Here is a 57,671-nt window from a genome sequence, read left to right on the forward strand (position 1 = left end):
AACGTCAAGAGGAGGGATGCTGAGTGAGCGGAGCGATCTCGGCATTCCTCTCGCTCGCCTTGTTAGCGTATTTATTTTTCAATTTCATATTCTCTCCGAGCAAAAACCAAACCATCTAATACATCGATATCACGAAGTAGCTTATCTGAGAAAAAACATTCTTCTTTCACTTTTTTTATTTCTTCTTTTGAGGATGTATTTGCCAAGATTTCTGTCATCACCATTGAGCACGATTCTCGATCAAAATCTGTAGGTTCTTTTTCTAGATAGTAGCGCAGTGTGAATTCTTTTGAATCTGTGAACTTAACCGCTATTGCTCGAATCGAAGGGTAGATTTCCCCGATAAGTGCGGATTGAATCCAAATACGCAACCAATGTGGAATCGATTTCATTTTTTTTGCTAACGCTGAAGCCATACGCGAAGGTCAGCGCGGAGCGATGGCCGGAGTTGTATGGGCTGACTGGTTGGACCATTCTTTTCTTCTCATCTCGAAATCTCCAATGGTCTGATTGTTTCGAGTTCAGGCCAAGACTCTACGTCTCTTCCATCTATCGACCAAGCCTCTAGTTCGGTGATGGATCCATTGCTTTCCCATAGCGTGATTCCCACCATGCCGGTTTCTGTGTCCCCACCTTGGAAGTCTGCTAAAATCGAACTTTCTTTTTCTCTTTTAGCTCCAGACGTGAACATTACAGTTGGGCAAGATCCGCATCCACATCGTCCAAGGACTTGAAGCGAATCTAGTTCTTTCTCTCGTTCTGGTTGAGTTTCAGAGATCAGCTTTCGGAGAATCGCTCTTTCCGATTCGGAAAGTTCACGATTGATGGGAATGCTGTAGGGAAACGTATTCAATTTTCTATTTCGTCCAACGTAGGTGATAGACGCCCGACCTGAGAGGTTAAGCGTGCAAGTGATTATAAGTATTTTCAGGCGGGTTACTCGGGTTGTCTACTCACCCTGGTTCTAAAATTTTTTGGAGAGGCCATGGTTTTTATATGTGATTCTTTTAATTTTCTCTTCTTCTCTTGAAGTAGTTAAAGATCAAGAGGAGGCCTATTATGGCAAGCAGGACTCCATGTATTCTTACGTGAATTCCTTCTTCAATTGCGCCTGGAGATTTCCTTGAGTGAACCCAGCCGTTTATCGCGAAAATCGTTCCACTGAGTGCAAGAAGTGCACCGAATGATAATGCGAGTAATGTGGGCTTATCTTTCATTCGTAGAACGTGGAGCACTATCGCGCCTGTAGCGCGGAGCGCGAAAGGAGTTGATAGCTGCGTCTGGATCTATGCTCCATTTGGTCAGTTGGTTGTGGTTGCATCATCGGTGATTCCGTCTCCTTCTAGAATCCGGAAAACAGAGAAGCTATAATTTCAAAAATCATAGCAACCCCCTCGACGACTAACTCCATTATGGCTGCTAGGATTTCTAAGAAGCCATCCGCGCTTTCAGTAAATGCTGGCCCGACGATTGACGCTAGCGCAGCAGCGTAGACAGCCATGAATACGAAAGTAAGCTCGAAGATCAAAACCAAGATCGTGGTAATCAGAATCGTGAATACTCCTAAAGCGGCAAAAGCCCTTTGGATAGTCCCGTGCTTTCGCTTCTTTTGTTCTTCATTCATTTTTCTGTAGATCGTAGAGAGGAGTCGATGCGAGGCCAAGCGATTTAGCTCATCACGAGCGCGTGAACTCGCATTGACTCGCTCGACTGGTTCTAACCAGCCCTTCAGTCGGTTGAGATTTCAGTTTCAACATAGAGATGACATTCATCGCATACAAGGAATAGAATATTTCCTTCAAAGCCTGTTGGTCCCATCCACTTCTTTTTCATTTTCTTTCCGCATTTCGAACAACTCGCACTGGGTAATAGAGTGAATTTCAACTTCGACAGTATGGCGCTCTTTTTCTCCTCGATTCTCTCTGTTTCCTTTTCATCCAGATAATAGAGCAGTTCTGGGTATTCAGGATGATTGAGAGTCTTCATTTCTTTTCTTAGAACAGTGTTATCTCTCAAACTCAGTTTGAGATAACCCGGAGGGGTTGGAGGGTTGAGTCGTGACGTTTTTCACGGATTTCGGCGTGTGCTTGAGGATTGTAAAGCTCTCGTATCAGGCAAGATGTGGAGCCTTGACCTTATCGGAGCAAAGCGAGAATCTGGTCCGATAGCAAGCTCGATCTTCCGGCAAATACACAACTCAGGGAGCGGTTCCCGGGATGAGTTGAGGATATGACGGAAAGTAACAATGATTGAAAGGGCTGATTCGATTTCGTAAGATCCTATTACTTAGTGGAATAAGAATTACTTTGAGCCGGTCAGAAGTGGCATGGCGCCCGGAAAGTACTCAACTCAGGCGATTTACCGGTGGACTTTAAGTGAAATTATGTTCACTATCTCTAAATTATGAATAAACTTCATTTCCCTCGATGGGCCGAGGTGCTGGAGCAAAGCAACCTGCCTGAATCGGAGCGAGGTAGTTTTCGGGTGACCTTGCGTTGGTATTTGAGCTGGTGTCATCGACATTCCGTAGGATGTACATTCGATTCCGCTCGGGAATTCGTGAAGTGGGCGTGCGAGGAAAAAAATCCAAGTTATTGGATGGTAGAACGTTGGCGTGAAGCAATTCGGTGGTTTTTCCGGACCGGTAAACAACAAGCGAGTGGAGAGTGCCCTCAGAAATCGTCCAATGCTTCTGGCTGGTGTAAATATCCGGGAACTTTTCCCGCTAACGACACCGATGCGGAAAGGGTTGTGTCTACGAATAATGATGAGAAAGAGATCCTGGCTTTGATGCGAAGACGCGGAATGGCGTTGAAGACGGAGCGAACGTACCTGCGCTGGTTTCGGGATTTTTCGCACTGGAGCCATTTGACTTGCGGTCGGGAGATAAGCCCAGAGCAGATAAAGGGCTACCTAACTTTTTTGGCGATGGACCGACTTGTTGCCTCCTCGACGCAGAAGCAGGCGCTCAATGCACTCGCGTTTGTGGCTCAGAGTGTTTTCGAAATTGATCTTGGCGATATCAGCGACTTCTGCCGTGCGAAAAGTCGGAAGAAGATTCCGGTGGTGATGAGCAAAGATGAAATGCGAGCGTTTTTCTCCAAGCTGAGCGGCGAACGTCTGTTGATGGGAAAACTTCAGTATTCGGCGGGGCTTCGAGTCTCGGAACTTTTACGCCTTCGGGTGCAAGATATGGACCTGGAACGAAACCAGCTGGTAGTGCGTTGTGGAAAAGGAGGCAAGGACCGAGTCGCCCCGATGTCCGAGCGACTGATTGACGAAGTTCGTGGGCATTTGAGGAAGGTTCGCGATATTTTCGAAGAAGATCTGAAACGAACCGACTTGGATGGAGTCTATTTACCGGAGGCATTGGCCCGGCGGCACTCGAATGCGGGAAAGGATTGGCGTTGGCAGTGGCTTTGGCCGAGCCGCGAGATTTCGAATGATCCCCGCAGCGGAAAGCGAAGGCGGCACCATGTCTTACCCCAAGTTTATCAGGGGGCGATTTCACAGGCGGGAAAACGTGCAGACCTGAACAAGCGCGTGACCAGTCACACCCTGCGGCATTCGTTCGCAACGCACCTGCTCGAAGGGGGAACGGATATCCGGACGGTGCAGGATCTTCTCGGGCACAAGAGCGTGGAGACGACTCAGATTTATTTGCATGTGATGCAGAAACCGGGGGCGGGAGTGAGGAGTCCTCTGGATTCGTTGTGAATCCCCTCCCCCTTTGTCGGGATCTGTAAACGAAAGAAGGACACAGATCCGCTACAGTTCTCCTGAAACGATCCGTTCCCCACTCTCATTCTATCGGGAGGGATCTGGTGCCAGCCGAATCCAAGCACAAGGCGTTTCATCCGCACGCTTCCCACTGGGAACCGGCTGGGTTCGGCGGGGCCTCCGTTCTCTCTCGGAGCGCGGAATTCATTCCGCCCCGCATGCCTCTCCGCCTCCCCTCTCCTACGCGCTGCTCCACCGGGGCGGAATGAATTCCGCGGTCCGTGGTCGAAACTTCGAGATCTATTCCGATGCGTTCGAATTTCTTCGGGAAAGTAGTAGAAACGGCTATCGCCGTTACTCCCCATGGTTGGGAAGTAAAAGAAACGGCTGTCGCCGTTCCTCTCCGATGGTAGGAAAGCGTAGAAACGGCTGTCGCCGTTCCTCTCCAATGATTGGAAAATAGTGGAAAGGGCTCTCGCCGTTCCTCTCCCCTTTTTCAGTCCTCCGGTCTGTTTCTTTCGCCAATCACCTGAACCAACGCTGTAGCCGGGCAAAAACGGCTGCGTCGTCGAGTTCGTTGCCGGCGAGCTCGAAATGGGCGGCTTGGCGAAGATAGAGTTGTTTCGGGCTCTGGATGGCGTTGTAGATGGCGAATTGGCCGGGGGGCGGGACGCTGGGATCGAACAATGCGGCAGCGACGAAGACGGGAATCTGAATCCGGGCGGCAGCGGTAGCGGCGTCAAAATATTGGAGGACCTCGAGGATCTTCGCGCCCTCCTCGAGATATTTTTCTCGGACGGCGGCCCCACTCCCCGTGCAAGGCAGCGTCACCCGCAACGGGTGATTGCCAAAACTGGGAATATTGAGATAGGCCCGTTTGAAGCGAGCATCCCACGGGAGCAACAAGGCTCCGATCCCACCTCCAAAACTGCCGCCGTGGTAGAACAATCGTTCCCCCACCTGCGGATAGAGTTCCAAGAGGGCCGACGCCGCCAACCAGTAGTCGATCACCGATCCCAGGTGGGAGTAGGTTTCCTTCGACTCGATACCGGTCAGCACATGGGCTGAAGCCGTTCCAGGGAAATTCAAGGAGGCGGAGAGATGAAATCCCCGGGCGCAGGGGAAAATGCAAACCGCATTCTCGCACGGAAGCTCATAAATCGGAGCGTCTCGGCCTCCGTATCCATGCCCAATGACAAAGCCGCATTCCAATCGTTCCACATTTTTCGGAACCGTGAGCCAGGCACCGATGCGCTCTCCCTGGTAGGAATTGTAGTAAACCTGAAAGACATCGACATTCTCCGCCGGAGAAACCGCCGGGCCCACGTCCAGATTCATCGGAATTTTCAGTGCCTTCTCGTAGGCACCCTCCCAGAATTCGGCAAAATCTTCCGGTCCTTCCGGAGCCTCCACCGCCAACAGATCCTCCAAGGTGTACCCGTATTCCGGATCAAAATCAAAATCGTGCTCTATCTTCATAAACTGATCCGAGCAGCCTAGCGTGAAGGTCTTGTGCCACGCAAGCGACTTGCCGAGGGATTGACGAAGATTCGCCCGAGCTTGTGCTTGGCGGACGTGGGCCGAATGTCTCTCGCTTGCGCCAGGTTACTCGGCCTGCTTGTAGAAAATAAGGCTGAGTCGAAACCCCTCCATCCCGCGTCCGCGGGATTCCCCTCCTACTCGTAAGCATATCCTTCCAACAAGACAGGAGAGCAACACGGTCTTGAACATTCTTTTGATAGAGAGGCGACTTTCCCTGTGGTTTGACTTGGTTCGATTGCTCCCGACTAAGGCCGAAGGTCTTATTTACCCGAGCCTCGGGCGACGCCCGAGTAAAACGGATGGGATAGTTGGTAGGCTGAATGTCCTACCTCAAGCGCTCCACCAAATGCTCTAAAGCACGCTTTCAGCGTGCCCATTTCTTGCATTGGGATCCTCGGGCGTTGCCCGAGGCTAATCTTGAAATTGCGCTTTCAGCGCACCGATGGACGTTTACGAATCCAGAGAAAACCTTACCCCAATCTAAATTTCTGGTCATAGGCATCGCCGTCGACTCGAAGAGACGGGAAGAATATGTGCAAGGATATGCTCTCGTAGGAGGGGGCCAAGGCCCGATGCTAGGGAAGTTCTGTTGTTCGGGTCTGTCATTCAACTTTTGCCCCCTCCCCGCTCCTGCCTTACCGACCCAAGGCTTGCTCTCGGGATTCCGATTCACAGACTCCCTGCGCATGGAAAAGGTAAACCCCAACCACATCCTTCCCGACATCACGCCCGGCGATTTTCCCGGGCTGGTTTCCTTCTGGAATTTTCAGGAGGACGGCGAGGACTTCGGCACCACTCAGGGCGAATCCTACACCCTACGTTCTCAATCCGGCCCCCTTTCGGTCCATGAGGATCCGACCGCTCCCCTTGGCGGAAAGGCCCTTCAGATCAAACGGGGCCAATGGATGAACATCGCCCGCAAGGACTGTCCCCTCCTCGACTTTCACGGTCCCGACGGGCACCTGACGGTCATCGCCTGGATCAAGCGAAAGAAAACCGAGCACCGAAACTGCGAGTTCATCGCTGGCCAGTGGAACGAGAGCGACGGCGGTCGCCAGTACGGACTGTTCCTCAACATTTCCGTGTGGCAGCAACAAGATCAGGTCTGCGGCCACCTTTCGAACGTCGGCGGTCCGACTCCCGGTTACCGCTACTGCATCGACGGCCCGGTCGGGGCTACTCCGGTCGGCTTCGACGAATGGAGTGTGGTCGCCATGACCTATGACGGCACCCAGGGCTTCTGCTGGCTCAACGGACACCTCGACGTCCGCCCTCAACTCAACCCCTACTCCATGGCAGGAGGCCTCTTTGACGGGGGATCCCAGGGTTCCGATTTCACCGTCGGGGCGGTGGATCGCAGTGGCGAGATCGGCAATTTCTTTTCCGGAGAGATGGCGGGACTCGCCGTCTACCGCCGCGCTCTCAGCCCCGCGGAGATTTTTGCGCTCAGCCAGTTGTGAGTTGAATCGCGTCTCCGCTCAGCGGAAACAACCCGGAATCAATTCACCTCAGAGTAAACCCCGTCATTCTCGGCCGCGAGTTGCTTGAGGAAAGCACGGCCGTCCTTGCTTTTGTAGGAGAGCGTGTTGATGGGAACAACCTTCCCCTGATCCTTTTGGAGCTTCCTCACGATTTTCAGAACCTCGGCATCTTTCTTCTCGGTGGGATCTCCATCCGAAAGAAGAATGATGATATTCGGCTCCATATCGAAGGCCTCCTCCAGAGCGAGATCGGTTCGAGTTCCAACATGCTGCCCTTTCCGGAATTTCTCAAAAACTTTGTAAGTCACTTTCTTCCCATCCCGCTTGGCATCGGCGATCGGCTCCGAGGGATCGAGCCTCATCAACCATTTTTCGGCAGAATCGATCTTGTCCTCGGTGGCTAAGACAAAGTCGCCGCCGCGATACGTGTCCGTGCTTTTCGAAAACGCGATGATATTAAAGGTTCCTACATCCTGAATGGATCGCAGTGTGCGGATGAGCTCCTCGACCACCGTCCGGTAGCCGTCCACGCCTCGATCCCCGAGAACCATACTCCCGGACATATCGATGACGAAAAGCATGCGCTGCGCATCGGATTTCATCTCCTTTCCGAAGAACTCTAAGCTCTCGACATCAAGCGCCATCTCCCGGATCTGCATACCTCCTCCGCTACCAAATCCCCCACTCCCCCGACCGTAGCTGGAGTTGTTGGCGATGTTTACATCAATATCAAGGGCGGGAATGGAAACGTCGGGAGAATCGACGACAATTGGATTCGGCCGGGGTGGCGAGCTCGATTGGGTGCGCTGCTCGAGGTTTACAACATACTCGGGCTCCTGCTGAGGCACCTCGACAATCTCTGGAGCTTCAAAGGTCTGATCTTCCCGAGTGATACTTTCGACGATTTTGTAAGCACCGAAGCCAATGATCGCGACGAGGTGCAAGGCGACACTGATAATGATGACGAGAAGCAGAGCCCGGTTGCGGGCGAAAGCGTTGCTGATGTTCATGAATGAAAATCTCCGATAAATGGGGGTTGGGTCTATTCCTAGTAGTCGCCGAAGGAGACATATTTGATGTCTGCGGCGGCACAGGCATCCAGAACTTCGATCGCCTTGAAGTGGGGCGAGAGCGGATCGGCGACAATGACGACGACGGTTTTCTGATCCATCCGGTCCGAGGTCGCCTTCACCCGGCGCAAGGTAGCAATCAGGCCATTCAGGGTAATCCGTTCCGCAGGACTGGCGATGGGACTGCCGTTGAAGAGAACACTTCCGTCCGGGAGGATGTCGATGACGTGGCGGTTGGGCAGTTCGTCACTGGCCTTGGCGGCGGTGCTCGTGGGCAGTTGGATCCCGAGATCGGCCTCTTCCTTGATCAGCGAGGTGGTCACCATGAAGAAAATCAAGAGCAGGAAGACCACGTCGATCATCGGCGTGAGGTCCGGCTTCAGTTTGCCGGAGAGTATTTCCTCGGATTTCATGGGGTTTGCTTCCTGGGGTTATTTATCACTTTGGTAGGCCGCAAAGATCACGTTGCTCAGCCCCGCGTTGGCGCAGGCCTGCATGACGTCATTCACATACTGGTGCTCGGTGGAACTGTCGGCTCGGAGGAAAACCCGCACCGTTGGATTCTCCTCACGGGCTTCGACCAGGGTTTGCGCGAGTTCGTCCAGGCTGACCGAGTTGACGCCCGAGTAGAGCGAGCCGTCCGCAGCCACGGTCACGGTCGTCCGATCCCCGTAATCTTCGGGAATCGTCGAGTTCAACGCCACCGGCATATCGATCGGATGCTTCTCAGCGGTGATCATGTTGGCGACCGTCATGAAGAAGACTATAAGCAGGAAGACGATGTCGATCATCGGCGTGAGATCGACCTCTCCGTCGTCTTCTTCGACGGACCAGTTCTTAAACTTTTTCCTCATTTGCCAGCGGCTCGTAGCAGATCGGCGTAAAGGCGACCGAGGACCAGATTCACCTCAGCGACGATCTTGCCGTAGCGGTTTCGGAAGAAGAAGAAAAAGAACATCGCCGGGATCGCGATCGACATCCCGGCCGCCGTCGTGATCAGAGCCTCCGAGATATTGTCCGCCAGCAGCTCCGGCTTCCCCATCCCCTGGGCGGCGATGGTATTGAAGGCCTTCACCATCCCGGAGACCGTTCCGAGCAGCCCGACCATTGGGGAAAGAGCAGCGATGATCGAAAGATAGCTGACTACGACAAAACTACCCGAGAGCTCCTTGCTCGAAGCGTTTTCGAAGGCCATTTCCACGGCTTCTGCCGAGAAGCTTTCCTTCCGGACCTGGTCCAGTCCATGATTGAAGGTGTTCGTGACCGGACCGGGATTGTTCCGGCAAATCTCGTGGGCGCGTTCAATATCCATCTCGCTGACCGCAGCGTCCAACTCTTCGATCACTTGATCATCCACAAAGGACTTTCGGCGAATGACCAAAAAGTTGTAGACGGCAAAGCCGAGGGTGCCGACCGAAAGGATCCCGAGTGGATACATGGCCCACCCCCCAGCCGCGAGCATATCGAGCAAAGTCTTGTCAGGAGGCGGAGGTGTCAGCTCCGCCAGCTCCTGTTCGGAACCCGCGGCCGCACTATCCGCCGCATCTTGCGCAGCCAGCGGAGTGGCCAAGTTGAAGAGCAGGAGAGATCCCAGGCCCAGTAAAAATAGATTGAGGTGTTTTTTCATGTTAGCTTCGGTGGAATTTGATCAGTTGAGGATTGGTTCATCAGCCCCGCCAAACTCTTGCCGGTATTGCTCCAGCCAAGGATTTTCGGGGTAAAAGATTGCGAACTCGCGGGCGAGACGACTGGCCGCTTCTTCCTGGCCAGACTCGGTGTAGCCGACGGTCAGCAAGTAATAGAGTTCGGGCTTGAAGGAGGCCTTCACGGTGGAGAGGACCATGGCCCGCGAGAGGTATCGTAAAGCTTCATTCGTATTCCCCTCGGCGAGCCCCAAGCGACCGCGGGCCAAGCAATAGGTGAGAAAATTCTCATCCCCCCGACTCAGTTCGGGAACTTGATCGAGCACCGCGCGGGCTTCCGCTGCCTGATTCTCGACGGCCTTACTATAACCCGCCCAGAGGAGACTTTTCTGACGAAGAGCCTCGTCTTCCGACTGGGCCAGCGTTCCATAAATCTTGCTGGCGAGTTCGTGCGCACCGGCGGTGCGCGCCGCATCCGCGACCGGGAACCCGATCCGGGCCAGGCTCTCCGCATCCAAGGACCCGGAAAGCACAGAAAGCATCTGCTCGGTGGCCTCAAGGTCGTTTTCTTCAATCGTCCGGTAGACCAGATTCTCGGCGAGATCGAGAAAGTCCGTCGAAAGATCATCCCAAGGCATCTCCATTGAAATCGCCACCGCTTCCTCCAAATCGCCCGTCAGCACGAGTGCCTGGTAGTAGTTGTAAAAGAGAATATGGAGATTGGTTCGAGACGGAGGTATCTGCAGAAGCCAAACCAGCGGAGCCATCTTCGGCCGCAGGCCTTTCAGCATGGGCCGGTAATCACCACGGGCGGCACTGGCAACCCACTGATCCATCGGATCCGGTCGTGGAACCTTCACAAAGATCCCCTCCCCGTCCACCGGCACAATCGCTTCCGAATCCGGAAGATTCGGAAAGGCGATCACGAGATCCCCCTCCTCCATTCCAAGAATCGTCTGAGGCTGATCATTGAGATCAAGCACCGTGGCGGGCATATCCAGCGTAAAAGTCTTCGGCGGTTGCGGAGCAGGCGATAATTCGGGCAAGTCCGTATCCTGAGCTCCCAACGTGGGGAGGCAGAGAGCCGACACTGACAATGACAGGAGCAATCCACGGCCCCAGAATCTCAAATTACAGTTCATACTTCTCCTCGATTTGTTGATAGGCCTCTGTGTCCGCCATCACCGAGAGGCGGGTTCGGTATTCTTCCAAAAGCTGCTGCACGCTCTCCTCTTCCCCAAGCTCCTCAAGAGTCAGGAGATCATAATAGTAGGCCCACGAAACAATTTCTGCATAACCGCCATAGGCAACAATGAGCCGTTCAAAAAATCCATGAGCTTCCTCCAACTGGTTCTCGCGGCGATAGGCCATTCCCAGCTCGAGGTGCGCCTTGGCGTGATCCTTTCCCTTCCATGCCGGATTGCGAAGAACCTGCCCCAAGGTATCGATGGCATCTTGATCCCGTCCCAGCTGCGACAGAACCATCCCTTTCTGAAGGTAGGGCTCCGCATCACGGACTTTCATCGCATAGCGCTCAGTCACCGTATTGTAATAGGTGAGCGCCTGCGCCCAATCCTCGGGGTCCCCCGATTCCTCCGCGATTTGAACGGAAAGGTCCCCCAAGGCCAAAAGAGCCTCGTAAACCGAATCCGACCATGGATGAAAACGAAGGATATTCCTGTAGAGAGTGATCGCTGTCTGCGGATCAGAATCCTCGTATTTTTGGGCTTCCCAAAGGAGAACAGCGGGCGGAGCTACCTCGAGGGTTTCGAGGTCGAAATGGAGTTCTGCCGGCTCGTCTGAAAGCTTGTCCAACGCCATCTGCGCCCGCATCTGAGGCACGAGTCTACCATTCGCTTCGGCCTCCATGAGAATCGGCTCGAAAAGGGCTGCAGGGCTGTAGGGTTCGAGACTGGAAACTCTCTCGGCGTATTCATCTCTCAGCACCTGCAACTCGACCAGCGCTTCTTCGCGGGTCACATCGGAGTCGATCGGAGACCGCGGAGCCATCGTTTTCGGATCCAAAGGACGTTCCGTTTCGATGATCTTCGAACGAAAAGCCCGATCCCGAACCAACAGATTTGCCAAAGACTGGTCGACGTATACCCCTTCCGCACTTTGCATGTACTGATATTGGTAGACTCGATCGGTCAGGAATTTCCTCCGGAATTCATCCTCCTCCACCATTCGATCCAGCAGAGCTACAGAATCGTTGAATGAACGCTCATATCGTTGATAGTCCTCGACGTAGACATTGATGAGTCGATCCACCGCATAGCGGTTTCGATCCCCAATCAACGAGCGGATGGCATTTCCGTGAATTTCAAAGCGTTCACCCAAACGATCCATTCGTCCCAGGATCATCCCCATTCGGAAATAGGCATCTGAAATTTCGCCTTCTTCGCCATAGGTATCGACATAGGCTTGGAGGACCTCGACCGCTTGCTCTGGCTCACCCGAAGCTTCGAGCACTTCGCTCAACGAAAAGGTGGCTTTTGAAAGGAACGAGATATTTTCGGTATGATCTGCGACCAAGCGGTAGTGTTCAGCTGCCTCCGCGAAGGCTCCCCGATCCCGTTTGAGGTCCCCCAGGTAAAGTTCTGCTTCGCCCCGCAAGGAACTGTTGGGAAATAACCTAACGAATTTAGCAAACTGCTCCTCCGATTCGCCACGCTTTTGCTCCCCGAATAACGTAATGGCATACCGATACGAAGCGTCTTCATAGAAAATACTGTTTTCGCCATAATCCTCAAGGAACGTGCGAAATGTGTTGGACGCTCTCGGATAGTCGGCGAGCAAGAGATCGGAGAGCCCCAGCCAATAACGAACCGCCTGAGTCGATGGCTCTTTGCCGTCCAAATCCGAGCGCATGGTATCCATGTAATCGCGAAGCGAAGCATACTCGCCCAATCGGACGTAGAAACTCCCCACGACGTTCATCAACTGTGCTACCGTCCGTTGATTCGGAGAGTCCTCCATGTATTCTTCAACGAGGGCCAACAGAGACTCCAAGCGATCCGAACGAGAATAGAATTGAGCGAGCCCAAGGACCACCTGCGCGCGGAACCGATCATACCCTTCGTTGGCCAGGTAATCCTTCGCCAGCTGTTCGGTCATGGGATCATCCCCCAAAGCGACAGCCTCCCCGTAGGCCGTGTAGAGAAAATCCTCCACCTGCTCGTGCTCTGGGTAATCCTCATAGAGATGAATGAAAGCCCAGAGCGACTCCCAGGTTCGATCCGTCTCCTTGTAGACCCGCGCCATTCTCCAGCGCATGTCGACATCATATTCGCGGATCGCCTCCACCGCGGCCAAACGAGCCTCGGCTGCCTTCAATTCACTATCGATCACCAGATACGACTCGCTCTCGGGATCGAGAAAACGGATATCGGCTCGAAGACTGCTGACACGTCGCTCGTAAAAATCGACAATCTCGGCCCGACTTTTGACAAACGAGTACAGGAGAATTGCCTGGTCGTATTCACCTTTCTCGAACAATTCGTCACCCGACTTTAACAACGTGATATTGAAAGCGGGATCATATACGGCCTCAAAACGACCGGTCAGATAACGGAGGTAAGGTAGAATCTTCTCTGGTTGCCCGAGAGCCAAATATCCTTGTAGCAACCATGCGGCAGCTTGCGATCGTAGTTCCGGATCCATAGAGGATTCCGCAAAAATCTCTTGAAAGAGAGAAACGCCCTCCCCGGCCCGATCGCTGGAGATATAGAGTGATGCCATTCGATCCCGGGCCTGATTTCGAAAGGTCCAGCTCCCGCTGTTGCGGTAAAGCCAATCATATTGCTCGATGGCTTCGTCCGGACGTTCGAGATCCGCGTAGACCCCTCCCAGGTTGAATCGAACGAAATCATAGCGCTGCCCCCCGGGAAACTTTTCAATGTAGGCTTTGTATTGCTCCGCCGCGTTTTCAAGCAATGTAGAGTTCCCACCTTCCGCAAACTCGTCCTGGTAGGAAAGCCCGAGAAGAAAGAGATAGGGCTCCTGATCGGGCTGACCTTCCGTCCGCTGAACCAATTCGACCAACTCAGAGCGTACTCCAATCAAACCATTCGGAAGTTTTCGCTGCAACTGTCCGATTAACGAAGCATCCGAGATGTCGCTCAGCGACTGTCCAGACAGGCCCTGAACTCCGGCAACCAACAAGTGCACCATCACGAGCAAGCCCCAGGCTCCGCGTCGTACTTTTCTTGCATAGAGAACCGAGGTTGGAAATGGGGATGAGGATTTCATTCGAGTGAAAAACGGGGAAATTTGATAGAGGTTTTTCGCCAATGCGGACCGAGGGGGGTATCGGGACTACCGCGTCAGAGAGTAATCTCAACAAACTGTAACAAATGGGGGATTCCCTCAACTAGGCGCTAGGTTAACGAATTAGATTTTTTAATCTGTGTCATACCGAATTTAGTAAGGTTTGACCGTTATGGTGCAGCGCAGAATCGAAGCAGCGCAAGGCGCAGGGATCGTATTCGTATCGAGATACGCTCCGATCTCTGCAACGCCGCGACCTTCGATTCTGGGCGCATCCCCCTGGGACGTGCGGGAAATGAGCCTGAGCAGCGTTAGCCCAAATGGCACGGGTCGCAGACCCGCCTCCAATTGGGCCGCCTCGCTCAGACTCATTTCCCATCCCGCCATAACTATCAAAACTTCCTCAATTCGGTATGAGTTTCTTAAATGCGGATGTACTCCCTCGCGCACGTCGGATCTACGCCCGGTTTTCCGACCTTTTGGGCCGAGACAACGTGAATTTGGAGGGGATGGAGCCCTTCTACGCTCTGCGAGCTACGCAGGCCGAAGTTGGGAGCACTGCCCTCCCCAAGATCAATTTGGCCAAAAGACTTTTGGAGGCTGATTCGCGCAGGGGCTCAAAGCCGACTCGTCGAAGGTCACATCCTCGCGCCCGGACACATGCCCTTCCATGATCTTTCGCATCGCTTGAAGATTCTCCGTATTTGTTCCTGAAAGATCGCGGGTTTCCCGGGGATCGTTCTGCAGATCGAAGAGCTGCTCTTCATTGGTCTTGGCAAACCAGATGTACTTCCAACGCTCATTGACAACCCAAAGATTGGCGAACCGACCAAAGCATTGACCGAAGATGTGGTCTGGAGCGTCGTCCGGCTCTTTTCCGTCCAAATAGGAAACCAGTGAACGCCCATCCATCGACGGGGGAATTACAACTCCCGCCAAATCCAACAACGTCGGTGCCACATCTTCCCAACTGACGAAATCGTCGGTCTCCATGGAGGGAAGATCGACGTTGATCCCACTCAGAAAGAACGGCACATGGGCCGAGGCTTCGTAGCCTTGCGACTTCCGGAAGAGATGGTGGTCTCCCAGCATTTCCCCGTGGTCGGAGCTGAAAATAATGTAGAGCGGATCATTCCCCACATCCGGAAGATTTGTCCACTGCTCAAGGATATGGGCGATGCAGTCGTCGATGTGATTGATCAACGCATAGTAAGCCGCCTTGGCCCGCTTCATCGTTCCTTCATCGAATGGACCCGCAACCGCATCGGGTGCAGCCCGGGCATCTTCCCCCTGCTTCGCCCACTCTCCAATCACCGGACCGGAAAGATCCTTCTCCAAATACCGATCAAAATAATGCTTCAAGGGAATAAATGGGGGATGCGGGTGAAAAAACGACAGGTGCAGAAACAACGGGCAAGTGGGATCGCGACGCTGCTGGAAAAGTTTCACCGTCTCGTCCGTGACCCACTGATTCCAGTGCAGGGTATCATCCATGCCCCACGGAGCGCTGAGTCGACTGTTGCTCCCGATCCCCTGAAAGGTGGGGTGGCGGGTCACCCCTTTCTCCTGAAGCCAACGCACGTAATCGTTGCGCTTTTGGTGTGGATGATCCGGACGCCAATTGGCGGTTTCCGATAAAGTTATGTTGTCAAATCCGTACCGCTTCCCCTGAGGATGGAGATGAAGCTTTCCGATCAATTCGGTTTGGTAGCCAACTTCCTTAAGACATCCGGGCAAAGTCGCGGGGGGATCGAAATCCACGCCATCCAGATAGCGACGCAGTCCGTGTGAATCCGGGCTCATCCCGGAGATCAGGGTTCGCCTCGCGGGGATACAAACCGGACAAGTTACGTAGCCTTTGCGAAAATTTACTCCATTACGGGCCAACGCATCGAGATTGGGAGTCTCGACCTCGTGATTTCCGTTGATCCCCAAACAATCCGATCTCTGCTGGTCGGTCGTAATCAAAAGGATATGTGGTCTGCGCTCTGTGGGGTTCGACATCTTCTTCAAAATGAACTCCGTCGTCGAATCGAGCAAATCTCCCCTGTTGTAAAATTTTCTCATTCTCTTGCACAAAGCGGAACCGCGAAATCTTCGGGAAGTACTCGAATTGTTTTCTTCGCACGAAAAAAAGAGCTTATTTCGGCCCCAATTTCCACCCTCCTCGATTCGCAACTCGTCGGCAAAACGCCAATGCTACCGACTCCGTATCATCGAGCCTTGCTCGATGACCGCGACAGCCGAAAGCACCCTCAACTTGCTGAACTTTCCCGAAACACTATTCATCGGCGAAACGCCGATGCTACGGAATGGCGTTCCCCAATTCCTCCGAAAGGCATTTCGAGCCGAGACGAAACTCTCCGCATCGAGACCCGCTCCAATACGGCACAAACATCGCGGAAGCAGGACTTTCATCTCGCCCGGAGAAACCCGAGAACTCGCGCTAATTGCGCCATCCTCTGAACCCAATTTAGCCTCACCATAATTCGCAACTAACCAGACAAATTTCACTTACAAAAGATTGACTCTAAAAAGTGAAACAAAATGAGAAAATCCTGAAACCGTTCCGATTTGAGGGAATCCCCCACATGAGCGAAATTAATCGCAACCAATAAATCCCATGAAAAAGAACCTCCTACTCATCACACTTCCCGTATTTGCCTCGCTTGCGAGCACCGCATCGGCCGTCGTTTTGGCCCAATACGGCTTTGAGAATTCCTTTGCTGCAAGCACGGTGGAAACCGGGCTCGACGCATCCAGTGTCTCCGCAGGATCTGGAGTATCCCCCAACCCACCCGTATTTTCCGGAACTTCGGCAGTCGGAAACCGGTCCCTCGCCGTTCAGGGATTAACCGAGACCTCTGCGGCCGACGCGATCTCGACCAACGATTATATCGAATTCACCCTGACACCCGATGGAGGCTACACGATGGACTTGGAAGACATCACGGTCTACCTCCAGCGGAGTAACGACCCCGGATCCGCAACGACGGTGTTCGCTCGCAGCAGCCTAGACTCTTTCGGTTCCACCATTGATACCCTTAGCAGTATTCCGGTGTCCCCATCAGGATTCGCAAATTACTCAATCGATCTCACCGGATCGGCATACCAAGATCTTACGGAAAGCGTCACGTTCCGACTCTATGCCTTCGGAGGAAATAATTCCTCCTCATCGCTTCGATTCGACGACCTAACCGTAAACGGAACGGCCGCCATCCCCGAACCCGCAACCTCGGCAATCCTCCTCATGGGAGTCGCCGCCGGCTTCGCATTGGTTCGCCGCCGTCGCCAAAGCTGAGGCTGATTTCATTTTGCATCCAAAGCCCCACCGGATCATTCCGGTGGGGCTTTTTTCGGTCCTTCGGCCCAGCTCGACGCAGGTCGGAGAAACCGGGTCTACCGTAGGTGCTATGAGCGGATCCGAGGGATCTGCTCATAGCATCTACAATCAAAACCGGATCCACCGTAGCATCGAGCCTTGCTCGATGATCGCATCCGCGAAGAGCCCTCCGGCGGACCGCAATAAACCTCCCCAACCCCCAAGTCATCGGCGAAGCGCCGATGCTACCGGGCGGGCACTTTCCGCCCACGAGGGTCATCGGCGAAACGCCGATGAATTGGACCCGAGATCTTAGCCCTCATGCGTTCGGAGAGGAGACCGAAAGGCAGCCTGCGGGAGCTGGAAGCTCCCACTACTTTGCTACTTTTCGAACCGCTGGCGGAAGGCCCGTGGGGATTCTCCGTGATTCTTCGAAAACCAACGCGAAAAATAGCTCAGGGATTTGAAGCCCAATTCATAGGCGATCTGCTTGACCGGAATAGTGGACACCTGCAACTGGGCCTCGGCGTCTTTCAAACGCCGCGCATCGAGATATTGGCGCGGCGAAAGCTGGTATTCCTTTTTGAACAATCGGTCGAGTTGGGTGCTGCTCAACGAGATTTCCTGGGCGAGCTCTTCTTCCCGGAACGGCATATCCAGAGGGTGTCGATCCAAAAGCCGGGCCGCTTCGAAAATGCGTTCATCCCCATCTTGCGTCTTCTGAACAAAAGCGTCGAGCTTCTGCCCCACTTCAACCAGAGAGACCAGCCAGGAAATGAATGATTCACGAATACGTAGGTGGCTCAACAGATCCCCACGGGACAGCCGATAGAAACGACCCGCATCCGGCAGAAGGGTCTCGACCAGATCGAGGAGCGCATCGGCTCTATCCTTCAACTCCGGAAAATCTGCGCTGGGAAAAACCAAGGCTATGTCAGAATCAAAACAAGGCTGACCATCCGGCCAATCCCCGCAAAAGCGAATCGAAATAAAACGAGAACCTTCCGTGAAGGTCCTCTCAATCATTCGAGAACTAGGGAGTACCCAATCCCCAGCTTTGGCGAAAATCTTCCCACTCGCGGTCTCGACCTTCAGTTCTCCTTCCTTCAGGAAATACGCAGAACGCCCTGGGCTCCCGAGCTTCGCCAGCGTCAAATATTCAGGGCGCACGACACCTTCATAAATCCAATAAAACTCCGTTTTTAGATGAGTCCAATCACTCATCCGAATCCGTCCGTGACTGGAACGATGAACACCGGAATCTCCTGAAGCCATGGAGATAGGGTGTGCCAAGGAATAGAGACGGTCAACCCGATCTGAAACTCTCTCTCCCGCTAGGCTTCCTCAAAGAAAATCAGCTCAATCTCATCCTTCGCATCCGATTTCTGCTCCATGGTAAAGGATCCGACGAAAATGATCGTAAAATCCTGCCCCTTGGCGCCGCGGGTCAATTTGAGCGACACGTCCGAGGCCGTGGCCTCATCGAGATCGCGATGGAGGTATATCCGCAATTGGTTCTCATCCACATTCGAAAACTGGACGAGAACCTCGGAATGCTTGAGGAAAACGATATCGTCGTAGGCATAGGTAATTTCATAGCCGGCCTCTCGGGCCAGCGCTTCGACGTGATAGAGAGGGCGTATTGCTTTCTGGGTCATGGCACTGGTTATTTCGAAGAACGTAAATTTGCTGATTCAGACTCTAATTTCTGGGAACAACCCGGCCTCTTCCCTCCCCCGAATCTGAACGGTCATTGAAATCCGGGAGAAGGAACATGGAAGAAGCCGGGTATTCATAACCCAAGAAAAGATATGACGGCGGGAAATCTCGCGGCGAGGCGGTCCAAATCACTCCCAAAGGACTTTGCCCCAATTGCGGCGACTCCCGCCGTCCACCCGTATTCACGCATGGTAGACGTGAAAGTGATCCATTCGATCAACCCCAGCCATCATCATCGTCGTCATCCTCATCCTCGCTGACAGAGGCCAGAGCTTCTAGGCGTTTCCAACGTTCGTCGGCGTGCTTTTGAGCGATCGCGGTCAGGCTGTCGGCTCGTTCGGGATCCCCACGACGGAGGGCTTTGAAACGGTTCTCCGCCTCCATGAAGGATCCAACCGTTCCCGAGGGCTCGAAGGAGTCGAGGGAAAGGATCGGACGCCCCTTCTCCTTGTTCCTCGGATCGAACCGGAAGAGCGGCCAGTATCCGGTTTCCACCGCCGCCTTTTGCCGGGCCGGACCGTTCCGCAAGTCGATTCCGTGTCCGGCACAGGGTCCGTAAGCGATGACCAGCGAGGGACCGTCATAGGATTCCGCTTCCCGCAGTGCGTCGAGCGTCTGCTTCTCATTCGCCCCAAGCGCAATCTGGGCGACATAGATTCCGCCATAGCTCATGGCGATGGCGGCCAGATCCTTCTTCGGCAACTCCTTTCCGGCAGCGGCAAACTTGGCCTGGGCACCGACCGGAGTCGCTTTGGAGGCCTGCCCCCCGGTATTCGAGTAAATCTCGGTGTCGAGGACGAGGATGTTCACATTGTATCCACTGGCAAGGACGTGGTCGAGTCCCCCAAAGTCGATATCGTAGGCCCATCCATCGCCACCGACGATCCAGGTCGATTTCGGCACCAGATAATCCGCATGGAGGATCAAGCGTTTGGCGTCCTCCCCGGGGATCTCGGCCAACACTTCCTTCAACGCATCTACCTTGGAGCGCTGCAGAGAGAGCCCCGCAGGCGATCGATCCGCGTGGTCGAGAATTTCTCCGGCGAGGATCGATCCGACTTGGCCCCGCAGCTTCGTCAAGAGCCGGAGAGCGACGTCGCGGCGCCATTCGGCCGCCATGTGCAATCCGAGCCCAAACTCAGCATTGTCCTCGAAGAGAGAATTGGCCCAGGCGGGTCCGCGCCCGTTCTCGTCGGTGCAATAGGGCGTCGTCGGCAGGTTACCTCCGTAAATCGAAGAGCAGCCGGTCGCGTTGGCCACGAGGAGACGGTCTCCATACAACTGCGTCAGCATCCGGACATAAGGAGTCTGGGTGCACCCGGCACAGGCTCCGGAGAACTCAAAGAGCGGCTGCCGGAAGGAGATGGTCCGCGCCGAGAGCTTGTCGTCTGGAATCGTCTCCGTAGACAGTTTCTCGAAGAATGCTAGATTTTCCTTCTCGGGCTCGATCTGATTTACCGCTGAAACCATTCGGATCGCTTTGAGCCCATCCTCAGCGGTTGCCGGACAAACTTCGACACAAGCGGTGCATCCCGTGCAATCCTCGGGATACACCTGAAGGGTCAATTCCAGTCCGTCTCCGCCAACTCCTTTGAAAGGTGTATGCCGGAAGGTCTCGGGAGCTCCCTCGAGCGACTCGGGATTGTAGATTTTCGGCCTCACAGCAGAGTGCGGGCAGACCACCGCGCATTTATTACACTGGGTGCAGGCATCCGGCTGCCAGATCGGAATTTCGCGGGCGATGTTGCGTTTCTCAAACCGAGAGGTCCCAGTGGGCCAGGATCCATCGACGGGGAAAGCACTCACAGGCAGGAGGTCCCCCTCCCCGGCCATCAACCGCGCGGTCACCCGGCGGACAAAGTCCGGCGCATCGTCCGGGACCCATTCTACCGGAATATCAGTTGCGGAAGCATCCGCAGGAACGGCGATGCGTTCCAATCCGCCGATTGCGGCATCGACCGCGGCGTGATTGGCTTCCACCACCTTGGGTCCCTTGCGAGAATAGGTTTTGGTGATCGCGTCCTTCATGGCCTGCACCGCCTCCTTGGGCGGGAGGAGATCGGAGAGGGCGAAGAAGCAGGCTTGCATGATCGTGTTCGTCCGATTCCCCATTCCGAGGTCTGCAGCGAGAGAGAGCGCATCGACGTGAAAGAGACGAATCTCCTTCTCGATAATCTGCCGCTGCACATCGCGCGGAAGTGAATCCCAGAGGCCCTCGTGGGAAACGGTGCTGTTGACGAGGAAAGTGGCACCCTTCTGCGCCTTACCGAGCATATCCACCCGGCCGAGGAACTGCGGTTGGTGGCAACCGACAAATTTCGCATCCGAGATCAAGTAGGGAGCCCGAATCGGGTCCGGCCCAAACCGGAGGTGGGAAACGGTCAATCCGCCCGACTTCTTCGAGTCGTAGACAAAATACCCCTGCGTGTGGAGACCCGTTTTGTCCCCGATGATCTTGATGGTGTTCTTATTGGCCCCCACGGTCCCGTCCGATCCGAGCCCGAAGAAAAGGGCCCGAGTCGTTTCCGAACTCTCGATGGTGAGGGGTTTTTCGACATCCAGCGACTTGCCGGTGACGTCGTCCTTAATCCCCACGGTGAAGTGATCCCCTACACTCGGAGCTTCGAGCTCCTGGAAGACCGCCGCCACCATCTCCGGAGTGAACTCCTTTGAGCCCAGACCGTAACGGCCACCGATCAGGCGCTCGATGTCCAACTCCACATTTCCTTCGCACTTCCCGGCCTTGCTGAGGGCCATGGAAACGTCGAGGTAGAGGGGCTCTCCCACTCCACCCGGTTCCTTGGTCCGATCGAGAACTGCGATTCGTTTCACCGATTTCGGCAGTGCCTTCAGGAAAAGGGGCGTGTGGAACGGACGATAGAGGCGCACCTTCAAAACTCCCCGCTTGGATCCGGTGGTTTCGTTGAGGAAGCGAGCGGTCTCGGCAACGGTTTCCGCTCCGGATCCCATGATGACGATCACCTCATCCGCTTCAGGATGGCCTTCGTATTCGAAGGGAGCATACTTCCTCCCGGTCAGCCTCCCAAAACGTTCCATCAACTCGGCAACAATCCATACGGCTTCCCGGTAGAACGGATTCACCGCCTCCCGGCCCTGAAAATAGGTATCCGGGTTTTGCGCCGTGCCTCGCACTGAAGGAGCATCGGGTGTCAGCCCCCGCTTGTAGAAACCCTCTAGGCCTTCCGGATCGACGAGCTGATGCAGAACGTCATCGGGAATCAACTCAATGTCGGACAACTCGTGAGAGGTGCGGAAGCCGTCGAAAAAGTGAATAAACGGCAGCCGACTGCGCAAGGTCGCCGCATGAGCGATGGCGGCGAAGTCATGCGCCTCCTGCACACTGTTCGAGGCCAACATACCGAGACCCGTCGCCCGGCAGGCCATCACATCACTGTGATCCCCGAAAATCGAGAGGGCATGGGTGGCAATCGCCCGAGCCGAGACGTGGACCACCGTCGGTGTCAGCTCCCCTGCCAGCTTGTAGAGGTTCGGGATCATCAGGAGCAGTCCTTGGGAGGCCGTGAAGGTTGTTCCGAGGGCACCGCCCATCAGGCTGCCATGGAGCGCTCCGGCCGCCCCACCCTCGCTCTGCATCTCCACGAGTCGAGGCACATCCCCCCAGAGGTTGGTCTTTCCTGCTGCCGACCACTCGTCACAGTGTTCGGCCATAGGCGTGGACGGGGTGATGGGGAACATGGAGACTACCTCGCTGAAACGATAGGCGACCGAGGCAACGGCCTCGTTGGCATCCATTGTTTTGCGGGCGGATTTTGCGGGAGCGATCATGACACGAATAATTTGAAGTTATGGATTATGCGGATTTCCCCACACCGAAGTATCCGGCGAGAGTCTTCCAGAAGCGTTTCGACCAGCCGATGTAGCTGACGAGAAAGTCTGAGCCGAGATCGGCCCTCTCGAGAAAGGGCTTCGCCCCAAGCTCGGCGAGGCGGGCATCGATCTGCTTCCCGCACTCGCAGTAAAGCGGATACTCGGTATCGCCGAGAGCGAGAACCGTGTAATCGATGGCGGACAGGTCGATGTCGGCCGTCGCGAGCTCATCACAGAAAGGCTTGGCCTTTGGTGGGGGCAGCCCGTCATCCCAGGTCGAGATGATGATGAGGACGGCGCCCTTGAGTTCGGCCAATTGGGCGGTCGTGTACTCGGCGAGGTTCTGGACCTCGACCTTCACCCCGTTCTTTTCCCCTTTGGCGGCAACTTTGTTCGCCAAGCCTTTGCAATTCCCTGTTTCGGTCCCGTAGAGGACAGTCATAGCCAGATCAGACATGATGATTTCCTATTCTTGGTTTTTATTTTGGTTCGTTTTCACCGACTGAAGTCGGAGGATTTCAATTACTTCCTGAGGCGAGAGAGCACGGTCCTTTCGCTCCACTTCGGCGCGGACGGTGGAAAGAAGGTTTCGCAAAGTACTTCTCTCGACGATGAACCCCGCCTCTTCGAGGGCCATCCGGATCCCCTCGGATCCGGAATGTTTTCCGATGACAAAAGATTGGGCTCCGGCTCCGATCTCCTCGGCGGAGATCAACTCGTAGGCGGAGCGGTCGACGGCCATGCCTCGCGTATGGATCCCGGTCTCGTGCCGAAAGCAGGCCGTGCCCACCACCGGTTTGTTCCCCGGCAGCACCCGCCTCGAGGCCTCTGCGACCATTTCGCTCAACGATTGCAACGAGTCGGAGTGAATCCCTGTCTCGATTTTGCAAGCATGCCGAAGGGCCATCACCACTTCTTCGAGAGCGGCGTTTCCCGCCCGCTCTCCAAGACCGTTCACGGTAACGCTAATCGCTTCGGCACCCGCCTGTACCGCCGTGACCGAATTGGCAACCGCCATGCCGAGATCATTGTGCCCGTGAAACTCAATGGGGAGATCCGGCACTCCCGCATGAACCTGGGCCACCAGTTCGCGGGTTCTCTTGGGATCGAGGATGCCGACCGTATCGGCAATTCGGAAACGGGAAGCGCCCTGCTCTCTCGCAGCTGCTGCGAGCATGACAAGGAACTCCGGATCGGCGCGGGAGGCATCCTGCGCCCCGACTGTAAAATATTCGAATCGCCCGCGGGCCAGAGAAGAGATCCGGCGCAGGGTCGCAAAAACCCAATCACTATTCTTTCCCCAGATCCGCTGATGGAGGCCACTCGCCGGCAAGGAAAAATGGAACCCCGCCGCACCGGTTGCAGCGGCCGCAAAAAGATCCTCCTCCGTGGCGCGCCCCCAGGTCAGGGTCCGCGCCGGAAGGATGGCCTCCGCGACCTGGCGGATCTCAGAGACCTCGAGAGGTCCCATCGCCGGAATGCCCACCTCGAGTTCCTGCACACCCGCTTCTACCAGCGTGCGGGCGATCGCGAGTTTCTTTTCCAAAGAGAAAGAGACTCCCGCCGCCTGTTCGCCGTCGCGCAAAGTGGTATCGATCAGGTGGACGCCCATGGTTTTCCTAGTCCTTGATGAGGTTCGTCTCGCAGACTTCGCCTTCTTCGATCGAATCGAGAATCTCGTCAATGAGCTCCTCAGTGGCGCGTTCGTAGAAGCGGCCGGATGGGTAATCAATGACGACAGGCCCCCGCGTGCACATATTGAGGCAGCCAGTCATCGCAACTTCGACGCCATCGAGCATCCGGTCCTGGATCTCGCTTTGGGCGTAAGATAGTAAGTCGATGGATTCTTTGTTGCAGCACACTCCCTTGAGTTCCCCGCTCGCGCGGGCGCTGCCACAAATGAAGAGATGATGGGATGGTTTGTTCATGATGATTGATGATGGAATAAGATTCTATTTCGTTCGTCGGATTCGATAGGCTCAGCCGCAGCCCGTGCCGTCTCCACCGCAGGAGACCCCTTCTCCACAACAATCCATGTGGCGCTCGAGCGTGGGGGGAAGAGCTTCGCCGTGGAAAACGTGGGACAGGCCCGCTTCGATCATTCCTTCCATCTGGATGACTCCGATCCCGTGGTCGCGAAGCCTTTCCAGTGGAGTCCGCCCGGCGGCACTCACGAGGATCACGCGGCAGTCGTGGAGGGTCTCGGCAATCGTCTTCCAGCGATCGTCCCGCCCTCCGGGAGCGGCCGCTGGACGCGTGTCGATTTGAATAAACTCTTCCGGATCCTCCGGATCTTCAGCGAAGATAGCAAATTCGCGGACCTCACCGAGGTGTTGGTTGACCAGCATCCCTTCCCGGGTTCCCACGGCCACATAGGGCCGATTCTGGGTCGGGTCGATCGGGAGCCGCGAACAACCCTTGATCAACTCGTTTAAATCTTCGCTCATCGGCTCACTGAGCTTCCCGATCGCATCGGCCCGGCAACGCGCGCAATGGGTCATCTGATTCATGTACTCGCCGCACTTCAGGCGGGTGGCGAAGCGCATCTTGGCATCCGGTTCGATCAGATTTTCAAAGACCGTATCCTTCGTCGGCAACAGTGGGATGCAGTTCATGATGTCAGCCCCCATTGCGGAAACCGTCTTGGCGATCTCGGGGAGGTGGTCTTCGTTGATTCCCGGCACGAGGATCGAATTTACCTTGGCGATCATGCCATACTCTTTGATCCAGCGGATGGCCTGCATCTGCTTCTCGATCATCAACTCCCCGGCCTTCGTCCCCCGGCGAATCATCTTGTCATGCCGAGCCCAGGCGTAGATCTTTCCGGCGATCTCGGGATCCGTGGCGTTCATGGTAATCGTCACGTGGCTGACCTTCAGTGCGGCCAGCTCTTGGACGTATTCCTCCGTCAAACCCAGTCCGTTCGTGGAGAGGCAGAGAATCATCGAGGGAAAACGTTCTCTGACCCGCCGAAAGGTATCCATCGTCTCTTCCGGATTCGCGAATGGATCCCCCGGGCCCGCGATGCCGACGACGGCAATGTCCTCGCGGAGTTCCATGATTTTTTCCAGGTAAGCCACGGCCTGCCCCGGAGACAAGATGGTCGAAGTCACCCCGGGGCGGCTCTCATTGACGCAGTCAAAATCCCGATTGCAGTAGTTGCACTGGATGTTGCAGCGAGGCGCCACCGGAAGGTGAACCCGACCGTGGGTCGAGCAGGCCTCGCGATTGAAACAGGGATGGTTTTCGAGTGTAATTTCAGAGGGAGTGATCATTGTATGTCCTTGTTGTTATAGGTAGCTATACCCGGTTTCGTTGTTCTCTTGGCGGGCTTCCAATAGAGCATTCACTACGCGATCGAAGAGGTATTGAGTTCCCCGGTATCCGACCGAAAGCTCCCGCTGACCGCCAAAACGATCGTGTAAGGGAAATCCGATGCGAAGGAGAGGAATCCCGAGCTCGCGGGCCAAGGGATAGCCCTTGCTCGATCCAAGAAGCAGATCGGGCTTGCGAGCACGGGCTCGCACCGAGATGGAGGCGTGATCCACCCCGGAAAGAGCTTCAATATCTTCCATACCGCCCTCAATCTCGGAGGCGAGACGGCGGTCCCAACGGGGCACCTTGGATCCGGTGGCACAGATGATCGGGCGGATGCCGATCTCCGAAAGAAATCCTGCGAGGCCGACGACGAGGTCCGGTTCACCGTAAACCGCTGCGGTCTTACCTGAAACGTATTTGTGGGCGTCCACATAGGCGTCGACCAGGCGCCCTCGCTCTTTGCGAAAGACCTCGGGCATCTGGTTTCCGGAAATCTCTGAGAGCGAAGCGTAGAGCCGGTCCGAAGCGGCAATTCCCAACGGCCACCCGTGGAGGAAATTGGGAATTCCGTGACGGCTCTCCAGCAGAGCCCCGGCAGACTCTTCCCGCTTCTCCCGGGAGTGGCCGAACTCAATCGTGGCTGCCGCTTTGCCCATGGCGCGAATTTCTTCGAGCGGGGTTCCGCCGGGAGAGATCCGGTGGTAGGCATCCCATCCCCCACCCTCGAGGGTCTCGTTGTAGTCTGGGAGCAAGGTGGGCTTCAATTGGTAGGCCCGGCAGATCTCCGCCAAGTGGCGCAGATCCGCACAGGACATCATTCCGGGAAGAACATTTACCCGGCCCGCAACCGGACCTTCCGGTGCGACTTCGACAAAAGAGCGAACCACTTCGAGAACGGCGGCCTGAAATCCTTCGGCATGCGTCCCGGTGTAAGCGGGAGTGGATACGTGCACCAGCGGCATCTCACTGCCCCGGGTATTTTGGAAATCCCGAATCATCCCGATCATGTGTTCGCCAATCGTTTCCGAGAGGCAGGTCGTCGCGACGCCAATGATTTCCGGATGATACTGCCGAATGACGTTGTCGAGACCATCGGCAAAGTTCTTGGCCCCTCCAAAGATCGCATCATCCTCGGTAAAGCTGGAGGACGCGATGTCGACTGGCTCGCGAAAGTGGCTGATCATGTAGCGCCGGATGTAGGTGGCGCAGCCCTGGCTTCCGTGCAGGAACGGCAGGCAACCTCGGATTCCCTTGAAGACCATGGAAGCCCCGAGCGGCGAGCAGAGCTTGCAGGCATTGCGGGTGGCCGCAGCCGGGATGTCTCCCCCCGCGGGGAGCCCATCAGCTCCACAGACGTCGTTGGCCATCGGCGGGTTTACGACTTTCAAACTCTGATTCATGCTTCCTCCTTCGATGCGGCCAGCGACTTCTCAATGGCCATGGTTTTCCGGGGCACAAACTTCCAGATGGGGCTCAAGACGCTGCGCGCGACTTCGTCGGCAAATCGCATCATTCCCTCGAACCCGGCCAGCGGAATCTTCCTTTCGTGATTGTGGTCGCAGAAGGCCACTCCGAGTTTGAAGGCGATCGGGCGTTCCTTAACTCCCCCGATGAAGAGATCGACCTCCTTTTCTAGGACAAACTTTGCCAGCTCCAAAGGGTTTGAGTCATCGACAATCACCGTGCCGGGATCGCAGATTTCGCGGAGCTGATCGTAATCCTCCTGGCTCCCCGTCTGGGTTCCGGCGAGCACGGTCTGCATCCCGAGGGCGCGGAGGGCCAGCACCAGCGAGAAGGCCTTGAAGGCTCCGCCAACATAGAGGGCGGCCTTCTTGCCCCGGAGCTGCTTCCGGTATTTGCGAATCACTGGAGAATACTTGGCAATTTCCTCGCGAACGAGGGCGGCAGCCCGCTCTTCGATCTCCGGATCGCCGAAAAAGGAGGCAGTCTCGTAAATGGCCCTCGCTGTATCTTCGAATCCGAAAAAGGAGACTCGGCGCAGAGGGATCCCGTGCTCCTTCTTGAGAAGGTTGGCCAGGTGGGTCATCGAGCCCGAGCACTGCACCAGATTGAGGGAAGCCCCGTGGCAACGTCTCAGATCGTCGACCCGCCCGTCGCCCGTGATCGTCGAGACGACCTCGATCCCGATCTTTTCAAAATATTCGCGAATCATCCAGGCTTCCCCGGCGATATTGAACTCTCCGAGAAGGTTTATGCTGTATTTGCTAATTTTCGACGTATCACCTGTTCCCACCAAGCGGTAGGCCGCCTCACAGGCTGCCTTGTAGCCACTCTTCTTGGTTCCCTTGAAGCCAGGCGAGTCCACCGGAATGACCTCGATCCCTGATTTCTTCGTAACCGTGCGGCAGACGGCTTCAACATCGTCCCCGATCACCCCGACAATGCAGGTGGAATAGACAAATGCCGCCTTTGGCCGGTAATACGCGATGAGCTCCAGCAGAGAGGCTTCGAGCTTCTTTTCTCCTCCGAAAACCACTTCCTTTTCGGCTAGATCCGTTGAGAAACTGTTGCGATGGAGCTGAGGCCCCGAAGAAAGAGATCCGCGAATGTCCCAGTTGTAGACAGCGCATCCGATGGGTCCGTGGACGATATGCAATGCATCCGCAATGGGATACAAAACCACCCGGGAACCACAGAACGCACAAGCACGCTGGGTGACCGCACCGGCAGTGCTGCGACGGTCGCAGGAAAACTCACCGGACTCCCCTTTGGTCCAGACCTGCTGCGAGCGGTCCGTTAAGATCTCGATCTCTTCACTCATGCCCTGCTTCCCCGTTGTTGTTAAAAAATGAATGAAGGCTGCCCTTCGTAGCATCGGCTGTAACGCCGATGACCGTCCTCCCCAGAGCGGCTTCTTCACGGAGCGCGGACTTCAGTCCGCCCCGCATGCCCCTCAGGCATTTCTCTGCGAAAATCGAGGAAAACCGATCCTCCGCGACCGATCCAACGGGGCGGACTGAAGTCCGCGCTCCATTGACCGTGAGGGCTTCCTCGAAAAATAACCGGAGGGAATCAGCGCTACGAGCACCCAAGCGATCAGAGGCCTGAGAGGAACGGAGGGATATTCCGTCAGCAAAGACGACGACTACCTTTACTGAACTCCCACTGACGGACCCGTGCCCCTCTGACCTCAAAATGCTCATGCGCTGATTCTCCGGATAATTCGCTCCCCTACTAGCCGAGGGTCTGGATGATATGACGGTCGAGATTCAAGAGAGACCCTGGGCAGTCGCACTTCTCCAGAAGGCCAACCATGGTCGCCGCCCAAGCTTCTTCCTCGACCTGCTCTTCAATGAAGTTGAGTAGGAAGGGTACCGAGCGGGGATTGCCCGAGGCGTTCGCCTCGTCATAGCATTCGATAATGAGTTGAGTGTTCTTCAACTCGAGGCCGCGAGCAAACAGCGCAACTTCCAGAAGACTATCGAACTCGGTCCGGGGAGGCTCCATGCCGCCGATCTCCGGCTTCATCGAACGCTCACTCATGTGCGCGATAAACTTGCGGGCATGCTCACCCTCCTCGCTGGCCTGCTTGCGGAAAAACTCCGCAAAGCCGTTGAATTCATTATCGGCGCACCATACCGCAAGCGCCTCATAGCTCAAGGCGGCGTAGAACTCGTGATTCACTTGCCGGCACAGGAGTGCCGGCAAGTCGGATTTTTGGGTTTCACTCATAATCTTCTTCCTTTGGGCGAACCGGACTTACTGCACCAGCTCGACTTCGTGGTCGGGCAGGAGTCGATCATCGCGATCGAAGAACGCGTCGGTGATCTTTTCGACCATTCGCATGGCTCCGGCGTATCCGACGAGCGGGAAAGCACGGTGTCCGACCCGGTCCAGCATCGGGAATCCGAAGCGGACGAAGGGAATGTCCTCCGCGCGAGCGACATACTTCCCATAGGTATTTCCCATGAGTAGGTCGACCGGGTTGTTCTTGATCCACTGGTGGAGGTAGTGCAGATCGCTGAAGGCCTTGACTTCCGTATTGGGGGCCTTGGCTTTCATCTTGCGTTCCCACTTCTTCCCGGGAGTTCCGGTGATGGCGATCGAAGCTTCCATGCCCAGTTCGGTCACGAAATCGATCATGCTGCTGACGTGGTCCGGATCCCCGAAGATGGCTACCTTCTTTTTATGGAGATACTGCGACATGTCGCTGATCATATCGATCAGACGACCGCGTTCAGCATCGAGCCAAGCTGGAACCGCAGTGTCCCCGGCAACCCGTAGCGCGTTGACAAACTCATCCGTGGCGCGGACCCCGATCGGCAACTCAGCGATTTTTCCTTCGACTCCACATTTCTTTTGGAGGGAAGTCACCGCTGCAGTGCTGGCCAAGGGACCAAGTCCGATCGATACCATCGTGTGGCCCATCTCACGGAGGTCGGAGATCTTCGTTCCGCCGTCCGGATACATCTTGTAGTGTCCGTCGTAAGGCGTATCGAGCACATCCGAAGCATCAGGGGCGAGGATGAACTCGACTCCCACCGCAGTCGCCAGGCGCTTGATCTCCCGCATGTCCGATGGATCGACGAACCCAGGGAAGATGGTGATGGTGTTCTTCCGGGTGTCTCCCGTTTCGGCAAGATATTTCACGAAGGCTTCGCACTGATTCGAGAAGCCGGTGACATGACTCCCGACAAAGCTCGGCGTATTCGCGTGAATGACGGTCTTCCCTTCGGGGATCTTCCCGGACTCGATGGCCTTCTTGATGATGGTCGGGATGTCGTCCCCGATCACTTCCGAGAGACAGGTCGTGTGCACGGCCACAATCTCCGGCTCATAGATGGTGAAGATGTTTTCCAGCGCGCTGGTCAGATTGGCCATTCCGCCGAAAACGGAGGCCCCTTCGGTGAAGGAACTGGTCGTGGCGACGACCGGCTCCTTGTAATGACGGGTCAGGTGACTGCGATGATAAGCGCAGCATCCCTGTGAACCGTGTGAGTGCGGCATGCACCCGTTCACTCCCAGCGCCGCATACATGGCACCGATCGGCTGACAGGTTTTCGCCGGATTGACGCGGAGCGCCTTGCGTTCGCGGAGTTCCGCTGTGGTTCCTTCCAACATGGTATGATTTCCTTTTTAAGTGTTTGAATTGATTTACGCTTAGGCCGTGACTTCTTCCGAAACGGTAGCTTCGGGCGCTTCGTCGGCTTCGTGCCAGGGAGCGCGGGTCAGCTCCCAGACGCGGGAGGAGGTCATGCGGTCGATTTCCTTGAAAAAGTTGATCGCACCCTTGAATCCGGCGTAAGGTCCGCCGTAGTCGTAGGAGTGGAGCTGCTTACAAGGCACCCCCATCTTCTCGATCACGTATTTGTCTTTGACCCCGGAGCCGATGACGTCGGGCTTGTAGAGTTCGATCAGCTTCTCCATCTCGTGATGGGAGATGTCATCGATGACGAGTGTGTCCTTTTTCATCTGCTTCAACATCCCTTCGTAGTCGCTGAAGGCGAAGCCGGACTCTTCGAGAGACTTCTTCCGATCGACCGTCTTGCGAAGGTTGAAGCGCTCTGGATCTTCTTCGATCGTGAGTTCTTCAATATTTCGTGAATCCGCATCGACCTTGATGCTCGGCAGAACCTCGCGGCCTTCGTAGTCGTCCCGGTGGGCAAACTCGTAACCGGCGGCAATCACCTTCATCTCCATATCCTCGAAAAGATCCTGGTAGTGGTGCGCCCGACTGCCTCCCACGAAGAGAGCGGCGGTCTTGCCATTGGTGCGGGTCTTCACGTCTTCGATCACGGGACGGACCTCGCTCATCTCGGCGGCGATCACTTCCTCGACCCGGTCGATGAGTTTCTTCTCTCCAAAATATTGGGCGATCTTGCGGAGGGACTTCTTCGTGCCTTCCAACCCGATGAAGTTGACCTTGAACCAGGGAATCCCAAACTTGGTCTCCATCATCTCGGCCATGTAGTTGATCGAGCGATGACACATGACCACATTCAGATCCGCCATGTGCGCATTGCAGATCTCGTCGTAAGTGACCCCACCAGAGAGCGTCCCAATGATCTTGATTCCGCAGAGGGCCAGAATCCGGTCGATTTCCCACGCGTCCCCGCCGATGTTGTATTCACCGAGGATGTTAATCGTGTATTCGCCTTTAGAGGGAGTGTCGTCCAGGCCGATCATGTTCTTAAACACCCCGTTATTTGCGATGTGGTGACCCGCCGACTGGGAGACTCCCTTGTAGCCTTCGCAGGAGAAACCGAAAATGTTGATCCCCAGTTTCGCCTTCATTTCCTTACAGACCGCGTGAATGTCGTCTCCGATCAGACCGACCGGACAGGTGGCGTAGACTGAGATCGCCTTCGGTTTGAACTCATCGTAGGCTTCCTGAATCGCATCCTTCAGAAGAGTCTCCCCGCCGAAAACGATGTGATTCTCCTGCATGTCGGTCGACATTGAATACTGCAGGTAATTGGTTTCACCCTCGTTGCGGATCTTCGTGAAGTTCCGGCGGGAGAGCCAGCTGTAGTAACCACAACCGATCGGGCCATGGGTGATGTGCAGGATGTCGTAGATCGGTCCGATGACCACCCCTTTACAACCTGCATACGAGCAACCGCGCTGGGTGATGATGCCCGGGACCGTCCGACTGTTCGCGCCAATCTCGGCGGGAGTCGAAGGGTTCTCGTTGACCATCATCTGCTTGCTGCGCTTGCGGAGAGTCTTCTTCGGATAAATATCGAGCATCTTCTCCCGCGCTTCGGCGGCGGAAGGCCCGGTAGGCCCCATGGGCGAATCGTTCTTAGCGTTTTCTTCTGACATTGGATTAAACTTCGGTGTTGCGGCTGGGCGGTTGACCACTGCCCCCGGGTTCCGACCGGTGACAGTGGAAATTCACCTTATTGGAAAAGGCCGTATTCCATGAGGAGCTGCTCGAGTTCCTCCATGGCGAGCGGCGTCGGGATGACCTTCATCTCATTCTCGTCAATCTTCTGAGCGAGTTGACGGTATTCGTTGGCCTGGCTGCATTCAGCATTCCAGTCGATTACCGTCTTCCGGTTGATCTCGGCCCGCTGCACGTCGTTGTCACGGGGAACGAAATGGATCATCTTCGTGCCGAGGCGACGGGCGAACTCCTCAATCATCTCCGCTTCGCGGTCGCAGTTGCGGCTGTTGCAGATCAATCCACCGAGGCGAACGACACCGGTCTGGGCAAACTTCAGAATCCCCTTCGAGATGTTGTTGGCCGCATACATGGCCATCATTTCCCCTGAGCAGACGATGTAAATTTCCTCGGCCTTCCCTTCGCGGATCGGCATGGCGAATCCACCGCAAACCACGTCCCCGAGAACGTCATAGAAAACGTAGTCCAGTTGTTGGTCCTCGTCATAAGCGCCGAGCTGCTCCAGCATGTTGATCGAGGTGATGATCCCCCGGCCGGCACATCCCACTCCGGGCTCCGGACCGCCGGATTCAACACAGAGACTTTCGGAGAACCCGCCGCTGCGGATATCTTCGAGCTCCACGTCCTCTCCCTCTTCGCGAAGAGTATCGAGAACCGAACGTTGGGCCAGACCGCCCAGAAGAAGACGAGTCGAATCCGCCTTCGGGTCGCAACCCACGACCATCACCTTCTTGCCCATCTCGGCGAGAGCGGCGACCGTGTTTTGGGTTGTGGTCGATTTGCCAATTCCGCCTTTTCCGTAGATGGCGACTTTGCGCATTTTCTTTTCCGTGGCCTTCTCGGCCACCGGTGCTTCGATTGTAGTAACCATTTTGATTTCTCTTTGTTTTGGTGAATAAAATTGTTCGAGCGAACGGATCCTGTGTACTCACGGATCGTGCCAATCCAAATTCAGAACAACGTAAGACATTCATGGCCATGGAGATAAAAATTTAAACCGCCCTACTTCCGCCCATTGGCGGTTTTTCTAAGCCCCTGAAAACGTAGCCAATCTCCGACACAAACGTCGGACGTAGGTCCAAATCCTACATTTATGTAGGATCCCTTTCTTCATAAATTTTGTATCTTTATTTCCCCGACAGGATAAGGGACCCTTCTTAAAAGAATTTGATCCGCTAATCGCTCAAGTGTGAGAATGGCTAATACCTCAAGAAACTACGCTTATCCCCCATGGAAAAGGGGAGTGAAAGCCTCATTCGGCACCCTTTAAGCTGCATCCAGCAATCGTGATCGACTCAAAACAATGCCAGAACAAAGACTGCACGATCGCCCGCGAGGGGCCTTCGCTCGAAATGCTGAACCGATCCACCGGGATTAACTGCCGCTCTGTCCAGGAACTGGGCCTCCTCTTTGCCGTCAGCCGCAGTCTCGAGAACAGCTTTGATTTGACCGACGTCGCACGGCCCGTCCTCCGGCGTCTCCAAGACTGGATGGGACTCGAGCGGGGCACCGTCGCCATCCTCAACCGCGACACCGGGGGCCTTCTCGTCTCCGAGGCCATCGGGCTCCCGCGCGATCTGGCTGCCAACGAGTATTTCAAACTCATTGAACCTCATCTCGAACATGTGGTTCGCAAGAAAGACGCGATCATCGTCCACGATCTGGACCGTTGGTCCCGGGAGAGCGACATACCCTCCGAAACCATCGAAAAACTGCAACTGCGCCCCCAGACTGGCTTGATCTGCATCCCCCTCAAATTTGCCGACGAGATCATCGGGACCCTGAGTATCGAAAGACGCCGCAATCCACAAACCGGCTGGGAGGCAGATTTGCGCCTCTTATCGATGCTCGCCTCGATTATCGCCCAGGCGACGAAGGTGCGCCAAGAGGCCGCCGAGCAGATCCAAAGCCTTCGCGAGGAAAACGACCGGCTTCATCAGAAAATCGGCTCGGGCAATCGCCCTCAGGACATGATTGGTTCTGCCAGTTCGATGCGGGCGGTCTATCTCCAAATCGACCAGGTGGCCCCCAGTCTCACCACGACCCTCATCCGGGGCGAGAGCGGGACCGGGAAGGAGCTTGTGGCCAAGGCTGTCCACGAACGCAGCAAACGGGCGTCTAAGCCGTTTGTAAAATTCAACTGCGCAGCCCTCCCCGATTCGATCATAGAGAGCGAGCTCTTTGGTCACGAGAAAGGAGCCTTCACCGGGGCCCTCGCCACCCGCAAGGGCCGGTTTGAGATGGCGCATGGGGGAACCATCTTTCTCGACGAAATCGGAGACATCTCGATCGCCACCCAGGTCAAACTTTTGCGAGTGCTGCAGGAAAAGGAATTCGAGCGCGTGGGCAGTCAGGAGCCCCGCCGCGCCGATGTTCGGGTGATCGCCGCCACCAGTCGTGATTTGGAAACGATGATGGCCGAAGGCACCTTTCGGGAGGACCTTTATTATCGGCTCAACGTCTTCCCCATCTACGTGCCGCCGCTCCGGGAGAGAAAGTGTGACATTCTGCTGCTCTGCGACTTTTTCGTCGAAAAGTATGCCGACCGGATCGGGGTCAAAGCCCCCCGCATCTCCAGCGCCGCCATCGACCTTCTCGCCAGCTACCATTGGCCCGGCAATGTCCGGGAACTGGAAAACTGCATGGAGCGGGCCGTCATCATCGCCAAGGGGGAATCCATCAAGGCCCACCATCTTCCGCCCACTCTACAGAAGAAATCGCCGCGCGAAGGAGCCGTCTCCGACACCCTCGAAGACGCCCTCGAATCCCTCGAGCGGGAAATGCTGGTCGACGCCCTCAAGGAAACTGGCAGCAATATGGCCGAGGCCGCCCGTCGCCTCGGAATGACCGAGCGCAAAATGGGCCTCCGGGTGAAAAAATACGGGATTGATCGCGAGCGGTATAAGTGAGCTGGAAGCAATCGATCTGAACTTGAGGAACGGAATGGCGACAGCCCATTTCGGCTTAAAACCGGAAAAGTTTAAACTTCTCGAACGAACCACTAGAAACGCCTCTTGTCGTTCCTCTGCCCAAAGCCTGGAGCGGAATGGCGATCGCCATTTCGACTGACGCCCAGAGTGTATGGATTGAACCGAGAAAAGAGACAGGCTGGCAGCCTGTTGTACGTTTCGACGTTTCGGAACGCGGACTTCAGTCCGCCCCGCATGCCTCTCCGATGTAGGCCCGCAGCGACGTGAAATCCTGAGCCCTACCGCGAGGCCCAGCAGACGCCGGCTACGATGAAGTCCCAGACCGCCGGATGGTCGTCATATTCCTTTGGGCTGTGACCGAGGGCGCAGTAGAAGACCCGTCCGTTTCCCCATTTGCGGGTCCACGCTGCGGGCATGTCGACGGTGCCGCATCCGAGATCATAGTCGGTCGAGAGGAGAACATTGAGCCCCGGATCGACGTGGAGGTAGTATTGCTCGGAATCGTAGACGAACTTTTCGGCCAAACCATGGGTCAAGGGATGCCCCGGCTGGGTCACCCGCACCGTATAGGGTCCCACGTAGGGATGGGCCACAAAGCGGCCACCGACCATCTCGTTGTAGGTCATGGCCGATCGAAAGGCGTCCCCCATTCCTCCGTGGGCACCGGCAAAACCCGTTCCCGCCCGCACCGCTTCGCAGAGAGCGGACTCTTGATCGCCAGTCAACTCGCCCATCGTCCAACAAGGCACAATGACATCAAAGGCCTTCAGCGAGTCCGCATCGTCGAGGCAGGAGAGCGAATCCGACCGCGTCACCTCATGTCCCCGCTCCCGCAGAGAAGACTCAAACCGGAGACTCATTTCCTCGGGAAAATGGCCGTCCCAACCACCATAGAAAATCAAAGCGCTTTTTGCCATAAGGAGAAGATCCTAGTGCAAAGGATCCCGAACTGGAAAGTCGGAACTATCCCGGCTAGCCGTTCCTCTCCCTAACGAAAGAGAAAACAGCAGCGCACCACCAATCCAACGTGGGGAGGTTGCTTCAGCACCTCCCGTCCCCCGTCAGCCTATCCGTAAGAAATGGCTATCGCCATTCCTCTACAACCAAATCCACCGATTTCCGACTTCTGACTACTGATTTCCGGTCTCCCGTCCCCGTTCAGCCCATCCGTAAGAAATGGCTATCGCCATTCCTCTACAACCAAATCCACCGATTTCCGACTTCCGACTTCTGACTACTGATTTCCGGTCTCCCGTCCCCCGTCAGCCTATCCGTAAGAAATGGCTATCGCCATTCCTCTACAACCAAATCCACCGATTTCCGACTTCCGACTTCTGACTACTGATTTCCGGTCTCCCGTCCCCGTTCAGCCCATCCGTAAGAAATGGCTATCGCCATTCCTCTACAACCGAATCGACCGATTCCCGATCTCTGAATACTGATTCCCGATCTCCCGTCCCCTCTCAGCCATCCGGAAGAAACGGCTATCGCCGTTCCTCTACAACAAAGATCCACCGACTACTGACTACTGAACTCCGACCTCCGACCTCCGCCATCTCCCATCTACAAGAAAAAATTCCACTTTGCCCCACCCCTTCTCTTCGCTAGAGTCCTCTCTCCCGTGAAAACCCTCTCCGTCAAAGTCAAACCCAACGCCAAGACCAGCGAACTTGCCGAGCAGGAGGATGGGACTTGGAAAGCCTCGCTGAAATCGCCACCGGTTGACGGCAAGGCCAATCAAGAATTGATCAAGCTGATCTCCAAGTCCTTTCGCTGTCCAAAATCGGATGTCGCCATCAAGAGTGGCGCCGGATCCCGCCTCAAACGAATCACCATTGCCTCCGAATAGGCAGTTTTCGTATCAAACCACCACTTTTCAATTTATGAACGACCAACCACCCATCTCGGCCTACCAAGAAGTCTGTGGGATGAAATATTTCCCCCGCATGCTCGACAAAATCCGCAAATATGCCGCCGGAGAACTCCGCGAGGATTTTCACCATCACCTCGGGATCGGCCTCGACGGTCGCACTTGCCAGTTTCTCCGCATTGATTATCAAAAGCTGAAGGAAAAAACCTTGGCCGGAGGAAGCGACGAGGAGATTTTCCAATGGTGCGACGAGAACGGACGCCAGCTCGATGAGAACGACAAGATCATCTGGAATGGCTTTGTCAGCAAGATCGGGTGGAAGGATCAAGTCACCGAATCGCTGATCGAACGTAAGAAATCGAGCGGACTCGAAGATCGGGACGAGATTCAGACCATGGTCGAGTACTTCGAATACGACGAAGGACGAAAAAGCTAAGGTCTGCCTTGATGATTTCCGCCCGTATCCCGAATTCTCCCATGAAAGCTGCATCCTTTTTATTCATCGCCATCCTCCTGTCCGCGGGTCCGCTCCAATCCCAAGATTCAGCCGAGGCCGAGGGCAATTGGATGATGGACTACTACCTGGACCCGACTCCAGAAGAGCTTCCGAGCCACCTGATCCAGTTGTCCGAAGACGGCGTCCTCTCTGATCCGAAGGCCCAGGCACCGATCGTCGGTTTCACCAGTCAGGTCATGGCCAACCATCCAGACCGAGTTGGCGACTGGATGGCTCAGCTGTCGGATCTCCCCGAAGATTCCGCCGTGGCCGTCCAGACCGCTCTCTGGTTTTCCAATACCGAAGCGAGTCGGGAATATTTTGAAGAAAACGACCTGAACGAATATCTGGAGGCCCCCGCCCCCGACATTCTAGGAATGGCGATCGATAATCCCGGCACCCTCGACCTGCTCTGGGGTTACTTTTTCGCCACGGGGGAGAAGGCTCCCATTGAGTCGCTGGTCTCCTCTCTCGCGCTTGCCCAGTATGCCGGAGCTCTCAACGCCTATCCGGAATCCGAAAAGACCGAGACAGACCGCGAAGCCGCCTATTTCGACGCCACCTTTCAGTCCGCTCTCTGGTCCTTGGAGAGCAACGCCGTCGCCCACCCGCGCGTCCTGCAATATTGCCAGGAAATACTTGCAGAAGGAGATCTGACGGAACGGGAACAACTCTGGCTCAAAGTGGTCCTCTCCAAAGCGCAAAAGCAATTGACGCCCGGTCCTCTGCCCGACGAGCCCGACGCCGAAAAAGCCGAAACTCCCGAAAAGGAAGACCTCTGATTTCCGACCTCCGTCGATCCGACCCTCTCCATCTGTTGAATTCCCATGCCTGAATCCGAACCCGATCCGATCGAACTCCGCTGCCGCACCGAGAGCGTTCGGTCGATCCTCACCCCGATCCTCGATCTCGGGATGCTCATCCTCCTGAACCAAAGCGGCGCGTTTCGGGGACTGACCCACCTCGGACCTCCGGGAGTCCTCCTTATCCTCGGATTGGTCATCCTCCTCTACCTTCTCGTCCCCATCCTCGGACTCTTCTGGGGGATCCGCAGCTACCGCTACTCGAATTCAGAGGATCGCAAGACCCGCATCTTCGCCATGATTGGTCTCGCCCTCAACTCCCTCTTCATCGCCTTTGCAGTAATGGGACTGGCGAACGTCATGCGGGCGAATCTGGAAGCTGGAGGTTGATTTCAGGGTTCACCATCAGATTTCCGAATGATGATAGAAATCACCCAAGGAGATATTACTCAGGCCCCCACCCAGGCCATCGTCAATGCAGCCAACGAACAGCTTCTCCTCGGAAGCGGTGTAGCTGGGGCGATTCTCCGAACGGGAGGCTCGGCGATTCAAGAAGAGTGCTATCCGCTCGCTCCAATCCGCGAGGGAGAGGCTGTGGTGACTGATGCAGGAAACTTGCGGCACGACTACGTGATTCATGCCGTGGCTCCCAATGGGACGAAGCCCGGCTGGGAAAACTTGGTATCGAACTGTGCGAGCAACATTTTCCGAATCTGCGAGGAAAACCACATTGAATCAGTTGCGATTCCAGCCTTGGGAACCGGAGTTTTCAATCTTCCCCCTTCTCGAGTCGCCGAACTTCTCGTCGCGGCTGCTCAAAAATTTCGCGGCGAGCACCTCCAGAAGATCGTTTTCGTCCTTTTCGATGAGGAAAACTTTCTATGGTTTCACCGAGCTAATTCTTAAGCCCCCAGAAAACCAAACCTCGTAAAATCCGCTCGAATCGAGAAACTCCATTATTACAGTGCAAGCAGAGCCATTCTGACGAGACTTTCAGACACAGACGCTGTCTCATTTCCAAAACAAATCCTTCTTCCCATGTCCTCTCCCAAACGTCCCAACATCATCTGGTTCATGGTCGATCAAATGCGCGGTCAGGCGACTGGCGCCAATGGCGACCCCAATGTATTCACTCCGCACCTCGACAACATGGCCGTCTGCGGAACCAACTTTCCCGGAGCGGTCTCGGGATATCCTCTCTGCTGTCCCTGTCGGGCCAGCATGCTCACCGCGCGCTACGCCCACAATCACTCGGTCAAATGCCATGAAGACCGTCTCGATCCCTCCTTCGAAACCGTGACGGACGTGTTCAACGAAAACGAATACGAAACCATCTACCTCGGCAAATGGCATCTGGCTGGGATGAAAGAAGCGGAGGGCCGGACGGCCTTGAGCACCGTGCCCCGGGATGAGCGCGGCCGTTTCGACACTTGGCTAGGCTACGAGAACAACAACAGCCAGTGGGACTGCTACCTCCACGGGCACGACGGCGACGACGAGGTGGAACACTGCAAGCTCCCCGGCTACGAAACCGATTGTCTCACCGATATGGCGTTGGAAAGGATCGAGTCCCGCGGCGAGGATGATCCTCCATTCTTCATGGTTGTCTCCGTGCAGCCCCCTCACTGGCCATCCCTGGCCCCAGCGGAGTATCGCCACTATCAGGCGCAACAGCTACAACTTCGTTCCAACGTTCCCAAGACTGAAGAAGCCAAGGCGCGCTTTGATCTTTCGGGCTACTACGCTCAAATCGAAAACATCGACGCCAATGTTGGGCGGATTATGGATAGCCTGCAAAACACAGGCCAAATCGACGACACTCACGTCCTCTTTTTCAGCGATCATGGCGACCAGATGGGCAGCCATGGACGCTTTGGAAAATGTGTTCCCTTCGAAGAATCTGCCCGCGTCCCGTTTCTCATCGGAGGCGGCAAACCGATGCGCTACGACGGATGGCAATGCGGAAACGCGCCTTCGCTCGTCAACCATGTCGACATCGCGCCGACGAGCCTCGGTCTCTGCGGGATTGCTACACCTGACTGGATGGAGGGATTTGACTATTCTCACCGACGCACCGGAAACAATCTGCAGGAGCGGCTCGGCAGCGAACCCGACAGCGCCTATCTGCAACTCATCGGCCAACGGGAGTCCGGCTATCCTTGGCGTTGCGTCGTCACCCGCGATGGCTGGAAATATGCCTGTGTGGAGGGTGGAGAATGGCTCCTCATCAATCTCAAAGACGATCCCTACGAGCAGAACAATCTCGCCTTCAACCCTGCCTACCAAGGCAAGCGCGAAGAGATGAAATCCCTCTTGAGGGACTGGATCGAGAAAACCGGCGATTCCTTCCCCGTCCCTCAATAACAGGTCTCAACAGCCTTCATGAAGAGACTTCTCCTCCTCGTTCTAGTCGGTTGTTTGTCCGCGTGCCTTTTCTACCACTATGGACGGGGCCTCTGGTATCCCTACTTCTTAAAAATCCGCGGAGAGCGGACCGTCGAAGAGGTCGTTCATGAAATCCGCCAAAGACCCGGGATCGATTTCTCGGCGGAAAGGTATGAGCGACTCGTATTGCTCGGACTCAAAGAGGAACGAAAACTCGAAGTCTGGGGCCTCAAACCATCCGAGGATCCTGAACTCGTCGCCGTCTTTCCTTTCACTGGATTCAGCGGCGACCTCGGTCCCAAACTAAACGAGGGTGACGGGCAAATCCCCGAAGGGATCTATTCGATTGAATTTCTGCATCCGAACAGCAGCTATCACCTTTCGCTCAAGCTCAACTATCCCAATTCCTGGGACCAGCAAAAGGCCCGCGAAGACGGCCGCACCCGTCCAGGGTCCGACATTTTCATCCACGGCAAATCCGTAACGATCGGATGCATCCCCATCGGAGACGAAGGAATCGAAGAGCTCTTTCTCATGGTTGCCGAGACCGGCAAAGAAAACGTAGAAGTCATTCTTGCTCCCTATGACTTCCGCCTTCGGGAGGAGGTTCCCGCAATCGAAGAAATCGACTGGGAAAACGAGCTCTACCAGTCGATAAAACTCCGTCTGGAGGAGCTCGGGGTTCAGTTCACCTGAGCCAGTCCGAACTTCCTAGCCGGAATCCGGCTCATCAGGATAGCTGTCCCAGATTTTCTCGACTGGAGTAGGAACTTCGATCCTCTCCACGACAGAGCTTTCCCCATGCGCATGACTCTAGCCGGTGGGTGAAGTTCCAATCACTGGGACCGGCTGCTTAAGCTGCCGACGCTGCCCCTCAGCCACTGCCTCTCCGCCCAACCAACCCTTTACGCCAATGGCCCAACTCCACCGAGGCGATTCAGCGACCCTTACGCCAAGACAGCCCCAAAAAGATCCGCACCGAACTTCCGGTGAGAATCTCTGCCTTCACTCGCTCTGGGCCACCGCCCCTCGATCCCGCACAACTGAAGATCGGCAGCTTAAGCAGCCGGTCCTTGGGAAGATTGGTTGGAACCGAACGTTTCCGGCTCTGGGGAAAAAGGACAACTCTGCCCTCTCAACGACGCCTACTCTTCTGCAGCCACCGCAGCACTCACGGCCTCGCCAATTTGGTCCGAGGAATCGCCCTCGGACACACCTTGAAGAAATGACAAGTATGGATCGATAAACCGATCAAAGGCTTCGATGTGGGGAAGGTGGCCAATGCCTTCGAGCTCCACCAAATAAGAGTCAGGAATGGCCGCTGCGGTCTTTTTGCCGAGCTCGGGATAATTGCCGAGTGTGGCGCGTGCTTCATCGGAAACCAAATTCTTCCCCAGCGCGGTCCTGTCGCGCTGGCCAATGATGAGCAGGGTCGGCATCGACAGATCTCCAAACTCATAGACCACGGGCTGGGTGAACACCATATCGCCGGTCAAAGCTTGGTCCCAAGCCATTCGCGGATACTCCGGGCTCTCGATAAAAGTGGCGAGGAGCTCCACCCAGGGGTCATATTCTTCCTTCCAGTTTCCATCGTAGTAGGACTCCAGTTGATAGGCGCGAATTTTCTCCGCCGTCTTGGCCAACTCTCCTTCATATCGCTGGTCGATCGTGATGTAGGGAACGCCCTGGGCCGCCCAATCCTCAAGACCGATCGGATTGAGCAAGGTCAGCGATTCGACCTGATCTGGAAACATGAGCGAGAACCGCGTCGCCACCATGCCTCCCATGGAGTGTCCCAGAACCTGAACCTCCTCGACGCCCACCGATTCCAGAAGCTCCCGAGTGTTGTGGGCCAGCTGCTCAAAGGTGAATTGGTAATGTTCCGGTTTTGATGACTTCCCAAAGCCGATCTGATCCGGGATCACCACCCGAAAACCTGCATCCACGAGAGCGTCGGCTGTGTCTTCAAAATAGGCTCCGGAAAAATTCTTCCCGTGGAGAAGAAGAACTGTCCCTTTCGGATCCGATTCAGCCGGGCTGACGTCCATATAGACCATTTCGAGGGTCTGCCCCTGACTCTCGAATTCAAAGACCTCCTCCTCAAAAGGATACTCAATCGACTCCAGTCGAATACCCGCCTCGTCCCCGAGAAGAGCAACACTGGCCGCAATGAAACTGAATGGTATCAAAAAGCGCATTCCCGAACGATGTGGAAGGGAGGCCAATGATTCAAGCAGCAGAGGCGATTCGCAAAAAGTTTAGAGGTTCATGGAGAGAGCTTTTCGGGTAAAAACGGACTTGGTTTGCGGAGAGGCAGCGAGAAGGGCGCAGCTGAAGCTACGTCCCTACTCCCGTACCACAGGCTGCCAGCCTGTGCCGCGAATCGAGAGCTGGTCTGGTCCTGCGAAGCTGCCGAGCGAAGCATGGAAGCTCTCGCTACTTGGGTCTCCCCTTGTCGCATAATTTCATTCGACGACTAAAAGCCGCCTAACAGAACGACCTGGAGAACTACTTCCACTCGAATACGAACTTGGCCAGCTGAGGGGCAGCGAGATGGGCGCAGCTGAAGCTACGGCCCTACTCCCGTACCACAGGCTGCCAGCCTGTGCCGCAAATCGAGAGCTGGTCTGGTCCTGCGAAGCTGCCGAGCGAAGCATGGAAGCTCTCGCTACTTGGGTCTCCCCTTGTCGCATAATTCTAGACGGCGACTAAAAGCCCCCCTAACAGAACGATCTGGAGAACTACTTCCACTCGAATACGAACTTGGCCAGCTGAGGGGCAGCGAGATGGGCGCAGCTGAAGCTACGGCCCTACTCCCGTACCACAGGCTGCCAGCCTGTGCCGCGAATCGAGAGCTGGACTGGCCCTACGAAGCTGCCGAGCGAGCATGGAAGCTCTCGTTACTTTCGTGTCCCGCTCAGGAGCGCGGTGCTTTCGCCCGCGTCTTCCCCTCCGTAAATCCCTGCCAAACAGTCCAAAACCGAATACCATCCACCCATCAAAAAAATAGACTCCATCCAACTCGCGGGCGAAAGCACCGCGCTCCCGCTTGAACCCCGAAACGTTCTTCAAACCACTTCCGACTCGACCAGCCTCAGCAAGCCCGGGAACCTCTCTTCAAATTCCTCCCGGCGAAGGGAGGAAAGGCATTTGGTTCCCTCGACGCGGGTACGGATTAAGCCGGCATCCCGGAGGGCTTCGAAATGATGGGACACCGTTCCCTTGCTCAACTGCAGGGGGATCTCATTGCAGCTGATTTCTCCCTTCTCCGATTCGATTACGGCTCGAAGGATCGTCACCCGAGCAGGGTCCGAGAGCGCCTGCAGTGCTGCATTCAGCGTTACTTGCGAGAGTTCGGGATGAGTGTATTCCTTGGCGGCCATGGAACCAATGGATACCATTGTTCGATAAAAATCAAACTTCTGATTTGACCCAATACCTGCATTTCTTATGTTCGAAAACCATCGAACAATGAAAACAGCCACGAAATCTCCTCTCTTCCAGCCTCTCACCGTGGGGGCTTGGAACCTTCCAAACCGCCTGATCATGGCTCCTCTCACTCGCTGCCGGACGGGCGAAGACCGCGTCCCCAACGAGATGATGGTCGAATACTACCGTCAACGAGCAACCGCGGGACTGATTCTGACCGAAGCCACCTCGGTGGAACCGATGGGAGTCGGCTATGCCAACACGCCGGGGATATGGAACGACAAACAAGTCAAGGGCTGGAAAAAAGTCACCGAGGCGGTCCATGCCGAGGGCGGACGGATCGTTCTCCAGCTCTGGCACGTCGGGCGCATTTCCGATCCGATATTTCTGGATGGAAAACTGCCAGTGGCTCCCAGCGCCATCAAGCCAGACGGACACGTCAGGCACCTTCGACCCATGAAAGCCTATGAAACGCCCCGCGCTCTGGAGACCGAGGAGATCGCCGGAATCGTCGAAGCCTACCGTCGTGGAGCCGCCAATGCAAAGAAAGCCGGCTTTGACGGAGTGGAGCTCCATGGCGCCAATGGCTACCTGCTCGACCAATTTCTTCAGGATTCTACCAATCACCGAACTGATAATTACGGAGGTCCACTGGAAAACCGGGCGCGCTTGATGTTCGAAGCCGTCGATGCCGCCGTCGATGTCTGGGGTGCCGACCGGGTGGGTCTCCACCTATCCGCCAAGGCCGACGCGCATGACATGGGCGATTCCGACTTGGAGGCCTCCTTTACCTACGTCGCCCGTGAGGCGGGCAAGCGTGGACTCGCGTTCCTCTTCACTCGCGAATCTCAGGAGGAACCGCGTCTAAGCCCCAAGATGAAGAAAGAATTTGGCGGGATCATGATCGCCAACCAGCAACTGGATCAGAAAACAGCGGAAACGCTGATCGAAAACGGCGACGCCGACGCTGTTTCCTGGGGCCAACTCTTCATCGCCAATCCGGATCTGGTCCATCGCATGGAGATCGGGGCTCCCTTGAACGAGCCACAATCCGACTCCTTCTATGGGGGAAGCGAAGAGGGCTATATCGACTATCCTTTCTACGAAGGATAATCGAAAGCGATCCGGAAACGGTTGGGACAAGCTCGAGAAACGACTCTCGTCGTTCCTCTCCCAAAAAGATTGGAACGGAATGGCGAGAGCCATTTCGGCTTCTAGCCGGAAACATCAAACCTCCCACAAGATTCTCTAGAAACGACTCTCGTCGTTCCTCTCCCAAAAGATTGGAGCGGAATGGCGAGAGCCATTTCGGCTTCTGGCCGGAAACTTCAAGCCTCTCACAAGATTCTTTAGAAACGACTCTCGTCGTTCCTCTCCAAAAGAATTGGAGCGGAATGGCGAAAGCCATTTCGACTTCCGACCGGAAAACTTCAAACCTCTCCCAAGCTTCTTTAGAAACGACTCTCGTCGTTCCTCTCCCAAAAGATTGGAACGGAATGGCGAAAGCCATTTCGACTTCTGACCGGAAACTTCAAACCTCTCACAAGATTCTCTAGAAACGACTCTCGTCGTTCCTCTCCCAAAAGATTGGAACGGAATGGCGAAAGCCATTTCGGCTTCTAGCCGGAAAAATCAAACCTCCCACAAGATTCTCTAGAAACGACTCTCGTCGTTCCTCTCCCAAAAGATTGGAGCGGAATGGCGAGAGCCATTTCGACTGCCGCCCTACATCTCTCAATCCGCGCTCTCTAACGGCTGGCGATCATCGCCCTCACGGCGCACCGCGGGAACCATGCACCGCCTCGGAAACCCATACGGCGACTCTCGATTCTTCATCCAATCGATGAGTTTGAGAATGCCCACGTAGTTGAGAACGAAACCGAGCGGAATGCCGATTCCCCAATCAACCCAAGTCGCCGCCCCGGTGCTCACGATTTCCACAAAGAACCAAATGACAATCGGGAGAAACAAGACAAAGGCGGTCAGCATCCCCGGATTATAGAAAGTCTTGCCCTTCCGGTTAAAAACGATCGTGTGCGCGAACACATTTCCCACCGACACGAGGATCGTAGCGATGCCGAGCCAAAGAGCCGCTTCTGCAAAGACCGCGGCCAGAAAATAGGTCATCCAGCCCATCCCGACATTCACCGCGAGGGAGGTTTGGGCGTTTAGAGGATAACGCTCAGGTCGATCGCTCCCGAACAAGGTGGTATTGATCAAACCCGGGAAATAGCCGGGGAACCGATACTCCTCAAACTGATGGAAAAACAACGAAACCAGGCTGATCCAGAGAATCAAGGGCAGCCCTGTATACTCGGCTCCCCAAACGAATCCAAGCAACCCGAGACCCAGAAAGGGTCCGAGATCGAACCAATGATTTCGCAAGAACTTCATACCACCGAGAATTTCGCTCCGATCGAAGCGAAATTTTCCGACTTCGGCAACCCTGCGAATAGGAAACCGCGTCCCCAGAAATTCCACGCACATTTTTCGGCGCAACGTTTTCAAAAATTCTGCTAGGATCCCCCGATCACTGCAGACTGATCCATCCACTCCATGAACCAATCGTCGTCACAATCGTCCAACCGTTCCCTGCCGGACTCGGAATATTACCGGGCCTTCCTCGATCGCGATTCGAATTACGATGGCATCTTCTTTGCTGGAGTCCGTTCCACGGGGATTTTCTGCCGCCCCACCTGCAGCGCCCGAAAGCCCAAACTGGAAAACTGCGAATTTTTCGCCACGGCGCAGGACGCTCTTCTTGCCGGATACCGTCCCTGCAAGCGCTGCCATCCGACGGACCACCCCGGATCTACTTCGCCTCTGATCAAGGAGCTCATCACATTGGTGGAATCGGATCTCACCCGACGCTGGAAAGATCAGGATCTGCGTGCCCGCGGCATTGATCCCACCACCGCCCGCCGCCAGTTCAAGAGCCGTTTCGGCATGACCTTCGTTGCCTATGCCCGCGCCCGACGAATGGGAGAAGGGCTCAAGACCATCCGCTCCGGCGAGAGAGTCATCGACGCCCAAATTGACAGTGGATACGAATCCGGGAGCGGATTCCGTGACGCCTTTTCCAAGATGATGGGCTCGCCCCCGTCCGGCAACGTAGCTCATACCCTTAAAGCCGAGTGGATCGACACTCCCCTCGGTCCCATGATCGCCCTGGCCGACGAGAGCGCTCTCCACCTCTTGGAGTTCGTTGATCGACCGGGACTCGAGACCGAGATTCTGCGACTCCGCCAGAAACACGGCTTGGCAATCCTCCCCGGCCGCACGCCAATCACCGAGCTCCTGGAGAGCGAACTCGCGTCCTATTTCCGCGGCCAACTCCAAGAGTTCACCACACCTCTTCACCTCTACGGTTCGGACTTCCAGAAATCTGTCCTCAAGATCCTCCAGCAAATTCCCTACGGCGAGACCTGGACCTATGCCCAGCAGTCGGAAGCCCTGGGTAACCCCAAAGCCATTCGCGCCGTCGCCCGCGCCAACGGCATGAACCAAATCCCCATCCTCATCCCCTGCCACCGCGTCATCGGCTCCGACGGCAAACTCACCGGCTACAGCGGCGGCCTCGCCCGCAAGGAGTGGCTCCTGGACTTGGAGAAGCGCCGGAAATCATGAGTATTCCGTCTCCTCTCGCCCTAATGGCACTAGTTTAAGACGAATCACGAGGATCATTGGCTAATTTTAACTGGGTCGGCACCACAACCCAGAATATCGTCTCAGGCCCCTACCCCCAAGATCCCTAGAATCTAGGAAACCACAGCTACCAAAGCCTCGGCTCACGAAACCCACAAAGGCTAGACAACCGAGGCATTTGACTTCATTCATTTCTCGGACGCCCTACGTGTCAACCAGCTCGGAAAGCCGACTGGACCACCCAAACCTTTACCGATCGATTTCTATGCGAACACCCATTCTCACTCTCATCACCAGTTCCATTCTGGCGGCCGCAGGCTCTCTTTCCGCCACCTCCCTACCGGTTTCCGCCTCCCTTCCCGTGCAGCTCAACGACATCGTCGATCAGACGGTTGAGGAAAAAGGCATGACCGGAGTCGTCGTCGGCATCTGGAAATCTGGAAAGGAAATTGTGATCATCCAAAAAGGTACCGCAAACCTCGACGAGGAGACTCCACTCAGCCAAGACGACCATTTCCGCATCGGCAGCGTCACCAAGTCTTTCACCGTGACTCGCATTCTCCAGCTGGTCGACGAGGGGCAAATCAGTCTCGACGACCCGATCAGCGACTACATCGACGATCTGCAAAACGGCTCCGCAACCCTCCGGGAACTGGCCGATATGAGCAGCGGGATTTTCAACTATACCGAGGACGGCGAGTTTGTCGGGATGCTCTTTGAGGACATTTCAGCACCCTGGACCGAGCAACAACTCGTCGACGTGGGGAATCGAAATGCCCCCTACTTTGCTCCGGGCGAAGGATGGCACTACACAAACACCGCCACCGTTCTTCTCGGAATGGTCATTGAAGAGGTCACCGGCAATCCTCTGGCTCAAGAACTCGAAACCCACCTTTTCGAGCCTCTGGGATTGAGCGAGACCTCCTATCCCATGACTCCAGCAATGCCCTCCCCCTTCGCCCACGGCTACGCCCTCTTTGACGAGGAGGAAGGCGTGGAGGATTTGACCGCCTCCAATCCAACCAGCTCAGCTGGATCCGGCGCCATGGTCTCGACTCTCAACGATCTTCAAAAATGGGGCGTCGCCCTTGGCGAAGGCACCCTCATCAGTCCGGAGTTGCAAAACGAACGAGTCCAACTGCTCCCCAACGAAGACTGTCCCACCTGCCCCGAATACGACGGTTATGGAATGGGCATCGGCAACCTTGAGGGTTGGCTCGGACACACCGGGGATTATCTGGGATACCAGAGCCTCGTCATGCACGATGAGGAGACAGACCAAACCGTCGTCATTCTTACCAATTTCCGCAATTTCACCAACGCAGACCACCTCCCCACCGATCTCTTCCGGGAAATGGTTCCCCTACTGACTCCAGAATTCTGAACCCGAGGGCGGTGCCCTTCCCCAATGGCTCCGAGTTCAGCTACTGCACGACATCACTGGCGGATGAATCAGACTGGTCAGAACCCGTCTATCCCGCAGTTAGGAACATTCCATAAACGAGTGGCATTCGCGACAACGGGGGTCCCCCCGGCGTAGCAATGCAAAACCGGGTGAGGTAGTTCTCTGATGCTGGCAGGTTCTCAAACTCGTTCCATTTGAGGGCCCACCTCGAAGGTGCTGAGAACCGCGCAAAGGAGAGCTCGACCCTCTTTCACGAGGCTCCGTGGAGAGATTCTGTGAAATCGATCAGTTCCAGCACCGGAGGTTGTTTCTCGTCGATCAGATGATGCCCCGATCCACAGAGGAAATCCAAGTCGACAACGCTCACCAACCCCCCCCCGGCAAAATGGGAAGTTGGTCTTGGAGGGATCTCAAGTTCCCTCCAAGACCTGGAACCACCTCAAGGTTCCAATACCCATTTTCTATTCCCTCAACCAAAGAGTCGTCTTGTCGACGCTCGAAGGTTCACTCTCCCCTCCTTACCCCAAGAAGTAGGTAGAGTCGCAGGAATAAAAAGCTCAAAAAATTCGAAAGATCACGCGGGCTGGACTGTAAAAATTGAAAAGACAAATGATTCGAACCTCCCTGGCGCCGAGCGAAACCAAGTCCCCTCAAATAGCCGGGATTAGCATCAACTCGGACCCGAAAAGGGATCCTCTGCCCAATAACTAAATCGTTATATTCATTTTCCGTTTTGTAAAGCGATAAATTCGTTTTGAATCGCAATCCTAAAACCCTTTCCCTAACGTTCACTCCCTTATATCGTATATCATATCAGTTTATTTCCCCTTTTCCCGTATCCGCTTGACTGCGAAATTACCCAAAATTTAACGTTATATCTTTTTGACTTAAACCTGACGATCACTTCAGACCATGACGGCTCCCTACCAAGATCCCAAACAACCTACGGAAACCCGCGTCTCCGACCTCCTCTCCCGCATGAACCTGGAGGAAAAAATCGGACAAATGCTGCAAATGGCCTGCGGCCATGGCGATCCGAGTGAGCATATTTTCGAGCGGAAAGTGGGATCGCTTCTCCACATCCAAAATGAGCGGGCCGCCCTGGCCATGGACTTGGCGGCCAAGACCCGTCTCGGCATTCCCCTTCTATTCGGAGACGACTGCATCCACGGACACTCATTCCACCCCGGAGCCACCATTTTTCCGACCCAGTTGGCCATGGCCAGTAGCTGGAATGCAGACCTCATCGAGGAATGTGCCCGCGTCACCGCCCGCGAGGTCAGCTTGACTGGCCTTAAATGGACGTTTTCTCCCGTTCTCTGCCTCACCCGCGACCTTCGCTGGGGCCGGGTCAACGAATCCTTTGGAGAGGACCCCTTCCTCATCGGAGAATTTGCCTGCGCCATGATCCGGGGATACCAAGGCAAAGGTCTGGACGATCCGGAGGCCATCCTCGCCTGCGCGAAACACTACGCCGGCTACTCGGAAACCCAAGGCGGGCGCGATGCCTCCGAAGCGGATCTGAGCAAGCGCAAGCTCCTCTCCTACTTCCTCCCTCCTTTCGAACGGGCCGCAAAGGAGGGATGCATGTCCTTCATGACCGGATACCAGTCCATCGAAGGGGTTCCATCGACGGCCAATCGCTGGCTCCTTCACGACGTCCTCAAAGAGCAATGGGGATTCGATGGAATCCTGGTCACCGACTGGGACAATTGCGGCCGGATGTTCTGGGAGCAGAAGATCGTCCCCTCCATGAAGGAGGCCGCAGCTTTGGCCATTAAGAGTGGCAACGACTTGATCATGCACACGCCCAGCTTCATCGACGGGGCCCACGAAGCCGTTCGCGACGGGTTGGTCACCGAATCCGAGATCGATGAAGTCGTCGCCAGAATTCTTAACCTCAAGTTCCGACTCGGTCTTTTCGAGAATCCCGGGAAACCGGACCTGGAACGCCAATCAGCCGTCATCGGCTGCGACGCCCACCGGGAAACCAATCTCGAGATGGCCCGACGGTCTCTCATTCTCCTCCAGAACGACGGGATCCTTCCTCTCGACTCCAACAAGCCACGCAAAATCGCGGTCATCGGACCGAATGCCGATGATCCGCAGGCCAACCAAGGGGACTGGGCTGGAGCCAGCGGTCAGGTCGGCTGGATGAAAGACGGCCATCCCCGAGAGTGTACCGAAACGGTTCTCGATGGAATCCGCACTATCGCCCCCGAGGGAAGCACCATCACTTACGCGCGTGGAGCCGACATCACCTTACTCAAGGATGCGGTCGATCAGACGTATAACGATGGTCAAGAGAAACAAAAGGTCTCCGTCATAGCCGAACCGGACGAAGAGATGATCCAGGAAGCCGTCCAGAACGCCCGCGCAGCAGAGATCGCCGTCGTGGTCGTTGGGGACAACAACTTCCTCGTAGGGGAATGCAAATCCACCGCGACTCTGGAGCTACAAGGGGGCCAGCGGGCTCTCCTCGAGGCCGTGGCCCAAACCGGCACTCCCATGGTAGTGGTCCTCATGCACAGCAAACCGAATGTGCTTCCGGATTCTATACAAAACGCAGCCGCCATCATCGAATCGTTTAACCCGGGCATGATGGGTGGAACTGCCATCGCCGAAGCGATTTTCGGGCATTTCAACCCCTCTGGCCGCCTGACGGTCTCCGTCCCCTACCACGTCGGCCAGCAACCGATCTTCTACAGTCAGGTTCGCGGGCAGCATGGCGAAAAATACGCCGACATGACCCAGGACCCTCACTTCGCCTTCGGATTTGGGCTGAGCTACACCACCTTCGCCTACAGCAACCTGTCCATCCAGAAGACCGAATCGCTGACCCGCGAAGACACCCTTCACTTCCAAGTCACGGTGACCAACACCGGCGACCGGGCGGGCCGGGAGACCACCCAAGCCTACGTCTCGGACCTCGTGACCTCCGCCACCTGGGTCAACAAAGAGCTGAAGGCTTTCCAGCAAGTCGACCTCGAAGCCGGAGAAAGCCAAACCGTCCACTTCACCCTTCCCATCGCCAGTTGCACCCTGGTCAATGCGGACAGCGAGCGAGTCGTCGAACCCGGTGACTTCGAGCTCCAAGTCGGAAGCAGCAGCCGCGAGGACGATCTTCTCAAGGCTACGTTCTCGGTGAGTGATTAGGCCTTCTTCAGATTTTGCGACGCTCGGGAATTCGCTCTCGCCCCTCCCAGCATTCGCCCAAAGGGGGTGTCCTTGCGGAAGACCATTCCCACGCTGACAAAGTTCCATAGCGTTGGGCGGTCTCGAAAAGGCCGAAAATCGGAGCGCGGAATTCATTCCGCCCCGTTGGATTGGCTGCGTAGGAAAGGTGAATTGCGGAAGTTAAGGTGAAACACACCCGAGGGGCATGCGGGGCGGAACGAATTCCGCGCTCCAATTGCAACCTGGTCATCCGCCTCACTGCGAAATTCTACAATTGATTCGGAAATACCAAAACCCCGGAACCGCCATAGTGATGGTATTCGTATGACCCCATGAAATGACCAAACTGAACTTTGCTTATGCTTTCTCCACAAGAGCGTCATTCTCTTGAGGCTCCATCAATACTTCCGGATGCTTTTGAGCCACACGAAGGATCTTCAGCGCTGGCCCTGAAGGTTTGCGACTCCCCCTTTCCCAACTGGCTGCTGTAGTTGATCCAACATTCAGCATTCGGGCAAAAACCGGCTGGCTCATTTTGAGAGTTTGGCGAAGCGCAATAATTTGCTTTGGGCTCATCGGAGCAGGCTTTTTCGGCAATGCAAACTTGGACGTACGCATAGTGATCTTGCGCTTGCCTTTAACGTGATCGCGCACGACTTCAACTGCTCCGATAAAATCATCGGCATCAAATTCGATCTCTGTGTCTTTCATTTTTCGTATACCTCCTTAATTTCAGTCACAAGTTTAGCTACCCGCTTCTTCTGTTCCGGCTTTAAGTCTGTGATATCACCCTTGGTGAAAAGATAAAAAAGATAGATGATACCCGCCTTCGGAAGGTATAGGTAAATAATTCGAGCGCCTCCGCGCTTTCCCTTACCTTTTGCGCCCCAACGCATCTTTCGCAAACCACTAAGATGGGGAATAACATCTCCAACTTTGGGGTTTGCAACCAATTCAGTCTGTAGTTCCCGATATTCATCATCTTCAAAAACTTGCAGGACATTTTTCGTAAAGGCGGGCTGCTCGACTAACGTCAACACCGAAAAACCCTCACACAGTAAGGGCTTTTACGCAAGCGACATTTTGCAATTTTTAACCGCCGCAATCATTCAATTTGGCCTTATGCTCATTCGGCACGGTATTTAACTTTCCTATTCGTGTGATACGGCAGTCGCTCCAAGTACCCGGTTCCGGGGCATTGTTCCTCTCGGGAGGGCAAGACAAGTGAAATCTCCCACCGATCCAAACCAGCACCATAAATAGAACCGCGTTCGTGCTTCAGCCGCCTACTACTCTACCGCACAGTTTGATTCCTTAACCTCCTTTCGAGCCGACTGCACTCTGCGCTTTCCAAGAGATCCTCTCGGCCGGCTATGGAGTTCGGGAAACTGTGACTATCGGACCGGCCAGAAAGACCATTACTGAATATGGATCATCCCGCCCAAATATTCGTGGACGCCTCGCCGAAAAAGATGGGGTTGCCCACGGGACCAATAGTGTGTCCAGGCGAAATCGAACTGCATTAAGAGGCTCAGAACAGAGCTAGGATAGAATGGTTGAGAGACTTCGTCCAAAACCAAGACATGACGTCTTTTGTCCTTCCCCGGATGTGCGTCATCCTGAGGATCGTCGGAGGTTGAAAGGATGTCTTTCACGGAGGCGCCCGGCCTTCGCGCAAGACTACGGCGGGCAGGCCAGAGGCACGGAGAACGGTAAGAATCGGATGGCTATTCTGGACCCAATTTCCATGGAAATCATTCTGTCATATTTGATGCGAGCCGGTTGTTGCCGTTTCACACACAGACCCTGTTTTTTTCAGACAGCGGGCAAGAACCGCTTCATAAACCTATCCAAGGAGTCCCGCCCCAAGGTCTTCGTGAATCCCGAATCTGAGTGAAAAAACGCCTTCCTCTCAATTCCAACCCACTTCGCTGGATTCTTTGATTGGGCAACGCTCAGTTCACTTTCTCGATATCCGGCAACTTCCAAGTGCTGTTCGTCTTGTCCATGATTGCCGGCTCCGGGCCGTAGACGCGGAACCACGGGAACCACTTTTGGTTCGCAGGCGTGTAGAGCCAGTTGGACTTCTTGCCATTGGGTGGCTTGGGTCCGATGTAAATGTCTACCGATCCGTCGGAATTTTTCTTCAGATCTGCGTCAAGCGAGCTGAGCGTTAGATTCTTGGAGTTGAGAAAGAAGCTTGAGGTTTCCAAGCTGTAAATCGTGATAGACCAAAACTGCTTCACCGGTACATTTGCCGGCACATGCAGTTGGTAATTGTTCTGGCCCTCCAGCGGTTGCCCCTTGCTGTCGAAAAAGGTGCCGAAGTAGAAGCTGTCCCCTCCCGCCTTTACCATCGGGCAGAAATATTGATAGAAGGCGATGGCTCTTGCATCCACACCAAAATAGTCCGGCATCTTCCACTGGAATTCAGTCTGTAGGGTTATTGGAGGGGATGGAAATACCCAGTGGGTGTCCGGCCACCATGGTGTGCCACCGGTGGTGACAGACTCCATCAACCAAGCCTGCGCTTCCGTGGCCGCGCCCTTCAACAGAGTTACGGTGGCTGAGTCGGGCTTAAACTCCTTCCCCTTCTCGATGCCCACGGGGAGGATCATCCCCATCATCTCCATGTCGCGTGGTTTTACCGGCTCCTCGTTCAGCATCCGGGAGAGGCTGGTGAAAAAGGTTTCGTCAAAAGTAACCAATCCGTTGTAGGTGACGTCGGTCATATCGAGGAAACGTTGCGCGGGCGGATTGGCCGCCTCTGACAATGGATACACCTTGAGCTTTTTCACCAGATCATCCCCTGCCTGCACATCTTTCTGATCCTCAGAGGCCAAAATGTTACGCAGCAGGGTAAAGGTGTTGTAGGTTTCGGAACGAACTGGAGTGTAACCGTCTGGCACCTTGCCCTTGTAGTCCGGAGGGAGAACAAGATATTTTCCACCTTTGCCATCCAAGCCCAGGTCTTGAAGCGGCACATACCAGGCGTCTTCGATTGTCCCGTAGAAACTAGATCCTTGGACCGCGGGCGGCACCTCCATGACGACTGGGCCATCCTTCTTCGTATTGATGAAACAGTAGATGTAACGGGTGTTGACGTTGGGTGTGGGAGACTGGTTCTTCCAACTCCCCCCTTGAGGCCACCAGACGATGTCATTGTATTTCGCTTTGCCGTCACGGAAGGCTGCCTGTTTAACTGCATCCTGGGCCACCAACGGCAGTCCCCAGATAACGGCGTCTACAGCCCTGCGCTCCTGCATTCGCTGTTGGAGCGCCTTGGGAGACATGTCGTCCTGATGCGAGGACGCTTGGAGTTGAGGCATCGCGAGGGAAGCCAGCGCGAAAAAGAAAGTCGGCAGAAGATTTTTTCTCAGATTATTCATGTGTACAAGGAAGTCTTGCGGATTTCTAAGATCATACCCCCTGCTCCAAATATCGTCTATAGGACTTAAGGTCATATTTGGGAGCACCTAGGGGAGAAATCTTCAGGAGCCTCCGGATGTCGAGTTGGGGTCAGGATCATTCAAGTCTTGCCAGAAATTTTGGACTGCCCTTCCCCCTAAGGATCGTCGGAGGATGAAAGGATGTCTCTCTCGGAGGCACCCGGCCTTCGCGCAAGGCTACGGCGGGCAGGCCAGGGACACGGAGAGAACCATTCTCCGTGGACTCTGTGCCCGCGCCTCGACTACGCTCAGGGTCGTGAGCCTCTCGAACGATGAGAGAACTGCATTTCGCATCTGACTCTCCTCCAAGGTCTTTGCGTCTCGGCAGGAGACATTTCTCTCCCCACTCGAACCAATCGGCTTAGGCAACCCAATGAACAAGTCCACGAAATCGATACCCCACAGTTTCTATAACCCCCACAGACATAGCCTCTACGTTCGACACTAATATAAATGAGCAATCTAGATATAGATCAATTGGTAGCAGACATCCGAAAACGGTACGATGAATTGACTTCGTCAGATTACAACGAGCGAATTATCGAATCGTTCAAGATGCATGCAGCGTCCTTAGCGAAGTGGTATAACGAGCCAATGGATTATCCCGAAATCTCCGATATTGATTTCCCTGAATCCGTCTATATCGCATACGCAGTTTGCCATCCTGAGTGCAGTGCTAGAGAGTTCGTAGTTGATGGAGGCCCCCAACAATGCCGGCATTGCGGAGCCTCTCTATTTCGCACTGAAGTGGCTCAATACAAGTTCATTAAAAAATGTAATACCGTCGAACCAGACGAGTATACAACCCGAGATTGACCGCATCCCATGTGCTTGATCCCCTTGGTTCTGGTGCATACCGTCCACGGTATCAGAATATGAGTGATACGATAGGACTCTTCTTGGTAGACGTGATGCTTCATGGGTTCTGCTACTATACCGGAAAGGTTATCGTGAAGATTTCGAGCTTAGGACGAGCCTCAGTAGAACCGAGGAGAAGAATCGGAAGAAAGGAAAACGCAACATATCAGGTCGATCATTCTCGAGTTTCAGATGGCTGGCTATCTGCTATCGGATTCATTTTCTGGGTAGCAACTGGCTTCCTGTTCGCCATTTTAAAGTGATGATATTCAGATATCCAGACGACCTAGGCAACCCAGATTTACCGCCCGTGAATTCGACAACCCACAGAGATCTGAACCCGACAGACTGGTCCTCCTAGCCTCACCGTTATCCAGAATGAATGAACTCTTCACAGTCAAAGATCGTTTCAAGATCACAGGA

Annotated in this window: 51 protein-coding genes (1 of these 51 running past the window's edge); 17 read left to right on the forward strand and 34 right to left on the reverse strand. The window is 55.2% G+C overall.

Annotated features, from left to right (window positions below; translation table 11 throughout):
- Positions 1-71 precede the first annotated feature (71 nt).
- The 4 genes from H5P30_RS01665 to H5P30_RS01680 form a co-directional block, all read right to left on the reverse strand.
- Positions 72-392, reverse strand: coding sequence for a MafI2 family immunity protein (locus tag H5P30_RS01665; RefSeq protein ID WP_185691223.1), 321 nt, complete (start codon positions 390-392; stop codon positions 72-74).
- Positions 393-1,007: 615 nt separating this feature from the next.
- Entirely contained in the window at positions 1,008-1,217 is a 210-nt protein-coding gene (locus H5P30_RS01670; protein ID WP_185691229.1) for a hypothetical protein, read from the reverse strand.
- A gap of 125 nt (positions 1,218-1,342) precedes the next feature.
- On the reverse strand, positions 1,343-1,624 hold the full coding sequence (locus H5P30_RS01675; protein ID WP_185691230.1) for a hypothetical protein: 282 nt from the start codon (positions 1,622-1,624) through the stop codon (positions 1,343-1,345).
- Positions 1,625-1,728: 104 nt separating this feature from the next.
- A complete protein-coding gene (locus H5P30_RS01680) occupies positions 1,729-1,986 on the reverse strand; it encodes a hypothetical protein (protein ID WP_185691231.1) in 258 nt (85 codons plus the stop codon).
- A 417-nt stretch (positions 1,987-2,403) separates the two neighbouring features.
- Here H5P30_RS01680 and H5P30_RS01685 point away from each other — a divergent pair, with 417 nt between their 5' ends.
- Complete coding sequence (locus H5P30_RS01685; RefSeq protein WP_185691232.1) at positions 2,404-3,717, forward strand: integron integrase; 1,314 nt, start codon at positions 2,404-2,406, stop codon at positions 3,715-3,717.
- A 528-nt stretch (positions 3,718-4,245) separates the two neighbouring features.
- Here H5P30_RS01685 and H5P30_RS01690 read toward each other — a convergent pair.
- Positions 4,246-5,199 carry an acetylxylan esterase gene (locus H5P30_RS01690; RefSeq protein ID WP_185691233.1) on the reverse strand — a complete coding sequence of 318 codons (954 nt, stop codon included), beginning with the start codon at positions 5,197-5,199 and terminating at the stop codon, positions 4,246-4,248.
- Positions 5,200-5,948: 749 nt separating this feature from the next.
- Between H5P30_RS01690 and H5P30_RS01695 the strand changes: the two genes are divergently transcribed.
- Positions 5,949-6,722, forward strand: a complete 774-nt coding sequence (locus tag H5P30_RS01695) for a LamG domain-containing protein (RefSeq protein ID WP_185691234.1) — start codon at positions 5,949-5,951, stop codon at positions 6,720-6,722.
- A gap of 38 nt (positions 6,723-6,760) precedes the next feature.
- Here the strand turns inward: H5P30_RS01695 and H5P30_RS01700 are convergent, their stop codons facing one another.
- The 8 genes from H5P30_RS01700 to H5P30_RS01735 all read right to left on the reverse strand — a co-directional run bounded on the left by H5P30_RS01700 (position 6,761) and on the right by H5P30_RS01735 (position 15,729).
- Entirely contained in the window at positions 6,761-7,753 is a 993-nt protein-coding gene (locus H5P30_RS01700; RefSeq protein ID WP_185691235.1) for a VWA domain-containing protein, read from the reverse strand.
- A gap of 38 nt (positions 7,754-7,791) precedes the next feature.
- Entirely contained in the window at positions 7,792-8,226 is a 435-nt protein-coding gene (locus H5P30_RS01705; RefSeq protein WP_185691236.1) for an ExbD/TolR family protein, read from the reverse strand.
- Positions 8,227-8,244: 18 nt separating this feature from the next.
- A complete protein-coding gene (locus H5P30_RS01710; RefSeq protein ID WP_185691237.1) occupies positions 8,245-8,667 on the reverse strand; it encodes an ExbD/TolR family protein in 423 nt (140 codons plus the stop codon).
- Complete coding sequence (locus tag H5P30_RS01715; protein WP_185691238.1) at positions 8,664-9,440, reverse strand: MotA/TolQ/ExbB proton channel family protein; 777 nt, start codon at positions 9,438-9,440, stop codon at positions 8,664-8,666. Before H5P30_RS01715 ends, H5P30_RS01710 begins: the two co-directional genes overlap by 4 nt.
- A gap of 21 nt (positions 9,441-9,461) precedes the next feature.
- Positions 9,462-10,598: a tetratricopeptide repeat protein gene (locus H5P30_RS01720; protein WP_185691239.1), complete on the reverse strand. Its 1,137-nt coding sequence runs from the start codon at positions 10,596-10,598 to the stop codon at positions 9,462-9,464.
- Positions 10,588-13,707 carry a tetratricopeptide repeat protein gene (locus H5P30_RS01725; protein WP_185691240.1) on the reverse strand — a complete coding sequence of 1,040 codons (3,120 nt, stop codon included), beginning with the start codon at positions 13,705-13,707 and terminating at the stop codon, positions 10,588-10,590. Before H5P30_RS01725 ends, H5P30_RS01720 begins: the two co-directional genes overlap by 11 nt.
- 171 nt (positions 13,708-13,878) lie before the next feature.
- Positions 13,879-14,112, reverse strand: coding sequence for a hypothetical protein (locus tag H5P30_RS01730; RefSeq protein WP_185691241.1), 234 nt, complete (start codon positions 14,110-14,112; stop codon positions 13,879-13,881).
- 186 nt (positions 14,113-14,298) lie between these two features.
- Positions 14,299-15,729, reverse strand: coding sequence for a sulfatase-like hydrolase/transferase (locus H5P30_RS01735; RefSeq protein ID WP_185691242.1), 1,431 nt, complete (start codon positions 15,727-15,729; stop codon positions 14,299-14,301).
- A 619-nt stretch (positions 15,730-16,348) separates the two neighbouring features.
- Between H5P30_RS01735 and H5P30_RS01740 the strand changes: the two genes are divergently transcribed.
- On the forward strand, positions 16,349-17,026 hold the full coding sequence (locus H5P30_RS01740) for a PEP-CTERM sorting domain-containing protein (protein ID WP_185691243.1): 678 nt from the start codon (positions 16,349-16,351) through the stop codon (positions 17,024-17,026).
- A gap of 402 nt (positions 17,027-17,428) precedes the next feature.
- Here H5P30_RS01740 and H5P30_RS01745 read toward each other — a convergent pair whose 3' ends face one another.
- The 14 genes from H5P30_RS01745 to nifH form a co-directional block, all read right to left on the reverse strand.
- Entirely contained in the window at positions 17,429-18,322 is an 894-nt protein-coding gene (locus tag H5P30_RS01745) for a helix-turn-helix domain-containing protein (RefSeq protein WP_185691244.1), read from the reverse strand.
- Positions 18,323-18,381: 59 nt separating this feature from the next.
- Positions 18,382-18,705, reverse strand: a complete 324-nt coding sequence (locus H5P30_RS01750) for a hypothetical protein (RefSeq protein WP_185691245.1) — start codon at positions 18,703-18,705, stop codon at positions 18,382-18,384.
- A 277-nt stretch (positions 18,706-18,982) separates the two neighbouring features.
- Positions 18,983-22,573, reverse strand: coding sequence for a pyruvate:ferredoxin (flavodoxin) oxidoreductase (gene nifJ / locus H5P30_RS01755; protein WP_185691246.1), 3,591 nt, complete (start codon positions 22,571-22,573; stop codon positions 18,983-18,985).
- 25 nt (positions 22,574-22,598) lie between these two features.
- Positions 22,599-23,072 carry a flavodoxin domain-containing protein gene (locus H5P30_RS01760; protein WP_246459183.1) on the reverse strand — a complete coding sequence of 158 codons (474 nt, stop codon included), beginning with the start codon at positions 23,070-23,072 and terminating at the stop codon, positions 22,599-22,601.
- 9 nt (positions 23,073-23,081) lie between these two features.
- Complete coding sequence (locus H5P30_RS01765; RefSeq protein ID WP_185691247.1) at positions 23,082-24,227, reverse strand: homocitrate synthase/isopropylmalate synthase family protein; 1,146 nt, start codon at positions 24,225-24,227, stop codon at positions 23,082-23,084.
- 7 nt (positions 24,228-24,234) lie between these two features.
- The gene (locus H5P30_RS01770; protein ID WP_185691248.1) at positions 24,235-24,543 is read right to left on the reverse strand and encodes a (2Fe-2S) ferredoxin domain-containing protein; all 309 of its coding nucleotides are present in this window, start codon (positions 24,541-24,543) and stop codon (positions 24,235-24,237) included.
- Positions 24,544-24,594: 51 nt separating this feature from the next.
- On the reverse strand, positions 24,595-25,890 hold the full coding sequence (locus tag H5P30_RS01775; RefSeq protein ID WP_185691249.1) for a radical SAM protein: 1,296 nt from the start codon (positions 25,888-25,890) through the stop codon (positions 24,595-24,597).
- Positions 25,891-25,905: 15 nt separating this feature from the next.
- Positions 25,906-27,333, reverse strand: a complete 1,428-nt coding sequence (locus H5P30_RS01780; RefSeq protein WP_246459185.1) for a nitrogenase component 1 — start codon at positions 27,331-27,333, stop codon at positions 25,906-25,908.
- Positions 27,330-28,715 carry a nitrogenase iron-molybdenum cofactor biosynthesis protein NifE gene (gene nifE, locus H5P30_RS01785; RefSeq protein WP_185691250.1) on the reverse strand — a complete coding sequence of 462 codons (1,386 nt, stop codon included), beginning with the start codon at positions 28,713-28,715 and terminating at the stop codon, positions 27,330-27,332. The genes H5P30_RS01780 and nifE overlap by 4 nt, the downstream gene beginning before the upstream one ends.
- Positions 28,708-29,097, reverse strand: a complete 390-nt coding sequence (locus H5P30_RS01790) for a hypothetical protein (RefSeq protein ID WP_185691251.1) — start codon at positions 29,095-29,097, stop codon at positions 28,708-28,710. Before H5P30_RS01790 ends, nifE begins: the two co-directional genes overlap by 8 nt.
- 31 nt (positions 29,098-29,128) lie before the next feature.
- Positions 29,129-29,626 (reverse strand): ferritin, encoded by a 498-nt coding sequence (locus H5P30_RS01795; RefSeq protein WP_185691252.1) that lies wholly within the window; start codon positions 29,624-29,626, stop codon positions 29,129-29,131.
- 27 nt (positions 29,627-29,653) lie between these two features.
- Positions 29,654-31,015: a nitrogenase component 1 gene (locus tag H5P30_RS01800; protein ID WP_185691253.1), complete on the reverse strand. Its 1,362-nt coding sequence runs from the start codon at positions 31,013-31,015 to the stop codon at positions 29,654-29,656.
- Positions 31,016-31,054: 39 nt separating this feature from the next.
- Positions 31,055-32,719 (reverse strand): nitrogenase molybdenum-iron protein alpha chain, encoded by a 1,665-nt coding sequence (gene nifD / locus H5P30_RS01805; protein ID WP_246459189.1) that lies wholly within the window; start codon positions 32,717-32,719, stop codon positions 31,055-31,057.
- A gap of 77 nt (positions 32,720-32,796) precedes the next feature.
- Complete coding sequence (gene nifH / locus H5P30_RS01810) at positions 32,797-33,621, reverse strand: nitrogenase iron protein (RefSeq protein ID WP_185691287.1); 825 nt, start codon at positions 33,619-33,621, stop codon at positions 32,797-32,799.
- A gap of 466 nt (positions 33,622-34,087) precedes the next feature.
- On the opposite strand from nifH, the gene H5P30_RS01815 reads away from it, so the two are divergent.
- Positions 34,088-35,710 (forward strand): sigma 54-interacting transcriptional regulator, encoded by a 1,623-nt coding sequence (locus H5P30_RS01815; RefSeq protein ID WP_221774254.1) that lies wholly within the window; start codon positions 34,088-34,090, stop codon positions 35,708-35,710.
- Between the two features lie 299 nt (positions 35,711-36,009).
- On the opposite strand, the gene H5P30_RS01820 is transcribed toward H5P30_RS01815, so the two are convergent.
- A complete protein-coding gene (locus tag H5P30_RS01820; protein ID WP_185691254.1) occupies positions 36,010-36,648 on the reverse strand; it encodes a ThuA domain-containing protein in 639 nt (212 codons plus the stop codon).
- A gap of 363 nt (positions 36,649-37,011) precedes the next feature.
- Between H5P30_RS01820 and H5P30_RS01825 the strand changes: the two genes are divergently transcribed.
- The 8 genes from H5P30_RS01825 (at position 37,012) to H5P30_RS01860 (ending at position 41,981) form a co-directional block, all read left to right on the forward strand.
- Entirely contained in the window at positions 37,012-37,173 is a 162-nt protein-coding gene (locus H5P30_RS01825; protein ID WP_185691255.1) for a hypothetical protein, read from the forward strand.
- Between the two features lie 179 nt (positions 37,174-37,352).
- Positions 37,353-37,580 carry a DUF167 family protein gene (locus H5P30_RS01830; RefSeq protein WP_185691256.1) on the forward strand — a complete coding sequence of 76 codons (228 nt, stop codon included), beginning with the start codon at positions 37,353-37,355 and terminating at the stop codon, positions 37,578-37,580.
- A 34-nt stretch (positions 37,581-37,614) separates the two neighbouring features.
- Positions 37,615-38,037 carry a DUF5069 domain-containing protein gene (locus H5P30_RS01835; RefSeq protein ID WP_185691257.1) on the forward strand — a complete coding sequence of 141 codons (423 nt, stop codon included), beginning with the start codon at positions 37,615-37,617 and terminating at the stop codon, positions 38,035-38,037.
- 41 nt (positions 38,038-38,078) lie between these two features.
- Positions 38,079-38,879: a hypothetical protein gene (locus H5P30_RS01840; RefSeq protein WP_185691258.1), complete on the forward strand. Its 801-nt coding sequence runs from the start codon at positions 38,079-38,081 to the stop codon at positions 38,877-38,879.
- A 45-nt stretch (positions 38,880-38,924) separates the two neighbouring features.
- Positions 38,925-39,290 (forward strand): hypothetical protein, encoded by a 366-nt coding sequence (locus tag H5P30_RS01845; protein WP_185691259.1) that lies wholly within the window; start codon positions 38,925-38,927, stop codon positions 39,288-39,290.
- A 27-nt stretch (positions 39,291-39,317) separates the two neighbouring features.
- Positions 39,318-39,806 carry a macro domain-containing protein gene (locus H5P30_RS01850; RefSeq protein WP_185691260.1) on the forward strand — a complete coding sequence of 163 codons (489 nt, stop codon included), beginning with the start codon at positions 39,318-39,320 and terminating at the stop codon, positions 39,804-39,806.
- A gap of 132 nt (positions 39,807-39,938) precedes the next feature.
- Positions 39,939-41,264: a sulfatase-like hydrolase/transferase gene (locus tag H5P30_RS01855; protein ID WP_185691261.1), complete on the forward strand. Its 1,326-nt coding sequence runs from the start codon at positions 39,939-39,941 to the stop codon at positions 41,262-41,264.
- Positions 41,265-41,282: 18 nt separating this feature from the next.
- Entirely contained in the window at positions 41,283-41,981 is a 699-nt protein-coding gene (locus H5P30_RS01860; protein ID WP_185691262.1) for a L,D-transpeptidase family protein, read from the forward strand.
- Positions 41,982-42,430: 449 nt separating this feature from the next.
- On the opposite strand, the gene H5P30_RS01865 is transcribed toward H5P30_RS01860, so the two are convergent.
- Positions 42,431-43,483: an alpha/beta fold hydrolase gene (locus tag H5P30_RS01865; protein ID WP_185691263.1), complete on the reverse strand. Its 1,053-nt coding sequence runs from the start codon at positions 43,481-43,483 to the stop codon at positions 42,431-42,433.
- An 870-nt stretch (positions 43,484-44,353) separates the two neighbouring features.
- The gene (locus tag H5P30_RS01870; RefSeq protein WP_185691264.1) at positions 44,354-44,686 is read right to left on the reverse strand and encodes an ArsR/SmtB family transcription factor; all 333 of its coding nucleotides are present in this window, start codon (positions 44,684-44,686) and stop codon (positions 44,354-44,356) included.
- Positions 44,687-44,756: 70 nt separating this feature from the next.
- Here H5P30_RS01870 and H5P30_RS01875 point away from each other — a divergent pair, with 70 nt between their 5' ends.
- Entirely contained in the window at positions 44,757-45,827 is a 1,071-nt protein-coding gene (locus tag H5P30_RS01875; RefSeq protein WP_185691265.1) for an alkene reductase, read from the forward strand.
- A gap of 621 nt (positions 45,828-46,448) precedes the next feature.
- Here the strand turns inward: H5P30_RS01875 and H5P30_RS01880 are convergent.
- Positions 46,449-47,108, reverse strand: coding sequence for an HXXEE domain-containing protein (locus H5P30_RS01880; RefSeq protein ID WP_185691266.1), 660 nt, complete (start codon positions 47,106-47,108; stop codon positions 46,449-46,451).
- Between the two features lie 162 nt (positions 47,109-47,270).
- On the opposite strand from H5P30_RS01880, the gene H5P30_RS01885 reads away from it, so the two are divergent.
- The 3 genes from H5P30_RS01885 to H5P30_RS01895 all read left to right on the forward strand — a co-directional run bounded on the left by H5P30_RS01885 (position 47,271) and on the right by H5P30_RS01895 (position 52,920).
- A complete protein-coding gene (locus H5P30_RS01885) occupies positions 47,271-48,341 on the forward strand; it encodes a bifunctional transcriptional activator/DNA repair enzyme AdaA (RefSeq protein WP_185691267.1) in 1,071 nt (356 codons plus the stop codon).
- A gap of 283 nt (positions 48,342-48,624) precedes the next feature.
- Positions 48,625-49,743, forward strand: a complete 1,119-nt coding sequence (locus H5P30_RS01890) for a serine hydrolase domain-containing protein (RefSeq protein WP_185691268.1) — start codon at positions 48,625-48,627, stop codon at positions 49,741-49,743.
- 933 nt (positions 49,744-50,676) lie between these two features.
- Positions 50,677-52,920, forward strand: coding sequence for an exo-beta-d-1,3/1,6-glucosidase (locus H5P30_RS01895; protein WP_185691269.1), 2,244 nt, complete (start codon positions 50,677-50,679; stop codon positions 52,918-52,920).
- A gap of 378 nt (positions 52,921-53,298) precedes the next feature.
- Here H5P30_RS01895 and H5P30_RS01900 read toward each other — a convergent pair whose 3' ends face one another.
- From H5P30_RS01900 to H5P30_RS01910, 3 genes are all read right to left on the reverse strand, one after another.
- Entirely contained in the window at positions 53,299-53,652 is a 354-nt protein-coding gene (locus H5P30_RS01900) for a helix-turn-helix domain-containing protein (protein WP_185691270.1), read from the reverse strand.
- On the reverse strand, positions 53,649-53,981 hold the full coding sequence (locus H5P30_RS01905; protein ID WP_185691271.1) for an addiction module toxin RelE: 333 nt from the start codon (positions 53,979-53,981) through the stop codon (positions 53,649-53,651). The genes H5P30_RS01900 and H5P30_RS01905 overlap by 4 nt, the downstream gene beginning before the upstream one ends.
- 915 nt (positions 53,982-54,896) lie before the next feature.
- Positions 54,897-56,330, reverse strand: coding sequence for a DUF1254 domain-containing protein (locus H5P30_RS01910; protein ID WP_185691272.1), 1,434 nt, complete (start codon positions 56,328-56,330; stop codon positions 54,897-54,899).
- Between the two features lie 1,296 nt (positions 56,331-57,626).
- On the opposite strand from H5P30_RS01910, the gene H5P30_RS01915 reads away from it, so the two are divergent.
- Positions 57,627-57,671: the start of a hypothetical protein gene (locus tag H5P30_RS01915; RefSeq protein ID WP_185691273.1), read on the forward strand. It continues 270 nt past the right edge of the window; the window shows 45 of its 315 coding nt (coding positions 1-45); it begins with the start codon at positions 57,627-57,629; its stop codon lies off the right edge, out of view.

The sequence above is a fragment of the Puniceicoccus vermicola genome (genome assembly GCF_014230055.1).
Classification (GTDB): Bacteria; Verrucomicrobiota; Verrucomicrobiia; order Opitutales; family Puniceicoccaceae; genus Puniceicoccus; species Puniceicoccus vermicola.

What these genes read in the sequence shown, in the direction of transcription:
- H5P30_RS01665 (WP_185691223.1), bottom strand. Translation starts at nt 392, where the DNA reads ATGAAATCGATTCCACATTGGTTGCGTATTTGGATTCAATCCGCACTT.
- H5P30_RS01670 (WP_185691229.1), bottom strand. Translation starts at nt 1,217, where the DNA reads ATGAAAGATAAGCCCACATTACTCGCATTATCATTCGGTGCACTTCTT.
- H5P30_RS01675 (WP_185691230.1), bottom strand. Translation starts at nt 1,624, where the DNA reads ATGAATGAAGAACAAAAGAAGCGAAAGCACGGGACTATCCAAAGGGCT.
- H5P30_RS01680 (WP_185691231.1), bottom strand. Translation starts at nt 1,986, where the DNA reads ATGAAGACTCTCAATCATCCTGAATACCCAGAACTGCTCTATTATCTG.
- H5P30_RS01685 (WP_185691232.1), top strand. Translation starts at nt 2,404, where the DNA reads ATGAATAAACTTCATTTCCCTCGATGGGCCGAGGTGCTGGAGCAAAGC.
- H5P30_RS01690 (WP_185691233.1), bottom strand. Translation starts at nt 5,199, where the DNA reads ATGAAGATAGAGCACGATTTTGATTTTGATCCGGAATACGGGTACACC.
- H5P30_RS01695 (WP_185691234.1), top strand. Translation starts at nt 5,949, where the DNA reads ATGGAAAAGGTAAACCCCAACCACATCCTTCCCGACATCACGCCCGGC.
- H5P30_RS01700 (WP_185691235.1), bottom strand. Translation starts at nt 7,753, where the DNA reads ATGAACATCAGCAACGCTTTCGCCCGCAACCGGGCTCTGCTTCTCGTC.
- H5P30_RS01705 (WP_185691236.1), bottom strand. Translation starts at nt 8,226, where the DNA reads ATGAAATCCGAGGAAATACTCTCCGGCAAACTGAAGCCGGACCTCACG.
- H5P30_RS01710 (WP_185691237.1), bottom strand. Translation starts at nt 8,667, where the DNA reads ATGAGGAAAAAGTTTAAGAACTGGTCCGTCGAAGAAGACGACGGAGAG.
- H5P30_RS01715 (WP_185691238.1), bottom strand. Translation starts at nt 9,440, where the DNA reads ATGAAAAAACACCTCAATCTATTTTTACTGGGCCTGGGATCTCTCCTG.
- H5P30_RS01720 (WP_185691239.1), bottom strand. Translation starts at nt 10,598, where the DNA reads ATGAACTGTAATTTGAGATTCTGGGGCCGTGGATTGCTCCTGTCATTG.
- H5P30_RS01725 (WP_185691240.1), bottom strand. Translation starts at nt 13,707, where the DNA reads ATGAAATCCTCATCCCCATTTCCAACCTCGGTTCTCTATGCAAGAAAA.
- H5P30_RS01730 (WP_185691241.1), bottom strand. Translation starts at nt 14,112, where the DNA reads ATGGCGGGATGGGAAATGAGTCTGAGCGAGGCGGCCCAATTGGAGGCG.
- H5P30_RS01735 (WP_185691242.1), bottom strand. Translation starts at nt 15,729, where the DNA reads ATGTCGAACCCCACAGAGCGCAGACCACATATCCTTTTGATTACGACC.
- H5P30_RS01740 (WP_185691243.1), top strand. Translation starts at nt 16,349, where the DNA reads ATGAAAAAGAACCTCCTACTCATCACACTTCCCGTATTTGCCTCGCTT.
- H5P30_RS01745 (WP_185691244.1), bottom strand. Translation starts at nt 18,322, where the DNA reads ATGGCTTCAGGAGATTCCGGTGTTCATCGTTCCAGTCACGGACGGATT.
- H5P30_RS01750 (WP_185691245.1), bottom strand. Translation starts at nt 18,705, where the DNA reads ATGACCCAGAAAGCAATACGCCCTCTCTATCACGTCGAAGCGCTGGCC.
- nifJ (WP_185691246.1), bottom strand. Translation starts at nt 22,573, where the DNA reads ATGATCGCTCCCGCAAAATCCGCCCGCAAAACAATGGATGCCAACGAG.
- H5P30_RS01760 (WP_246459183.1), bottom strand. Translation starts at nt 23,072, where the DNA reads ATGTCTGATCTGGCTATGACTGTCCTCTACGGGACCGAAACAGGGAAT.
- H5P30_RS01765 (WP_185691247.1), bottom strand. Translation starts at nt 24,227, where the DNA reads ATGGGCGTCCACCTGATCGATACCACTTTGCGCGACGGCGAACAGGCG.
- H5P30_RS01770 (WP_185691248.1), bottom strand. Translation starts at nt 24,543, where the DNA reads ATGAACAAACCATCCCATCATCTCTTCATTTGTGGCAGCGCCCGCGCG.
- H5P30_RS01775 (WP_185691249.1), bottom strand. Translation starts at nt 25,890, where the DNA reads ATGATCACTCCCTCTGAAATTACACTCGAAAACCATCCCTGTTTCAAT.
- H5P30_RS01780 (WP_246459185.1), bottom strand. Translation starts at nt 27,333, where the DNA reads ATGAATCAGAGTTTGAAAGTCGTAAACCCGCCGATGGCCAACGACGTC.
- nifE (WP_185691250.1), bottom strand. Translation starts at nt 28,715, where the DNA reads ATGAGTGAAGAGATCGAGATCTTAACGGACCGCTCGCAGCAGGTCTGG.
- H5P30_RS01790 (WP_185691251.1), bottom strand. Translation starts at nt 29,097, where the DNA reads ATGAGCATTTTGAGGTCAGAGGGGCACGGGTCCGTCAGTGGGAGTTCA.
- H5P30_RS01795 (WP_185691252.1), bottom strand. Translation starts at nt 29,626, where the DNA reads ATGAGTGAAACCCAAAAATCCGACTTGCCGGCACTCCTGTGCCGGCAA.
- H5P30_RS01800 (WP_185691253.1), bottom strand. Translation starts at nt 31,015, where the DNA reads ATGTTGGAAGGAACCACAGCGGAACTCCGCGAACGCAAGGCGCTCCGC.
- nifD (WP_246459189.1), bottom strand. Translation starts at nt 32,719, where the DNA reads ATGTCAGAAGAAAACGCTAAGAACGATTCGCCCATGGGGCCTACCGGG.
- nifH (WP_185691287.1), bottom strand. Translation starts at nt 33,621, where the DNA reads ATGCGCAAAGTCGCCATCTACGGAAAAGGCGGAATTGGCAAATCGACC.
- H5P30_RS01820 (WP_185691254.1), bottom strand. Translation starts at nt 36,648, where the DNA reads ATGGCAAAAAGCGCTTTGATTTTCTATGGTGGTTGGGACGGCCATTTT.
- H5P30_RS01825 (WP_185691255.1), top strand. Translation starts at nt 37,012, where the DNA reads ATGGCTATCGCCATTCCTCTACAACCAAATCCACCGATTTCCGACTTC.
- H5P30_RS01835 (WP_185691257.1), top strand. Translation starts at nt 37,615, where the DNA reads ATGAACGACCAACCACCCATCTCGGCCTACCAAGAAGTCTGTGGGATG.
- H5P30_RS01840 (WP_185691258.1), top strand. Translation starts at nt 38,079, where the DNA reads ATGAAAGCTGCATCCTTTTTATTCATCGCCATCCTCCTGTCCGCGGGT.
- H5P30_RS01845 (WP_185691259.1), top strand. Translation starts at nt 38,925, where the DNA reads ATGCCTGAATCCGAACCCGATCCGATCGAACTCCGCTGCCGCACCGAG.
- H5P30_RS01850 (WP_185691260.1), top strand. Translation starts at nt 39,318, where the DNA reads ATGATGATAGAAATCACCCAAGGAGATATTACTCAGGCCCCCACCCAG.
- H5P30_RS01855 (WP_185691261.1), top strand. Translation starts at nt 39,939, where the DNA reads ATGTCCTCTCCCAAACGTCCCAACATCATCTGGTTCATGGTCGATCAA.
- H5P30_RS01860 (WP_185691262.1), top strand. Translation starts at nt 41,283, where the DNA reads ATGAAGAGACTTCTCCTCCTCGTTCTAGTCGGTTGTTTGTCCGCGTGC.
- H5P30_RS01865 (WP_185691263.1), bottom strand. Translation starts at nt 43,483, where the DNA reads ATGCGCTTTTTGATACCATTCAGTTTCATTGCGGCCAGTGTTGCTCTT.
- H5P30_RS01870 (WP_185691264.1), bottom strand. Translation starts at nt 44,686, where the DNA reads ATGGTATCCATTGGTTCCATGGCCGCCAAGGAATACACTCATCCCGAA.
- H5P30_RS01875 (WP_185691265.1), top strand. Translation starts at nt 44,757, where the DNA reads ATGAAAACAGCCACGAAATCTCCTCTCTTCCAGCCTCTCACCGTGGGG.
- H5P30_RS01880 (WP_185691266.1), bottom strand. Translation starts at nt 47,108, where the DNA reads ATGAAGTTCTTGCGAAATCATTGGTTCGATCTCGGACCCTTTCTGGGT.
- H5P30_RS01885 (WP_185691267.1), top strand. Translation starts at nt 47,271, where the DNA reads ATGAACCAATCGTCGTCACAATCGTCCAACCGTTCCCTGCCGGACTCG.
- H5P30_RS01890 (WP_185691268.1), top strand. Translation starts at nt 48,625, where the DNA reads ATGCGAACACCCATTCTCACTCTCATCACCAGTTCCATTCTGGCGGCC.
- H5P30_RS01895 (WP_185691269.1), top strand. Translation starts at nt 50,677, where the DNA reads ATGACGGCTCCCTACCAAGATCCCAAACAACCTACGGAAACCCGCGTC.
- H5P30_RS01900 (WP_185691270.1), bottom strand. Translation starts at nt 53,652, where the DNA reads ATGAAAGACACAGAGATCGAATTTGATGCCGATGATTTTATCGGAGCA.
- H5P30_RS01910 (WP_185691272.1), bottom strand. Translation starts at nt 56,330, where the DNA reads ATGAATAATCTGAGAAAAAATCTTCTGCCGACTTTCTTTTTCGCGCTG.